Source organism: Bacillus cereus group sp. BfR-BA-01453 (genome assembly GCF_022662915.1).
Taxonomy (GTDB): domain Bacteria; phylum Bacillota; class Bacilli; order Bacillales; family Bacillaceae_G; genus Bacillus_A; species Bacillus_A paranthracis.
In genome coordinates, this window is record NZ_JAKUEN010000005.1 from 57,672 (window position 1) to 113,793 (window position 56,122).

Genomic DNA, 56,122 nt, shown 5'->3' on the forward strand with positions numbered 1-56,122 from the left:
CATATATATGAATAGAAATAATTGTACCGAGTACATAAAGTGCGAAGTACGCTGAAATATGTAACACAACGCGGATTGTAGAATGCTTAGCGAGCCAATAAAAAATAAATGATAATACAATGGGTAATGTTCCTATTAGTAGCTTCAATTCATTTCACCTCATTAACAATATAGCCTGAATTTAGACGGTCTATTCTCTAGAGCTTGTACATAACTTGAAATAGAGAGGTGATAGTATGAATCGAGGCTTTTTTTATGTGAAATTCACGAGTGTACGTAAGTTAGTATTATTTATTATTGCTACAGTACTAGCGACTTTTTTTCTTATTAGTATGATGGTAACCTCTATGAAAGAGACAAAGTCAACGTATTTATATAATTGGTTAAATGAGTTATCAATGAATGGTTACATGTACGTTCTTGGGAAAGAGAATCATTATTTTACACAGGAATATCGAAATTTAAATCAAGATTTTTCAATATCTTCGTTTCTCTTTTCTATGGCTACGAATATTCGTTTTAACGATGTACGCAGTTTTGTCGGTAAAGAGCTACCTGGTTTCGGTAAGTACGATACAGAAATTGTTATTGCGGGTGAAGGAACAAATTATTCTAACTTGCCTATAGAGTCGAGCGTTCCACTTGAAGAAGTAGTAAAAGAACGGACTGGAGAAGGTGGACAGGCTCAAAAGCCGGATACGAATAAAGAGAAAAAGCAACCAGCTCAAACGACAGGAAAACGACAAGTTGCATTTATTTATCATTCGCATAGCTGGGAATCTTATTTGCCATTATTGAATTTAACAAATGATCCAAATCCGAATAAAGCAACAAGTTCCGTAACGAATATTTCAATAGTCGGCGACCGATTTCGTGAACAATTAGCAAATGAAGGAATCGGAGCAACTAACGACAAGACTGACGTTGGGCAAAAGTTGATTAGTAAAGGGTTAAATAGTAATAGTTCTTATAAAATGTCACGGGAAATTGTACAAGAAGCAATGGCCGGCAATAAAGAATTACAATACTTCTTTGATCTACATCGTGATAGTGCTCGGAAAAATGTCACGACAAAAATAATCGGTGATAAATCATATGCGAAGCTTGCGTTTGTAGTAGGGAAAGGTAACAAAAACTATGAAAAAAACTTGCAATTAGCAACGGCATTACATGAGACCATTAGTAAGAAATATCCAGGCGTTAGTCGTGGTGTCATTCAAAAAGGATTCCAAACAGGAAATGGTGTCTACAATCAAGATTTGTCAGGACAAGCGATATTAATTGAAGTTGGTGGCGTAGATAATACAGAGGAAGAACTAAACCGATCGATTGATGTACTTGCTAAAGCGTTTGGTGAATATTTTTGGCAGGCAGAAAAGGTGAATGGATAAAGTGATCTTAAATTAGTGGGAGAGTCTGAAAAACGTGAGTGTAATGCTTGCGTTTTTTTGTAATGATGAGACGTCACAGAATAGACATAATTTGTCGTTGTTATAGTAATATCGAAATTTGTCAAATTATACTGGGAGATTTATAAAGGGATTTTCGGGAAAGTAGAGAAAATCTTTTTACAAGGAAAGCTTTTTATTATGAAACTGGTAGGGTGATTGAAGTGATTAGGGAAATCCAAATAGAAGATGCAGCATCATTTTTGCAATTAAGTAAGCAATTAGATAAAGAAACGAAATTTATGTTATACGAACCAGGAGAAAGAAAATTTACAGCCAAGCAACAAGAACAAATGATTCATCGCTTTATAGAAAATAAATATACAACAATATTCGTAGCAGTTGAAGAAGAGAGAATAGTAGGATTTATTTTAGTGAATGGAAATCATATTCAAAGAAAGCGACATGTAGCAAGTATTGTAATTGGTATTTTGCAAGAGTATAGCGGGCGAGGTATTGGGACTAGATTGTTTAAAGAGGTCGAGAAGTGGGCAAGATTACAAGATATATGGCGTTTAGAATTAACGGTAATGGCCCACAATACAAGAGCTCAGGCACTATATACAAAAGTTGGATTTGAGAAAGAAGGTGTCAAAAGAGCTTCTCTTATTATCGATGGAGAGAACATCGATGAGTATGAAATGGCCAAATTATTAAAATAAGAGGTCGTTATATGAAAAAAAGATGGATACTACTTGGTATCGTAGCGATGATACTCATTGTTGGAGTAGCAGGAGTCAATTATAAAATGTATAAGGATAAGCAGGCACGCGAGGTAAATGTAAATAACATATTTCCGAAAGCGAAAGAAACGATTGCGAATATGGATGGGGATATTGCGGTAATTAGTAATCCGAATTCGATGCTTGTGCTTGTGAATAAAAATAGGCGTTTACCAGATGGGTATAAACCGCCAGATTTAGTTATTCCGAAAGTGCGCTACTCAAGTGAAGGTGATCAAGAAAAGAAAAAAATGAGGAAAGAGGCAGCCGGTGCGCTTGAGGAAATGTTTCAGCAAGCGGATAAGGAGCGTGTTTTCTTATTTGCAGTTTCTGGATTTAGATCTTTTGATCGACAAAAAGCGTTAAATACGATGTATAAAAAGCAAGATGGAGAAGCAAAAACAGCGATGTCGAGTGCAGTTCCTGGAACGAGTGAACATCAAACGGGGCTTGCTATGGATATTACATCGCAATCTGCTAAGTTTCAGTTAGAGACAATTTTTGGTGAAACGAAAGAAGGGCAGTGGCTTTCTGAAAATGCCCATAAATTTGGTTTTGTCATTCGATATACGAAAGAGAAGGAGTCGCTTACTGGTTATCGATATGAACCATGGCATGTAAGGTATGTGGGGAATCCACAAGCTACATATTTATATGAAAATCAACTCACGCTTGAAGAAGTAGCGCAGTGAACAATTGAGGGGAGAGAAGGGTTATGACGGTGTTATATAATAAAAAAGTACACGCATATGTGACAAGAGAAAAAGAAGGAGTTATGCAACTGCTTGTTTTTAAACATCGTGATATACCTGAAGCTGGTATACAAATACCAGGAGGAACAGTGGAAGAAGGGGAAACATTAGAAGCAGCGATTTTACGTGAAGTACAAGAAGAGACTGGATTACGTCATTTATGCATAGAACGATTCCTAGCTGATTACATCATACATGTGAAAGAAAAAAAGGAATATCAAAAACGCCATTTCTTCCACGTAACATTACTAACAGATGTAAAAGATAGTTGGGAACATATTGTAAGTGCCGGTGAGGAAGATGAAGGCTTAGTATTTTGCTACGAATGGATTGATATTGCGAAATACCCTGAATTAGCAGGGAAACAAGGTGAGTTTTTACATTTGTTAGATGAAGTATATGTAAAGTAAGAAAAGAGTCTGAAGCGGACGTTTATACGTTTCAGACTCTTTTTATTTTTCAGGAAATAAAAGGTTTTTATATTGGTAAGTTGAATTCTTATAGAGGGATTGTAGTTGTATATGTGAGGAGCGGAGAAAATGAAAAAGTAATAGAGAAATGCTATCAATAAAGGGTTATAGAAGGAGAATGAAAATGGAGATGCAGTTCAATACACTATTACAAAAAGAATTAACAATTCATGATATACAAAGAGCGATGGAAGATGGAAAGTTAACTTCAAAAGAACTAGTTATGTATTACCTTCATAGAATCGCAAAGTATGATCAAGATGGACCGGAAATTAATTCTATTTTAGAAATCAATCCAGAAGCCATCTTTATTGCTGAAGCGTTAGATTATGAAAGAAAGATTAAAGGTAAAAGAGGTCCATTACATGGTATACCGGTTTTACTTAAGGATAATATTGAAACGAATGACTCTATGCATACAAGTGCAGGTACAATTGCGCTAGAACAACATATAAGTAGTGAAGATGCATTTCTCGTTACGAAGCTGCGAGAAGCAGGGGCAGTGATAATCGGGAAAACAAATATGACAGAATTAGCAAATGCAATGTCTTTTGAAATGTGGGCTGGATATAGTGCAAGAGGTGGTCAAACAATCAATCCTTACGGTACAGGTGACGATGATATGATTGTTGGTGGCTCAAGTACAGGATCTGCCATAGCAGTTGCTGCTAACTTTACAGTAGTATCGGTTGGAACAGAAACAGATGGTTCTATTTTGAGTCCAGCTGTTCAAAACTCTGTAGTAGGTATTAAACCGACTGTTGGTTTAATTAGTCGTAGAGGTATTATTCCGTTCACATATTCGCAAGATACAGCCGGTCCATTTGCTAGAACCGTAACAGATGCAGCAATCTTACTAGGGAGTTTAACTGGGGTAGATGAGAAAGATGTAGCTACTCATAAAAGTGAAGGGATAGCAGAGCGTGATTATACGAAATACCTTGATGTTAATGGGTTAAATGGAACAAAGATTGGTGTATATAACAACGCACCAAAAGAATATTATGAAACTGGTGAGTATGATGAAAAATTGTTTAAGGAAACAATTGAAGTATTGCATAGTAAGGGTGCGACAGTCGTAGAGGATATTAATATTCCATCTTTTCATAGAGAATGGAGCTGGGGAGTATCGCTCTATGAACTAAAGCATAGTTTAGATAACTATCTTTCGAAATTACCTTCTACTATTCCAGTACATTCTATTTCAGAGTTAATGGAGTTTAATGAAAATATAGCAGAAAGGGCTTTGAAATATGGACAAACTAAGTTAGAAAGAAGAAAAGATTTTCCTAATACGTTAAGAAATCCAGAGTATTTGAATGCGAGATTAGAAGATATATATTTTTCACAAGAACAAGGCATTGATTTTGCACTGGAAAAATATAATCTTGATGCGATTCTGTTCCCTTCTTATATAGGCTCCACTATATGTGCGAAAGCAGGTTATCCGTCTATAGCAATACCTGCGGGATATATGGATAACGGGAGACCATTTGGAATTACGCTTGCAAGCACTGCTTTTCGTGAGGGGACTTTAATTAAACTCGCATACGCTTTTGAACAAGCGACAAAGCATCGGAAATCTCCTAACTTATCATAAATAAATAGGACAGGAAATCCTGTCTTATTTATTTTGTTCATTAAAGTAACATGTTTTTTTGCTTTGTCTTATCATATTTTAATAAGTTAAATGATAAACAAGCAGAGCACAATATAAGGATTGAAGCGAGAATATAGATTGTACGAACACCGAACAAATCGGTAATAATGCCAACACTCAGCATAGAAAGGCCAGAAGCTGTTGAGAGAAGAGCGCCGTGAGCTGTATACATCTTTGATAATAAAGATGGAGCAACGCTGGATTGTAAAACAGTTGTTTGAGAAATATCTCTAATTTGGTAACATGGGCCCATTAGAATGCATAGGAATAGCGCAATAAACCCGCTACTTGTTATACCATATAAAAATGTAAGAATACTAAACAGAAGAGAGCCTATCGCCATAGAGCGTATTAAATTGTTTTGAATGTATGTACTCATTTTCCACGCTAATAGACCGCCAATTAACGTCCCAACATAATAACTTGTATTAATAAATCCCCACCATTCTTCTCCTTTATGAAGGACAGTTGTTACATAAGCCATCGTAATAGCACCGATCCATATCGTCCCTGCAAAAGTTTCAATTAAGTCCATACATGTAACAGTACGGAGAGAAGGGTTTTGAAATAAGAGCTTCCAACCTTCCAATAAAGTATCACCTTTTGAAGAAGAAGGCTCTATTACTCGTTCAGTATGTATGGATTGTAATGAAAAGTGTAGTGCAACACATCCGAAAATCATCAAAATATTATTCATCATGAGTGTAGAAGAAGCACCGATAAGAAGCACAATAACACTTGTAAATGAATAAGCAGCGGCTTGGGCAATTTGTGTGGAAAAGGAAAAAATACTATTTACTTTTACTAATTTTTCTTTCGGTGTAAGGCGCGGAAGAATACCGTATAGTAATGGAGCGCTCCAGCCACTACATAATGAAATGAAAAAAATGAAAATGAATAGTACTACAATGTTTGTGGAAAGGACCGGGAATAATATCATTAATAAAAATAATAGAGCAGTTTTTATCCATTGTAGTGTAAACAGTAATGAATAAGATGGAAAACGATTCATTATAAGTGGTGCAGATGTATTTGCTATAAGATTAGTTATGACTTGTAATAATGGAAAAAAAGCAGTTAATGTAGCTGATTTCGTTGTGATATACATATGAGTTGTAATAATCATTATGTATACGATGTCTGCGAGAGTAATGCATATTTTCGATCCTAAATAGTAAGTCAATGAACGTTTTTGCAATAAGTACACACCCTTTCTGGGGAAAATATGACAGTAGTTATAATAATTATAATTTGAAAAATAAATTTTGAAAGAATTAAATTTTTTGTCACTTTTTGAAAGGGATTTTCATGTATAATGAAGAATATATTAATATAGTATTTTAATAATACTCATTGTAACAGTGAAAATGTACAATAGCTTGTAGTAAGCGCCCACGTATGAGAAAGGGCGGATAAACCATTCTTTTCTTCATATACATATAGAAAATGAGAAAGAAAGTGAGGGTTGCATATGGCTGCTTGGGTAATTTGGTTTATAATAGCTGGTATTTTATTTATTGCGGAAATGTTGTCGATTACATTTTACATGCTTTGGCTTGGAATTGGAGCTGTTGTCGGAGGTCTTATTGCTTTGTTTGTTCCTGAAGCACTACTGTTACAAGTTATTGTTGGTGCGATTGTAAGTTTAACATTGACTTTCTTTACGAAAAGAATTTCAAAAAACTTTCGAGAAGCAAAAGGTTTTACTGATACAGTAGATATGCTTGCAGGTAAAAAAGGGATTGTTATGCAAGCGATTACAAATGAGGCGAACGGCATTGTGAAAGTGGATGGAGATACTTGGACAGCTATTGCAGATGATCCAATTGATGCCGGAGAAAAAGTTATTGTTATAAAGAGGCATAGTACTATATTACAAGTAAAAAAGGAGAGTGAATAAATATGGTAGCATTAACGTTAACGATTATTTTTGCACTAATTGTTGTTACATTTATCGCATTAACAATTAAAATTATTCCACAGCAAAAAGTTGGAGTCGTTGAAAGATTTGGTAAGTTTCAGCGCGTTATGCAGCCGGGATTAAATTTATTAATTCCGATTGTGGATCGCGTTCGCGTATATCACGACTTGCGTATTCAACAAACGAATGTACCACCGCAGAAGGTAATTACGAAAGATAATGTACAAGTGGAAATTGATACAATTATTTTCTATCAAGTCGTTGAACCTGAACTTGCGACATATGGTATTTCGAACTATGAATATGGTGTTCGTAACATTACTTCAGCAACGATGCGTCAAATCATTGGTAAAATGGAACTGGATGAAACGTTATCTGGTCGTGAAAAAATTTCAACTGAAATTCGCTTAGCGCTTGATGAAGCAACAGAAAAATGGGGCGTTCGCATTGAACGTGTTGAAGTTGTCGATATTAACCCGCCAAAAGATGTGCAAGCGTCAATGGAAAAACAAATGAAAGCAGAACGTAATAAACGTGCGATCATATTAGAAGCTGAAGCTGCAAAACAAGATAAAGTCCTTCGTGCTGAAGGGGAAAAGCAAAGTAAAATCTTAATGGCTGAAGGGGATAAAGAAGCACGTATTCGAGAAGCAGAAGGTATTAAAGAAGCAAAAGAATTAGAAGCGCAAGGGGAAGCAAGAGCGATTGAGGAAATTGCGAAAGCAGAACAAAATCGAATTGAATTACTTCGTGAAGCAAATTTAGATGAGCGTATACTTGCTTACAAATCATTTGAATCATTAGCTGAAGTTGCGAAAGGGCCAGCAAATAAAGTCTTTATTCCATCTAATGCAATTGAAACACTTGGTACTCTCGGGGCAATTGGAGAAATCTTTAAAGAAAAACAAGCGAAGAAACTGCCTTTAAATAATACAGAAAAAGAACAATAAGAGTGAAAAAGAGAAATGGGATGCCATTTCTCTTTTTTATTATAGAAAATTCAGAGTATGATATAATGGAATTTTTCGGATATTAAAAAAGGGAGTGAAGAAACATGCAAATACTACTAATACGCCACGGAGAATCAGAAGCTGATATTTTAAACGTACATGAAGGACGAGCTGATTTTGAATTAACAAAAAAAGGAAGAAAACAAGTGCAAAGACTTGTACAGAAAGTGAAAGCAGATTTTCCGCCAGATTTCATTTGGGCAAGTACATTAAAACGTGCTCGCGAAACTGGTGAAACGTTAGCAGAAGGAATTGGGTGCCCAATTCAATTAGAACAGGAATTAATGGAGTTTAATAATGGAGTGCAAGCAGGTCTTTCATTTGAAGAAGCTAAGAAATATCCAGAGCCAAAGTTTCTTCATGACCGATTTGAAAACGGGGAATCATTTATTGAATTTAGAATGAGAATAGAAGGCATCTTTTCTAAAATCGTAACAGAGAATACATATAACCGAATTGCAATTGTTGCACACGGTGGTGTAATAAATAGTCTATTACGTGCGTTTTTCAAAATGCCAATTTCAATGGACTATTATTTTAAAATAGGAGATACGGGAATAAGCTTAATTGAAATTGACGGTGAACAAAAAACGGTACATTTTATTAATGATACGAATCATTTGCACGGGATGTAGAGAATTATGTACAAAGTTGTATTTTTCGATGTTGACGGTACACTTTTAAGTGAGATTGATAGAAGTATGCACGACAGCACAAAGGAAGCGATACGAAGATTAATGGATAAAGGGATTCATGTAGTTGTTACTACAGGGAGACCATATAGCTTATGTTCGCAATTTAAAGAGCTGGGCATACATACAATTATTTCTGCAAATGGTGCACATATTAAGTGTGAGGAAACGGTTCTACATAAATCAGTACTTTCAAGTGAAATCGTTCATGATATCTCAGAGTTTGCAGAATTACATGGTCACGGTGTTTCTTATTTTACAGAGGATTTTGCAATGAACGGAATAGCCTCGGATAATGAGCGTGTAATGCAAGCGCTTAGCGAGACGTTGAATTTAGAGAAGTATCCAGAAAAAAGCAGGGATTTGTCAGAAGAAATCTATTGTTTATGTCTGTATGCAGATGAAATAGAAGCTCAAAAATTTCTTAAAAGATATCCGATGCTTACATTTGATCGTTTTCATAATTACGTTATAAATGTATTGGAAAATAGTAAAGTATCGAAGCTAACTGCAATTCAAAAAGTATTGGAGCATTTAAATATTTGTAAATCAGAAGCGGTTGCTTTTGGTGACGGTAGAAATGATATTGAGATGTTGCAGTATGTAGAATTAGGTATTGCGATGGGGAATGCTGGAGAAGAGTTAAAAACAAGAGCTGATTTCGTTACAAAGAAGGCGAGTGAAGGTGGTATTTTATTTGCCTTAGAGAAGTTTCATATCGTCTAACATACCTTTATTGAAATAAAGGTATGTTAGGATCTTTTATATGCTCACATAGTAAAATATGAACTTGTCCACGATGATGATAAAAGTGTGTAACAATTTCCAGCAACCATTCAAAGCGTGAATAAGAAATACCCCAATAAGCAGTCTTAATTTCTGCTAATTGTTCATTGGAATAAGATAAAAAAGTTTTAGAAAGTAAATCGTAGCCCTGTATCATCGTTTGTTGTATTTGCATAATTGTTTCGGGTGTTTGTTCTTTATAGAAAGTATGTAGCTCTTTTTCTGTAATACCATTTAAAATGAGTAAATCAGCATGGCAAATAAGAGAAAGATGTGCACACATTTCAAATAATGATCGCTTCGAGTGAATTGGTTGTATTTTTAATTCGTCTTCTTTATATTGGTTAAGCATTTGAATAGAAGTATCGACAGCAACTTTAAGTTGATGCAATGCAGATTGTACAAACATTGTAATTCTCCTCTTCTCCGTATATAATAGTTTCTTGAGGGTATTATATCGTACTCAAAATTCCGAAAATTCTAGTAGTTTGACTAGCATATTGAAAAGTATTATATTGTAAAAGGTCATATGAAACGTGAAGTAGAATGGAATGCAATTATTGAGTTAGGAGTTAGACCAATGAGTTTGAAATATGGAAGAGATACAATTGTTGAAGTTGACTTAAATGCAGTAAAACATAATGTAAAAGAATTTAAAAAACGTGTGAATGATGAAAATATTGCAATGATGGCTGCTGTAAAAGCAAATGGGTATGGCCACGGAGCAGTTGAAGTTGCGAAAGCTGCTATTGAAGCTGGAATAAACCAGCTTGCAGTTGCATTTGTAGATGAAGCGATAGAGTTAAGAGAAGCAGGAATTAACGTGCCGATTTTAATTTTAGGCTATACGTCAGTAGCAGCTGCGGAAGATGCAATTCAGTATGACGTTATGATGACTGTTTATAGAAGTGAAGATTTACAAGGTATAAATGAAATTGCAAACCGTCTTCAAAAGAAAGCGCAAATTCAGGTGAAAATTGATACAGGAATGAGTCGCATTGGTTTACAAGAAGAAGAGGTTAAACCATTTTTAGAAGAATTAAAACGTATGGAGTATGTAGAGGTAGTAGGAATGTTTACACATTACTCTACGGCAGATGAAATCGATAAATCATATACGAATATGCAAACAAGTTTATTTGAGAAAGCTGTCAATACAGCAAAAGAATTAGGAATTCATATTCCATATATTCATAGTTCAAATAGTGCAGGTTCAATGGAACTTAGCAATACATTTCAAAATATGGTTCGTGTCGGTATCGGAATTTATGGAATGTATCCTTCAAAAGAGGTAGATCATTCAGTTGTTTCTCTGCAGCCTGCGTTGTCGTTAAAATCAAAAGTAGCCCATATTAAGCATGCGAAGAAAAATCGCGGTGTAAGTTATGGGAATACGTATGTAACGACTGGTGAAGAATGGATTGCCACTGTACCGATTGGTTATGCTGATGGCTATAATCGTCAGTTATCTAATAAAGGGCATGCATTAATAAATGGAGTTCGAGTACCTGTTATTGGCCGTGTTTGTATGGATCAGCTCATGTTAGACGTTTCCAAAGCAATGCCAGTGCAAGTAGGAGACGAAGTAGTATTCTACGGTAAACAAGGTGAAGAGAACATCGCAGTAGAAGAAATAGCGGATATGTTAGGTACAATTAACTATGAAGTTACATGTATGTTAGACAGAAGAATCCCGCGAGTGTATAAAGAAAATAATGAAACGGCTGCTATTGTAAATATACTAAGAAAAAACTGAATCGTTATGATTCAGTTTTTTTTATTTTTGACAAATGAAAAATGCTCTGTTTGTACCGTGTGATTGAATGTCCTTAAAACCTACGGATTCTAGCGAAGAAATTATTTCTTCATTGGAATAACAAGCTTCTTCAAAAGAAAAGTCACTTCTTGTCCAATTATTATCTATGTCATGTTGAAATAGTATAAAGTTCATGACTGCTTTTTTATTGTCATTATCATATGTAGAATCGATTGTACAAACATATTCCGTTTCTGAAATGTGAAAGGACGCGCTCCAGTTTTCTAGAAAACCTTTTTCCATATTCATATCAAATACGAATGTACCCTCACTATGTAATATAGAATAAACATTACGAAAAACACTTTTTAATTCATCTAATTTTAAAATATGGTTTAAGCTATCACCAGTAGAGATAACATAGTGAAATTGTTTATTTATATTGAAATAACGAGCATCATCGACAATAAAGGTTGCGTCTGGCGCGTTTTGACGTGCATATTCGATCATTTGAGCAGAACCATCTATACCAGTTACTACAAAAGAATTATCAATTAATTTCTTAGTAAAGTGACCAGTCCCGCAGCAAAGATCTAAAATATGAGAATGTGGTGGTGCATATTGTAAAACGAGTTTTTCAAAAAGTAGATAAGCCTGTTCAGCATAATGCCCCCAATGTTTATTATAAATGGATGCGAAAATATCATAATCAGAATAAATTAGCTTTTTAGACATATGTATTCACCTCAAAATTCATTACATTATAATAGTCATGCTTCATTTTCATTTCAAAACCACATTGCTTATATAATTTTAATGCGTGGTTATTTTTCGTTTCGACGTCTAATTCAATTGTTGAAACTCCTTTTGTAATAAGGATATGTACCATGGACGTAAGAATATCTTTACCATATCCTTTACCTTGATAGGAAGGATGAACGGCGAATCCTGATAGTATAGTAGATTGCTCTTGTTTAGAAATTGTAATTGTTCCTATCACTTTTTCATCGATAAGAGCACAATACACTTGATGAAAAGGTGAATTCATCATTTTTTGTAACCATATAGAGGTATTTTCTACTGAATCTTCAAAGGCTTGACTGGAAAGATCAATAAGATCAAGAAGTGATTCTGAAGATGCAAGAGTGAGCTGTATAGTATTCTTTGGTGGTTTTTGCACTTCTGTTGCTTGGAACTCCATACTATATTCACTATATAAATAAGGTAACTTCATATGCTTTGCAAATTCTTTCCCAGAAGCAGACTCTCCATTCATAATAAGAAGAGCTTCGTCTGCCCCTCTTAATCGTATTTCTTGCATTGCGGTTTGTAAAAGAGTAGTACCTATATGTTGTTTCCTATAGTTCGGATGAACAAAGCCTAATAACTCAAGTTTGGTAGGTCTTTCAAAGTCATACATACTTAATGCACCGGCTAATTGAGTATCGTCATAGAGTAAAAAGTCATGTATCTCTTCTTTATTACGAGCAGTTAAAAAGTTTACATGTAAATCTGACGAGTAATCAATTTGATCGTGTTGCCCGCAAATATGAGCTAAATCTTTCATTTGCTGAATTTCGTTTACTGTTAAAGATTTCTTTCGTTCAATATTCATTTCACAATCCCTCACCTTCGCATTTAAAAATAGGATGGATGACTTAGCCACTTTTCTAATTCCACACTGCCCTGAACAGATAATAAACGGTACAAATATCGATAGGGACGTCTACATTCTACAAGATTAGGAATAGGCATGATGGTTTCATAACCTTGTTTAAAAGCATGAGCTTCCTTTTCTGTAAATACATATTCTAAGCCGATAAAATCAAATTCTCGAGGAGCAACTGCGTAAGCTTCTGTATCTACTAAACCTGTAATAGTTGTACCATCTGATAAAAACTGAGTAGGGTCCATATCAATTAAAACGAGCGTTGCTTCCTTTGGTACCGATAAGGAAGAAAGTTGTTGTTCAAAAGTAGGAAATGCGTTACGGATGCTCGTGTTATCGGAATAAAACCTATTTACAAGTTCTTTACTGACTTTTAATATGTGAGACTTAAAGTCTTCTAGTAGAACTTGGAAAGTACCTGATGGATTTCCTATAAAATTTGCTTGAAACGAATGAATTTCTGCTAGTCCTTTTCCAAAGCTGAATAAAATTGAATCAGATTGTCCGACAAAGGATTGCAGCGTACTTCCTGTTAGTTTTTCGACACTAACATACTTTCGGCCATTTAAAACATGTTTTTGCAAAATAGTGGGGATGGGCAAGTTAGTATGCTTTTTCAATAATTCGTGTATAAGTTCTAAATGATGGACGTTCCTTGGATCAATTCCGAATAGGTTTTTACATCCCCACCAAAAATCATTATTTGGTTCTTCAGTCATTTTTGAGGAACGAACAATAACTTCTTCAAATGCTGTTTTAACAAGAAACACATCGCTTGCATGTTTTTCATAACCTGGGTGTAAAGTTTGAATAGATAAAATAGGTGAAGCGAATAGTTGTTGTAGCATGAAGTTGCTCCTTTTTCTGTAAATTCTATAAAATCTATAAATTCATTATATAACAGAATATGTTCCAAGTGGATAATGATAGGAATAACATTGAACTTACATACATTCATGGGGAGAAATCAGTGTGTAAATTATATTTTTCTATTTTTGTGCGAATTATCAAAATAATTTCTGTTAATAAATCTATAAAAATACCCAAATGTAAATCTCTTATTTTTCAGTAAATGAAGAGTTAAGTGTTCTTTTATGAGAGTTATAATGTAGGTTATGAAAAATATTTCTCAATAATAAAATGAAGAGAAAAATGTGAAGAAATAGAATAGATTCCTTTATAATAGTTTTAAATTAATTAATATAATTAATTATTAATAATATTAGATAGGAGAGGATATGATGGCAAACGTACTCGTAATAAATTTCCCTGGAGAAGGTCATATAAATCCGACTTTAGCTATTGTAAGTGAGTTAATTCGGCGAGGGGAGACAGTTGTTTCGTATTGCATTGAAGATTATAGAAAGAAGATTGAAGCAACAGGTGCACAATTCCGAGAGTTTGAGAATTTCCTCTCTCAAATTAATATTATGGAGCGAGTAAATGAAGGTGGGAGTCCTTTGACGATGCTGTCTCATATGATGGAAGCATCAGAACGTATTGTTACTCAAATTGTAGAAGAAACAAAAGGGGAAAAGTACGATTATTTGATATATGATAATCATTTTCCAGTAGGACGTATTATAGCCAATGTTTTAAAATTACCTAGTGTCTCTTCTTGTACAACGTTTGCTTTTAATCAGTACATTACTTTTAACGATGAACATGAATCAAGAGAAGTAGATGAAATGAATCCATTGTATCAATCTTGTTTAGCGGGAATGGAAAAATGGAACAAACAGTATGGAATGAAATGTAATAGTATGTATGATATTATGAACCATCCAGGTGATATTACGATTGTGTATACTTCAAAAGAATATCAGCCGCGTTCAGATGTATTTGATGAATCGTATAAGTTTGTTGGTCCATCAATTGCTACGCGTAAAGAAGTAGGGCGATTTCCTATGGAAGATTTAAAAGATAAAAAATTGATTTTCATTTCTATGGGAACAGTTTTTAATGAACAACCTGAGCTATATGAAAAATGTTTTGAAGCTTTTAAAGATGTAGAAGCGACAGTCGTATTAGTTGTTGGTAAGAAGATAAATATAAGTCAATTTGAAAACATTCCTGATAACTTTAAGGTGTATAATTATGTGCCACAATTAGAACTATTACAGTATGCTGATGTATTCGTGACACACGGCGGTATGAATAGTTCGAGTGAAGCACTATATTACGGTGTCCCGTTAGTTGTAATTCCGGTAACAGGAGATCAGCCTTTAGTTGCGAAACGAGTAAATGAAGTAGGGGCTGGAATAAGGCTAAATCGTAAAGAACTCACTTCTGAATTGTTACGAGAGTCTGTAAAGAAAGTGATGAATGATGTAACGTTTAAGGAAAATAGTCGTAAAGTTGGAGAGTCACTTCGAAATGCTGGTGGATATAAAAGGGCAGTTGATGAAATATTTAAAATGAAAATGAATTCGTACTTGAAACTTAAATAAATGCTTGAGGCACACTTACTACAATGGGTAAGTGTGCTTCAATAAAAAATTACATGAAAATCACTATAAAGGTGAAACTTTTGTGTATATAAACTGATATCTTTGTATTAGTAGAGAAATTACGTTAAAATAATACTAAGAAAATATATAAGTTTTGGGGGTAATGAATGAAGAAAGTATTTGAATACGTATTATTAACAATTGGCTCAATTATTGTAGCAGGTTCATTAGAGCTTATTTTAGCGCCTAATGGATTAGTAGATGGCGGGGTAACAGCCATTGCTATTATGGCGAATAAAGTTGCAGGATTGCCGCTTTATGGAGTGTTCTTGGGGATTAATATCCCGATTTTATTATTTACTGCAAAAGTAATGGGAAAGAAGTTCTTTATCCGTACGTCCTATGCAAATGTTGTGACAACACTCGGATTGATTTATTTGAAACCATTTCCAGCAATTACAACTTCTGAATTGTTAATTGTTCTTTATGGAGGAGTTCTATTTGGTGTTGGTGTAGGGATTGTAGTAAAAATGGGCGGAGCAATTGATGGATCAGAAATGTTAGCTGTTTGGATGAATAAACATTTTAAAGTGCCGATTAGTACATTTTTACTTGCTGTAAATGCGGTTATTTTCATCTTTGTTGCCATTTTGTTTTCAATTGAACAAGCGATGTTCTCATTAGCAATTTTCTATATTGTTACGAAGATGATTGATTTCATATTAGATGGCATTAATCAAGGAAAGAGCGTTATGATTATTTCTGGTAAAAATAAAGAAATAGGCGATCTACTTATGGAAGAATTGCAATTATCCGTTACGTATCTACATGGAGAAGGTGGTTTTTTAGGAGAACATAAGAGAATCATTTATTGTATTACAAACCGTTTCATTTATCCGAAAATGAAAGATCTCGTTCTCTCTGTAGATCCAACTGCTATAATTGAAGCGTCTTATTCAACAGAAACAACTGGTGTCAAACGTCCGGGAAGGGCAGCGAGGTCAGAAAAATAGTAAATGAAAATAGCTCCACGTAAGTATAACTTACGTGGAGCTATTCTTATGTAGGGAACCACGCTTTTTTCAGTAATTTGACAACAGTTTTGATACAATCTTCTGGAATACTGCCAAAACCGAGCAATACATATGACTCCTCCCTCACATTATGAACAGAATCGTATGTGGAGAGAGGGTATAACTTAATACGTTCTTTTGCAGCTGAATGAATAAGTTCTTGTTCATTCATCCCGTTATGAACGTGAAGTACAATATGAAGTCCGGATTGTTCACCGAGTATATGCACGTTATTTCCCATTTCGTTTGTAATAGATTTAATTAAAGAAATATGTTTTCTTTTATATAACATACGACTTCGGTTAATATGACGTTCCCAATCACCGCTTTGAATAAAGGTAGCAAAGGTAAGCTGTTGCATGGTAGAAACCGTTTGTTTATACATACCACCGAGTTCTTTATAGGTTTTTAGCAGATGAGGTGGTAAAACGATATATCCCATTCGTAAAGAAGGCAAAAAAGATTTCGAAAAAGTTCCCATATAAATAACACGTTCATTTGAATCTAGCCCCTGTAAAGAAGGAATAGGTTTTCCAATATAGCGAAATTCTCCATCATAATCATCTTCAATAATATACCCCTTACAATCATTCGCCCATTTTAATAACTCGAGTCTTCTAGATAATGGCATAATGATTCCGAGTGGAAACTGGTGAGATGGAGTGACATATGCCACATTGGAACCGGATTCACGTAAAGCGGAAATATGAATCCCTTTATCGTCTAAAGGGATCGGGTGAACAGGAAGGCCACAACTTTGAATCATAGCAGGTATACGGTGAAATCCAGGATTTTCGATTCCGTATTCTTTTTTTGAACCAAGTAGTTGAAGGAGTAGCCAAAGAAGAGGCTGCGTACCTGCTCCAATAATAATTTGATTAGGTGAAGAATGTACCCCGCGAGCATGGTATAAATATTTTGAAATATGTTCTCGTAGAACGAGCTCACCTTGTGGATCCTCTTTAGCAAATAATTCATTTTCATACTGAAATAAAGTTTCGTGTAACGCTCTTTTCCAGTTTGTTATGGGAAAAGCTTTTTGATCAATAAGTCCTTGACTACAATCATAATCATATTGTTCGCTTTCTTTAATGTTAACAATGTTTGACGCAATTTGCTGTTTCTTTTGAATGACATCAATATCAACTTCCGCAACAAAAATCCCGCGTTTCGGTTTGCTTTCTACATACCCTTCAGCTTGTAATTGTTGATAAGCGGATTCAACTGTAATACGGCTCACATTAAGTTGCATAGCTAAATTTCTATGAGAAGGAAGGCGTGTACCAGCACGTAGTGATCCTTGAGAGATTTCTCGTTTCATATATTCGTAAATTTGTAAGTAAATAGGTGTTTTATTTTGTAACATTAATGGGATAGTCAGATCCATTTGTAGACGCTCCTTTTTATACTGGCCTTATAAAAAAGAATAGAACTGTCACTTAAACTAAGGGCAGTCGCTTTCTATAATGATGATATAACATTTAGAAAATTTTATAAATAGTAAGGAGAGAATCATAATGAATATTAAAGAAGTAGTAACAGAAGCGGATTTACACGATGTATTTCCTGTATTACAGCAATTACGAACAAAACTTCCAAGAGAAGAAGCAAGTTGTTTATTTCAAAAAATGAAAGAAGAAAACTATAAACTATTTTCGCTACGTAATGAAGAGGGAGCAGTGGTTAGTCTAGCTGGTGTAGCAATTTGTACGAATTTTTATAATGAGAAACATGTTTATGTATATGACCTTGTAACTGCGGAAGCTCACAGATCAAAAGGGTATGGTAATGTTCTGCTGTCGTATGTAGAAAAATGGGGGAAAGAAAAAGGGTGCAGTTCTATCGTTCTTACATCTGCGTTTCCAAGAATGGATGCACATCGTTTTTATGAGAGAGAGGGCTTTAATAAGGTAAGCTATTCTTTTTATAAAGCGTTATAATACTAAGTAGGTTCCGTGTGTAAAAATATATGGAACCTATTTTCTTTTTCAGATTTGGGTTAGGGACAGGTCTAGTCATATAATTTGTCGAATATTAGAAATTAACATGGGAATGTTGAATTTGGGGAAGGTTAGGGGCGTTTATACTTGGAAAAAATAAAGGAATTATCTATACCAAATGATGTAAGAGTCATTATTATTTCTGATATTCATGGAGAATTAGATCTTTTTAAGGAACTACTACATAAAGTTAATTTTCAAGATGAAGATTATTTAATTATTAATGGCGATCTTTGTGAGAAAGGAAGAAATAGTATTGGTGTCGTAAACTATGTGATGGATCTAGTAGTTAGTAAGCCAAATGTGTATGTAATAGAAGGGAATTGTGAGGTTGTAGTTGAAGCACTTGTAAACGAAAATCCTGCGCTAATAAATTATTTATGTACGAGAAAGAATACAATTTTAAATGAATGGCTAGCACAATTGAATGTTACCGTTCATGAAGAAAGTGATATTTGTGAAGTGAAAAACATATTGATGTGTCATTTCTCAAAAGAAATAAAGTGGCTAACAGAATTACCAACAGCGATTGAAACGGAAGATTATATCTTTGTACATGCTGGCCTTGAAGATAGAGAGGATTGGAAAGAAACAGAACGAAAAAACGCGATAGCAATGCCGGAGTTTTTCAATAAATCACATAGAGCACATAAATATGTAGTTGTCGGTCATTGGCCTGTTGTAAACTATTCAGATAAAGCACCGTCTAACAATCCAGTTATTGATAAGGAGAAAAAGATGATTGCGATTGATGGGGGAAATGCGATTAAAGAGGCAGGGCAATTAAACGCATTCATCATTCAGAGGGAACCAACAGGAGATATGTTTTCTTATACATATGTAGACTATTTTCCAGAATATGAAGTGATTGCAGATTTTAATGCGAACACAGAAATGCAGGGCGGGGTTACCTATCCGTATTATTACATAAAGCTGATAGAGAAGGGGCAAGAATACACAATATGTAAGCAAAAGGAAACGAATACATTACTTTCTGTGAAAAATGAATACATTAGGCAACTTGAGTCAGGTGAGTACACAGTGAAAACCGATATTTCTTGTGCACAAATAAGTGTAAGCAAAGGGGACATTGTTTCGCTCATTGATGGAAGCTGTTCAGGATATGATTTAGTTAAAAGAGATGGAATAGAGGGCTGGATAAAGAAAGGTATTTTAGTTGAGATAGAAAAATGAAAAAGAAAATGTTTAGCTGAAGTAGGAGGTATAGAACCTCCTATTTTTTATTACCTTTTTAAATGAGTAGATTGCTTGCTGTCTTTCATAAGTAAGTAAATCGTACTCGGTAAAATGACAAGCGTCATTCCTAAAATAATTACAAGTATAGCATAACCCCTATACGGAGCAGGAACAATAAATGGAAGCGCGGACAGGAAAATACCTGCTATTATCATTGAAATACTACAAATATTTGAAGCTCTTTTTTCAAGGTGCTTATCATTCCATTCCAATGAAACTGTTGATTTACTCGTATCAATTTTGGAGCTGAAATAACCTAGTAATATAAATAAAAGCCCTAATGCTAAAAATATGAAATGATCAAGAGGAAGTGAAAAGCCAAGAGCGATAAGGGCAATGACAATATCAACAAAAAATAAGAATAGTAAAATTGCGTTGCTGATCAAATGGAGAAATTTCTGGTTACTCGCTGCTTTAGATAAAGCTAAAAATAAAAAGAATACGAAGGAACATATAATTATATTTACGATAACAAAAGTAGCTTTATCCATTGTTGATGTAGGTGTTCCATTGAAGTCCCATTTCGTAACAATATTTGATGGTAAGAAGAAATAGAGAATAATATTTGTCGTAACAATAGTGAGAAATAAAGTAATACTAAATCGATTATTCATTGAATCACCAGCTTTCTACATGAATAATTGGTATCTTATAACAAAATTATACAATATAATAAACGATATCTGTTTTGATTTTTCAGAAAAAATATTATAATTATATATGAAATAAAGAGGAGTGTAGGAGGAAATTATGAAAAGCGTAATCATAAAAGGGGATAGAGTAACAATTCGTACAATTGAAGAATCAGATATAAAAACATTATGGAATCTCGTGTTTAAAGAAGAAAATCCAGAATGGAAAAAATGGGATGCACCGTATTTTCCGTTTTCAATGCAAGAATACTCATCCTATAAGGAAAAGATGCAAACTCGTTTAAAAGAAGAACCGCTATCCAATTTAATTATAGAAAATAACGGTCAAGTTATAGGGACGGTCGGATTTTATTGGGAGTATAAACCGACGCGTTGGTTGGAGATGGGAATTGTCATTTATAATCCGGCTTACTGGAATGGCGGCTACGGTACAGAAGCGTTAACGTTATATCGGGATTTACTATTTGAAAAGATGGAGATTGGTAGAGTAGGGCTCACGACTTGGTCTGGCAATGAACGAATGATGAAAGTGGCGGAGAAAATAGGAATGAGCTTAGAAGGTAGAATGCGAAAATGCCGTTATTATAACGGAACGTACTATGACTCTATTCGAATGGGAATGATTCGTGAAGAATGGGAAGCGCTATGTGTAAAGGGGTGAAGGGATATGTACGCTATTATTGCTACATTTGATCGTGTATTTACTAATAAAATTACAGAATTGCAAAATGAATTAACAAATATCATTGGCACAAATCAATTAGCCGGAGCAGAACCTCATATTACGTTAGCTGATTATAATGAGTTAAATGTTCATTTGTATAAGGAGAAATTAGGGGAGTTTGTAGTTATGCAAGAAAATACGGACCCAGTAACTTTTCCTTCTGTTGGAGTTTTTCCTACTAACGGAACAGTCTTTTTAGCACCGACTGTTACTGATGCATTGTTAAAATTTCATCATTCTTATCATGATTATTTTAACAATTTTCATGACAACCAAAATTCATATTACGTACCGGGAAAGTGGGTTCCGCATTGTACGATTGCAAATAGATTACATACAAATCAGTTTTTAAGCGTAATGGAATATATTTATGAAAAATTTGATTTTGCAACAGCTTCAATTGAGAAATTAAAATTAATAAAGGTGAATTATGAAAATGGTTCTGCCATTTCTTCTCGTATATTAGCAGAATATAATTTAAAGAGAATGGAGACATCGAGATGACATATGTAATTAGAGAAATGAAGCAGGAAGATATTCATGCTGTACAATCAGTAGCGAAAATAGCTTGGCATGATACATACGAAGGCATTATTCCGAGAGAGATTCAAGACAGTTTTTTAGACGAGGCTTATTCTGATGAAAAAATGAAATATCGTCTTGAGAATACACATTTATTCGTTGCAGAAGAAGAGGGAGAAGTCATTGGCTTTGCAAATTTTTCACCTGTTAGACTGCAAAACGAAGCAGAATTAGGAGCAATTTATTTGTTACCAGAGCAACAAGGGAAAGGGATAGGAAGTGCTTTATTACAAAAAGGGTTAACAGTATTAAAAGGAATTCGGAAACTATACATTCATGTAGAAGCAGCGAATGAAAAAGGAAAACGTTTTTATGATGCGAAAGGTTTTGCACAATTAGAAGAATTTGAAGAAGATTTTGAAGGACATATGATGCAGACAGTAAGGATGGTTTTATACATATAAGGAGGACTAGAAATGAAGATATTTGATTTTAGTGAAAAAGTAGGAAAACACATAGCAGCCTTTCAATCTAATTTCATAATGTCGAAAATATTAAACCAAAAAGGAAATGTACATATTGGTGCTATGCATTTACGAGAGAATGGAATAATTGGATATCATGAAGCAGTTGTATCGCAACTGCTTCTTATTGTGGACGGAGAAGGATATGTATGCGGAGAAGATAAAGAAAAAGTAAAGGTGGAAGCGGGACAAGCTGTGTTTTGGGAGAAGGGGGAATTTCATGAAACGAGTACGGAAAAGGGATTGATGGCAATTGTAATTGAGTCGGAGGAACTTGAGAAAGGAGTTTTAATGAAAGAAGTGGGTAAATTTGATGATAAAGGTGTGTAAGGAGGGGATTACTATGCGCAAAGTTACACAAATAGTAATCTGTGCAGCAGCAGTACTATTAATCACACTAGCTATGATAACCGGAGAGACGTGGAAAGATAAAATTGTTATTTCGCTAGCTGTTCTTATATTTACTGGATTTTCTCTAGTATGGAACACATTTGTTATAAATCTTATGGAGAAATTCAATAGAAAAAGGGGTAAATAAATGCGACCTTTCAAGCGAATGAGAACTATATATTTAATAACAGTACCTATTATTGCATTACTCTCATTATTTTTTCCACAGTCATTAGGAGATCGAATACTTACTTTCTTTTTTGTACTTGTTTTTGGCGGATTAGCAATTGGATTTACATATTTGATGAATTTTATTAACGAAGCAAAAGATAAAAGAGGATAAATAAAAAAGTTTCCAGTGGGGAAGGTAGTAAAACTCAAAGGTGTAGATTTGTATAGTTTGAGAAGACGGAAAAGGAGACATAGGATGATAAAAATTGCAAGAGTAGTAATGATTATAGCAATTTTAATAGTAATCATTGCAGGACTAATAACTCCCTTTTCGTTAAAAGAAAAGGGAGTACATACACTAGGTATGGTCGTTTATGGTGCAATCGGGTTAGGTGGACTTACATTATTAGATTACATTATAAAAAAGCAAAGAAAAGAGAAATAAATAAAAATTTTACCAATCGGAAAAGTAGTTGGTGGTCTATTTGTAAAGTTAAAAAACAAGGGGAATAAGAGAATGTTAAAATCGTCAAAAATCATTAAAATTATTGGGTTTATAGTAATGGCTATTGCTAATAGAATTTTCCCTTTTATACTTGTATTCGATGCAATGCCTCTTGGGAGTACAAACTTAGTAGAATACATAACTAATAAATTTAGAGAGAATAGAAATAATTAGTTTGTTTAAGAAAGTAAGGATCTGATTTATTGTAGATATAATTCTGTTAATTGTTAATGCTGGTGAATGAAAAATTTTCTTTTCAGTTTTAGAAAGAAGTGTGAAGATAATTTGAATGTGCGTAAAGGTACAAAAATATTTATATGCACTTTTGGATTAATAATGATGATACTATCAATGGTAGTACAGAACACATGGAAAGATAGAATTATAGTTGCTTTAGTTGCAATTTTATTTACTGTAATTTCTCTAGTGTGGAACTCTGTTGTTATTAATATCATTCAAAAATTTAATAAAAAGATAGATAAGGAACAGCAGGATGATGAAAATCGCGAAAATTGTAATGATTATAGTAGTTGTAATTTCAATCATTGTTGGACTAATGGGACCATATTCAATTAAGGAAAAGGTAATATATACATGTAGTATGGTTTTCTGGGGAGCTATGGGGATCGGAGCTATTACTTTAATGGATTATATTAGCAGAAGGATAAAAAAATGAAACTTGGATTAATGAGTATTTCTGATAGAAGGAAAATTAGACGAGTATTTCTTTTCTATAAATTGAAATGAAGAGAAATTTGTATTTATTATATTATTCTAAATGTAGATGAATACAAATTCAGTTAATATGGCTATAAAGGTAGCTTGGACAAAGAAAAAGGAGTAACTAAATGTTAAAGCAAGGAAGAATTATAATTGTTATTGGCACATTAGTAACGCTCATCGCGAGTTTTATGGTGCCAGCAGACAATAAAACAAGATTAATAAATGTACTCGTAATATTTTTATTCGGTGTAATAGCTGTGTGGTCTTCAGTTTTATTTGAACGAATTTATCAAAAGATACATAAAAAGTGAAATAAATAAAACTTTTGTCGATTGGAGTAGTAGTGAAACTAGAGGGATTAAAACAATTTTGATGATTATTGTTATACTGATCGAATCGGCACATAAATGTAATTTTGATTATGTAGACAGCCAAACTAGCAATAGAAGTTACGGTTAATAAGTAAGAAGTTGAATGAAATCTTTTCTTATATTAGATTTTACTCTAGTTATAGGAGACCATGGGTTATGTCGTAGGCGATACCATTAAGTTTGAGGATTAAGAGAGGAGTGTATTAATATGCGACCATTAAAGGCTGGGAAATATATTACATATGTTGCAGTTTTAATACTTCTTATATTTTCTATGTTACTGCCATATAGCCTACCTAAAAAGATTGCTCTTATTATTTTTGTTTTAATTTTAGGAGCCATTTCCTTGGGGGCGAATAAAGTAGTAGGACGGATATATAACAAATTTAAAGAATAATAAAGTTTGAAAAAGGATAGGGATAATCCGATATTAATTAGGAAAAGAAACGGGATTATACGTTAGAGATGGTTATGGGATAGGTGGTACCATTAATATTGGAGATTAAGAGAGGAGCATATTAATATGCAACCATTTAAGGTTGGAAAATATATTACATATGTTGCAATTGCTATATTTCTTGTAGTCGCTATAATGTCTCCTTATGAATTACCTAAAAAGGTTGGTTTTATTATAGGTGTTCTTATTTTAGGAGCATGTGCACTTGGGACTAATAAATTTTATGAACGAACGCATAGTAAATTTAAACATAAATAAGGCAAATGCAATAGGGGGAAATCATCATGATAATAATATCTATTAAGAGCAATTTCGAGGGAGATAACCCATAAAGGTTTCGGAGGAGGTTTTTTCTTGAAAGCTGAAAAAAGGAGTAAGCACACATGTTTAAACAAGGACGTATTTTGATGTGTATTTTTACCGTGGTGCTATTTTTTCTTCATTCTTTTTTCCACAGCCAATGGGAAAAAGGTTTTTAACAGCTATTGCAGCATTAATTATTGGTGGAATAGGTATTGGAATTTCCTATCTATTAGAAATTTTGAGTAACAAGTCGAAGAATATATCTAAAAAGAATGAAGAATGACGATGAAGCTTTTCCCGATTGGTTCAGTTGTAAAGCTAAAAGAATTAAACCAACCTGTTATGGTTATTGGAAGAATGATCATTTCAGCAGATAAACATGATTTTGATTATGTAGGTGTTCCTTATCCAGTGGGCTATTTAGGTGATGAAAAAGTATTACGTTTTAATCATGATAAGATTGTAGAGGAAATGCATAGAGGATATATGACTGAGAGTGAATTAGTAGAATTGTAAAGTAGTTGGAAAATACATATAGATTTTAAAAATACGAAAGGGGAAACAAAATGGGAAAGATAATGAGAACCCTTGTAATCCATATTATTTTCTCCTTCAAAAAATTAATTTTATCGATACATCGTCCACATTCCAATGTCTTTAAAACCTAATCGTTTATAAATTCGTCCAGCAGTTGGATTGTTATAAAATAAGCCATCCGTTTGGACAGCTCATTTACATAATTCTCGTTATTGGAAGTGAAATTATTTGATAAAGTAACCCCAATAACTTATTACTACAAGTATTAAAGATAATACTGTATATACAATAGATCCTATTAAAATAGGATTTACACTTAATTCAAATTTTTCTTCCTCTACTTTAATACCCAATCTAGCTTGAGCTTGAAGGCGAACACTGTTGCTAGAAAATCCGCCTTTACTGCTAAAGTAATATGTAATAATGACAAAACATATTCCAGCGAAGAAAGTTAAATCAACAAAACTCCATTTTAAGATCTTAGATGATTTATATACAATTCCAGCTTCAATCATTATAGTTACAAGTAATCCTAATCCTTTTTTCATGTAATCAATCCTTTTGTATTTTCTAATGATTTTGAAATTTATCACTTATAATCATCTTATCATGTGATAAGAAGAAAAAACGAGGGATTTTTATTATATATTGTGTTCATCCTCAATTAACATAACGTCTCCTGATTGGTAGCAAGCACATGGAGAAATCCTACCTACCCTCAAAAGGAATCTGCCTTTTTCTTTTTATATAATTTTATGCAACTTTATATGTATCCCTATCCTAGCGTAGGTTTTAGGGTTCTCGTATGTTACTGAATTAGCCAAAAACCTGTATGAAATCTTGCATGCTCTTAACGTGGATTTTTCCAATATACTGGCGCTCCCCTAATAGTGTGTATTCCTCAGCAGTTTGATCTTGTAGGAAATTCAATGATGTTACTTCGCAATTGTATAATTCGCTCTACAACATCTAGTGTGGCAAGTTTAATTGTTTCTTGGTCAGGCGTACTAGGTAAGTTGTCGGCATCTAGACATTTATAAAATATATTTCATTTTTAGCACCGAGCTGTATATTTGAAACAGTTTTAAATCGTTCAACAATAGTTGACTTTCCAGAGAGTTTTATCAGCTTATATGCGGAAAGAAGTGCTTCATAATGAGAGGTAACAAATTCTTCTTTACTACATGGTATAAATGAATCATGGAAGCCGAGTAAAATTGATTTTAATGTTCCATTCTCTTGAAATACTCCCCACAGATCTTGAAAGTCTGTTTCATAACCGAAAGACTCTATATCTCCAATAATAAATCAGTTATGGGTTGCTTCTTCTTTTGGGTAAGCGGATACTTGTTCATGATCTTTCTTAATTTTCGTATCATCATAAAATGGAATATTTTTTATTTTTCTGAATTTTACAACTTGAGTTTTTTGAAAGCAATATAAAATTTTATGTTTAGTTCACAAACTTTCGGAAAAACTAGGAAAGATATGACAAAGGAGGTTATGAACGGTGGATCATCCAATTCAAGGGTTAATGAAAGCAGCAATGGAAAATTTAAAAGAAATGGTCGATGTAAATACGATTGTTGGAGAGCCTGTTCAGACGGCTGACGGTGGTGTAGTGTTAACGGTTTCTAAAGTAGCGTTCGGTTTTGGAGCAGGAGGTTCTGATTTCCAAACGAATGATGGACAAAGAGCGAACGGTAACCCTGCATTTGGTGGCGGTAGCGCGGGTGGTGTTTCTATTACACCAGTAGCATTTCTTGTGGTGAATAAAGATGGAGTAAATATTCTGCATCTACAAAATGCGACACATTTAGCGGAAAAAATGATTGAATTAGCTCCACAAACAATTGATAAAATTCAATCGATGTTCCAAAAAGATGAAAAGAAAGAGGGAAATCATCATCCTCAAAACCCAGATGAAATCCTTTAAAAACGCCTGCTTACGAGCAGGTGTTTTTTCTTGTAATCACTATGTAATAAAACACATGAAATTGTAAATAGTTTTTGAAGTTTTTTCTATGTTTCTAAAATTTTTCATGTTAAAATATGCTATAGAATTGAAACATATAAAACGAAGGTGGCTAGGTGCTTTGTCTGGAGGATCTGACCAAGTAAAGAATATGATATATATTAATGGTAATCGTCGAGGTCATTGTTTTATTACATCAGGAATTACGTTTAAAGAGTTTGCAAGTAACATCCCTTCACCGCTTCATCAAGTGTTGCTTTTAAAGCATAACTTTGAATGGACAGATTTTCATTATCATACTTTATTTGAATATGTTGAGGAAGAAAATATACATAAGTTAATTCAAGCAGAGATTGATGAATTTGATGAATTTTGTTGGGTAGATTTTGATGATGCAAGCGATTTAGATGAACTAGAGCCAAAAGAAATTGCAGAGCTTTTATATTTGGCTCACAAAAAAGAACCACTTGCAAGAACGTTCTTTCCGTTATTGAAAAATAGATTTGTTTATTTTTCACATGATGACGGATGGTACAACAAAGTGTATTATCGTAGGATTGCAGACTTTGTAGGGATGTTAAGTAAAGTTATTCCTTATAAACTTGGTGCTTTCGGTAAGAAACGTTTTTCTTTCTTCCAAAAATCAAAAATTTTCCCAGCAATTTCAAAAGAAGTGATTATGGGGCTTCTTCCATTAATGGAAGATGGTCTTTATATTGATCTGGCAGGGAAAATTGAGTCAAGAAGGGGTCTTGAAATTCCGGTATATGTAGTTGGTTCGTATGAAAGTACGGATGAGGTACTAGATAATATCGATGAATTAAAAGAAGAAGCAACAGAGACGGGTTGGCTTATTTTTGATAAGAAAGAACAAGAGTGGCAATGGGTTGTGGATTAAGAAAACTTGGCGCATGCAGTCAAGTTTTCTTGTCTTTTGAAAGGAGTAAAAATGAAGAAATATTATACAATTGTGGGTATTGTAAGTATTATTCTTGTGGCAATTTCACTTATCACTTGTCCGAAAGAATCAGATTTTAAATTGTATCTAGAAGATAAGTATGCATTGAAATGTGACGAGGGTAGTTTTGAATGCACACAAAATGTAGATGGTAAAAAAGAAAAACTAAAATTTGAAAGTACAGATGCACGAAATGGTGTATTCTTTATGACTGTAAAGCAAACATTTAAAACAGAAGCTGATGTTACGAGAGAATATAGCGGGGTAGGAATGTTTGGTACATTTCTTTTTGTTTCAGAGAAGACTTTCTAGTAATAGAAGGTCTTTTTCTTATGCTTATGTTCATATAGATGAAGTAAGACAAGCATAGGAGGGGTATTGATGAAAAAGGAATGTATTGTTTGTGGCGGTGAGGAGTTTTTCTCTTCTACATTATACGCACGTACGAAACAAGATTGGGCATATGCACCAAATATGTATCGATTTGAAAAGGTGTTTATTGAGCATCGGGATGAAGAAAATTATCCAGTGTTTCAAGAAATTACAGCGAAACATTGTTGTGGATGCGGTCATATTATGTTGTATCACGAATGAACACACCAAGTATAACTTGGTGTGTTTTTTTTAAAACGCTGACAAAGCAAGCGGATAAAGTAAAGTAAATAAAACAGAAAAACTACCAAAACCAATTGCGGTATATCCAAGTGTTCTTGCTCCAAAATTGACAGCTAATAAGCCGACTAAAATCGCAAGAGAACCGAGTGTAACTGGATAAAATGCAATGGAGAAAAGCGAAAGAAATAAAGCGACATAGCCTATCATTGCACCGGTATTTGTACCTTCTATTTCATTTGCAATTTCTTTACGCTTATGTCTAATTGGAATGCCAGCTGGTGATATTTCAGCTGCATACTCTTCGTTTTTTTCACCACTTTTAAAATGGTGATTTCTCTTTCTTCGCATGTACATCCCTCTCTTTCAATTGGGTGTACTTATATTATCTTTCATAAAGAGAAGAACATGAGTATGAGTTAAACCCAAGTAAAGCAAAAATTGGAGAATAAAGATCCCATCGTTCGCATGTACATCCCCTAATGAAGATAAACAGGAATTTTGGAAAATGGTGTAGAATGAAATGAGTGATAAACCATGAAGGTAGGGGAATACATGACGAAATTTAATTGGCATGAATCAGCAGAGAAGAAATGGGATAGTAGTGCAGAGTTTTGGAATCAAAATAGTCAGGAGATGTGGGATAGTGGGAGTAGGAGTACGATTATTCCATTTTTTGAACAGTACGTGAAGAAAGAAGCCAAGGTGCTTGACGTTGGTTGTGGAGATGGATACGGTACATATAAATTAAGTCGCGCGGGCTATAAAGCAGTTGGAGTAGATTTATCAGAAGTGATGATTCAAAAAGGGAAGGAGCGCGGAGAGGGACCAGATTTATCCTTTATAAAAGGAGATCTTTCTTCCTTACCGTTCGAAAATGAACAATTTGAAGCAATTATGGCAATTAATTCTTTAGAATGGACCGAGGAGCCATTACAAGCATTAAATGAGATAAAGCGTGTTTTAAAAAGCGATGGGTATGCATGTATTGCAATTTTAGGACCGACAGCAAAGCCAAGAGAGAACAGTTATCCTCGTTTATACGGCAAAGACGTTGTATGTAATACGATGATGCCTTGGGAATTTGAACAGTTAGTAAAAGAACAAGGTTTTAAAGTTGTAGATGGTATCGGTGTATATAAGCGCGGAGTAAATGAGAAGATGTTAGGTCAACTATCTACAGAGTTACAACAATCGTTAACGTTCTTATGGGTATTTATGTTAAAAAAGCATAAAGAAATGAAAGAATTTTTAGGAGGTAAATAAGTGCAGAAAATACAAAAAACTGATACAATATCATCAGAACCAATTAAAGGGGGACTAGGGTATATGACAACTACTACAACAGTTAAATCCGATATTGAAATCGCACAAGAAGCGAGTATGAAAAAGATTCAAGAAATTGCAGCTGATTTAAATATTTTAGAAGATGAATTAGAGCCATACGGGCATTATAAAGGTAAGTTATCTCTTGATATTTTTAAGCGCTTACAGAATGAGAAAGACGGTAAAGTTGTTTTAGTAACAGCGATTAACCCAACTCCAGCTGGAGAAGGTAAATCAACAGTAACAGTTGGTTTAGGTCAAGCTTTTAATAAAATTGGTAAGAAAACAGTAATTGCACTTCGCGAACCATCTCTTGGACCAACGATGGGACTAAAAGGCGGGGCAGCAGGTGGTGGTTTTTCACAAGTTGTACCTATGGAAGACATTAACCTTCACTTTACTGGAGATATTCATGCGATCACAACTGCCAATAACGCGTTAGCAGCGTTTATTGATAATCATATCCAACAAGGAAACACACTTGGAATTGATACGCGTAAAATCGTTTGGAAACGCTGTGTTGACTTAAATGATCGTGCCCTTCGTAACGTAGTAATTGGTCTTGGTGGACCGGTTCAAGGTGTACCACGTGAAGACGGTTTTGATATTACAGTAGCATCTGAAATTATGGCCGTATTCTGCCTTGCGACAGATATTCAAGATTTAAAAGCGCGTCTATCACGCATCGTAGTTGCTTATAATTTTGCAAATCAACCTGTGACGGTTAAAGATTTAGGTGTAGAAGGTGCGTTAACATTATTATTAAAAGATGCATTAAAGCCAAACTTAGTGCAAACGTTAGAAAATACACCAGCTATCATTCACGGCGGACCATTTGCGAATATCGCTCATGGTTGTAACAGTGTTATCGCTACAACAATGGCAGCAAAATTAGGTGATTATGTTATTACAGAAGCTGGATTTGGTGCAGATTTAGGTGCTGAGAAGTTTTTAGATATTAAAGCTCGTGCAGCTGGCATTAAACCAGAAGCAGTTGTTATTGTTGCGACGATTCGTGCGCTTAAAATGCATGGCGGCGTAGCAAAAGATCAATTAAAAGAAGAAAATGTAGATGCATTAGCAAAAGGTATGGAGAACTTACAGAAGCACGTTGAAACAATTCAAAGCTTCGGTGTGCCTTTCGTAATTGCAATTAATAAATTCATTACAGATACAGATGCAGAAGTTGCATACTTACAAGAATGGTGTAATGAGCGTGGCTATGCGGTATCCTTAACAGAAGTTTGGGAGAAAGGTGGCCAAGGCGGAGTTGACCTTGCTGAAAAAGTGTTAAAAGAGATTGAAAAAGGTGAAAACAACTACGCACCACTTTATGAATTAGAATTACCATTAGAAGAGAAAATTCGTACAATTGCTCAAAAAGTGTACGGCGCAAAAGACATTGAATTTGCTCCGAAAGCACGTAAGCAATTAGCTCAATATGAAGGCGAAGGTTGGAGTAACCTACCAATTTGTATGGCGAAAACACAATACTCTCTTTCTGACGATGCAACGAAATTAGGTCGTCCATCTGACTTTATCGTTACAATTCGTGAGCTAAAACCATCTATTGGTGCAGGCTTTATCGTTGCGTTAACAGGAACAATGTTAACAATGCCAGGCCTTCCAAAACAACCAGCAGCACTACAAATGGATGTAAATGAAGATGGAAAAGCAGTAGGTTTATTCTAAAAGGTTGTAATTCATCTCGTTTATCTGTAAACTATATATACATCAAGTGGCGCCTTTCCATCGAAAGGCGCCTGTTTTTTGGAGGGAATTATGTTTGATCCAACTGCTTTTGATAATTTAAAAGTAATCGTAGAAGGCGCTGTATATGATTTTGATTTACATGGAGATATTCTTGTAACAGATCGAAAAGATATGATGGACCTTGCTTCATTAAGTCGTATATATCATATTTCATTTCAGTTAACAGAACCATTCGAACCGTTAGTAGAGGCAACATTTTCACTATCTGTAGATGCAAGGAACTTGTCTGGTGAAATATTAGAAGTACCACAATTTACACCAGGATGCGAAATGAAGTTAGCATTTTCATTCCCGATTGAAAAACCAGAAGTAGTGTGCGGTGAAATTGAAACTTTCATGCATTCTATATGGGGAAAAGAAAGAATGATTACGCAAAAACTTTCATACGAATATAATAAGCAAGCGATTTCATATCATAATAAGGTAGAGGTTCTATTTCAAAAAGCGATTACAGAAGACCATGTTGATGATTTAATAGCTGTTATTTCACACATGATAGAAACGGTGCGAACAATACAACATTTTCTTCAAAAATAGAGATAAAGGAGAAAAACAAATGATAAAAGATATGCAACCATTTTTACAACAAGCTTGGGAGAAGGCTGGTTTTAAGGAGTTAACTGAAATTCAAAAACAAGCGATTCCAACTATTTTAGAAGGACAAGACGTTATAGCTGAATCTCCAACTGGAACAGGAAAAACATTAGCGTACTTATTACCCCTTTTACATAAAATCAATCCTGAAGTAAAACAGCCACAGGTTGTTGTTTTAGCGCCAACACGTGAACTTGTCATGCAAATTCATGAGGAGGTTCAAAAGTTTACAGCAGGAACTGAAATTTCAGGTGCATCTTTAATTGGTGGTGCAGATATTAAGCGCCAAGTAGAAAAATTAAAGAAACACCCAAGAGTAATTGTCGGTTCACCAGGTCGTATTTTAGAATTAATTCGTATGAAAAAGCTAAAAATGCATGAAGTGAAAACAATTGTATTTGATGAGTTTGATCAAATTGTAAAACAAAAGATGATGGGCGCTGTGCAAGATGTAATTAAATCTACGATGCGTGATCGTCAATTAGTATTCTTCTCAGCGACAATGACAAAAGCAGCAGAAGATGCGGCGCGTGATTTAGCAGTTGAGCCACAATTAGTACGTGTAACACGTGCAGAGTCAAAAAGCTTAGTTGAGCATACGTATATCATTTGTGAGCGACGTGAGAAAAATGATTATGTAAGAAGAATTATGCATATGGGCGATGTAAAAGCAGTTGCTTTCTTAAACGACCCATTCCGTTTAGATGAAATTACTGAGAAATTGAAATTCCGTAAAATGAAAGCAGCAGCTCTTCATGCAGAAGCAAGTAAACAAGAGCGTGAAGCAACAATGCGTGCATTCCGCGGCGGGAAATTAGAAATTTTACTTGCTACTGATATTGCAGCACGCGGTATCGATATTGACGATTTAACACATGTAATTCACTTAGAATTACCAGACACAGTAGACCAATATATTCACCGCTCAGGACGTACTGGACGTATGGGTAAAGAAGGAACTGTTGTATCTCTTGTAACACCGCAAGAAGAGCGTAAATTACTACAATTTGCGAAAAAACTAGGTATCGTATTTACGAAGCAAGAAATGTTCAAAGGATCATTTGTAGAAACAAAACCGAAAGCACCAAAGAAAAAGAAACCAGCATTTACTGGGAAGAAAAAGCCTAGATAAATAATGTGGAAGGCGTAACTATTTGTAGTTACGTCTTTTTGTTTGTAATCAAGTGATAAAGGGAATTGTATTAGTGTTTTTTTATGTGCCTATCATATATATGCTTCTACTGGGAGTATCGAAAAAAGGATAGTTTATTTATTTCGTTTATACGAGGAAATAATATAAAAAAAGTCGAATATTAAACTGATGCGAAATAATAAAAAGAAGGTACACATATGGATAGGAAATTAGGAATGTTTTTAAATACGAAACATATTGAAGTAAACGAAGGAATAAAGAAGGCGAGAGAATGGGGGTTAGAATATATTCAATTATATGCTATGAATCCGCCTTTCAACTTAGCTAACATTTCAAAGGTACAATGGAATACATTAAAAGAAAACTTATCTTTTAATGAGATTCAAGTCCCGTCATTAGCAATTAGCTTCGGAGAAAATGGAATAATAGGAACTGAAGCTGAATGTGCAATAGAGAGTTTTAAATATATTACTGATAAAGGGTTAAGGTTAGGAGCTAACATAGTAACAGCCCATATTGGGAAAATCCCTGATGATGAAAATAGTGAGCACTATGATAAAATGCTACGTGTTTGTAATGAAATAGGGGACTTAGCGTTCAGATTTGGAGGATTCTTCGCCATTGAGACGGGATCTGAAAAAGCAATAGTATTAAAACGATTTTTAGCAACTGCAAACTCGAAAGGACTAGCTGTTAACTTTGACCCAGCAAATTTAATTAGTGATGTAAATGAAAATCCGGTAGAAGGTTTATTGCTATTAAAAGATTATATAGTACAAACTCATATTAAAGATTGTACAAAAGTGAAAAGCGATAGTTCAAGTAAGTATATTGAAGTCGCAGCAGGGAATGGTGAAGTAGATTTCGATATATTCTTCAAAGTATTAGATGAAATTGGATTCGAAGGATATAACATGATTGAAAGAAATGATTATTTTGATGAACTGGATGGGATGAGTCAGTCGATAAATTTTGCAAAGAAGTACATACCAACTCAAAAGGAATAATGATAGTACATGTAGAAACCTACTTAGAATATAAAAAACATTAGGGGGAAATGAAATGATTCATAAGGTCGGACAAATTATGCTGTATGTAAACAATCAAGATGAGGCAGTCAATTTTTGGACGGAAAAGGTAGGGTTTCATGTAGTAGCAGAGGAAGATAACAAACAAGGAATGAGATGGATTGAAATCGCTCCGACTAACGGTGCTGAAACGAGCATTATACTACATAATAAAGAAGTGATTTCTAAAATGAGCCCAGAATTGAATCTTGGTACACCATCTTTAATGTTCTTCTCAGAAAATCTTGATCAATTATATACAGATTTAACAAATAAAAATGTTACTGTTGGCGAAATGGTAACTATGCCTTCTGGTAAAGTATTTAACTTTGCTGATAGTGAAGGGAATTATTTTGCGGTTATGGAAAAGAACCAATAATAATATTGTTATGTGAAAATCCCCCTCAAACATATTGAGGGGGATTAAATCTTTGAAATGAATTTATCATGAGAGAGTTGTTTAATAAAAAATGTTCCTTTTTCAATAGCGGTTTCCATATAACCGACAATTTGATTAAACGTAAACACCTGTAAGTCTTCATGCAAATGTTGCTCGGGATACAACATATCTTCAAAAAGATACTTTCGAAATTCTAAAACATTTTCTTTAGAAACCTCTTCAATATCGACAATGTGAGCCTCTTGATTGAGAAGAGAGAAAAGCTGTTGTTCTTTATCGTAATGATGAAGCAACTTTGCATTTAACAATTTAAAATCGTTATAGTACATAGGTGCGATCGTTTCATCATTTTCTATTCTATTTTTTAACCAAGGAAGAAAAAAGCCGCTTAGCCAATTATCATCAGCAATGAGGTGAGTGTAATAGCCTAAGAGAAAAGGGGAATCCATTTGAGCTTTATATTTTTGAAAAAAAGAATTAAAAGCTATCCTTCTCGTATAGTTTTTCGTTGTGCCAGCGTAAAAGTGTGAAGTTCCTTTTTCTTCTGCTGAATGAACCGCATCAGGGGCTACACCTCCCAGTATGAAAGAAGTTTTATCTTGAATAGATAATTTTTCGGCAATCCTGTTAGCGATAATAGCATGCATAATTCGTGATCCCATAAATGACACCTCGATTTCAAGTATTCATTTCAGGAAGAGGACTGGACAGTTAGTATGACTTTCCCTGTACTTTTTCTACTTTCGACCCATTCATGTGCTTTCCCTGCATCTTGAAGTGGAAAAGATTTCGTAGCCTTGATTTGCAAACGTCCGTTACGCAAATAACGGAAAACTTCATTTGCAGTTTCTTGGAGTAGTTCAGGACGTTTTTTTCGTGTAGTTCCAAAGCTAAAACCGAGTATAGAGCGGCAACTTGCATGTAAATCTTTCGTTTGGAAATTGCCAATTTCACCACTTGCATTACCGAAATGAATGAGGCGGCCGTAATAAGCAAGACATTTTAAACTTCTTTCCGAAACCGTTCCAGAAATAGAGTCCAAAATGATATTCACTCCTTCTCCATATGTTAGCTCATTGACTTTCTCTACAAAATCTTCATCCTGATGACAAAATACATAATCAGCCCCAGCATCTAAAGCAATTTCTTTTTTTGCTTCACTTCCGACAGTACCGATAACTTTTCCCGCCCCTAATAGTTTTGCAAGTTGAATAGCAGTAGTGCCAATTCCGCCAGCAGCCGCATGAATGAGTACTGATTCGCCTTGTTGAAGCCTTGCAACATTTGCGAGTAAATTATAGCTTGTAAAAGATACAATCGGACAAGCAGCTGCAGTTTGAAAATCGACTTCATCAGGTAAAACAAAAGTAAGGTTTTCATTTGCAACAACGTATTCTGCGTAAGATCCATTTTGAGGAAAAGCAATGACACGTTGGCCAGGGTGAATATTTTTCACATGAGAGCCGACACGTTCTACAATACCAGCGGCATCTATCCCTGGAATAAAAGGTAGTGCTTTATTTCCTTTTTTGCCATAACGTGATTTAATGTCAGCAAAATTAACACTCGTAGCAACAACACGAATTAAAACTTGATCTTTTGAAATAGCTGGAATATCCACATCTGTATATTTCATCACTTCAGGACTACCGAACGACGTTACAACGATAGCTTTCATCATATATCCCCCTAAATTTGACTATATAAATCATTTTAAGTCTTCATTAGAAATTGGAAAATTATATAATTGTTATGCAAGGTTATAAGTGAAGCTTATGAACGCATTGAATCATTATATTAATTTATATAAAAAACTTTTGAAAAAATCGAACGAAATATAGATTACTTGCCAATATAAAGTGTAAGACAAAGGAGGGGTGGTATATGAAGGATGAAACAGTGTATACAGATTTGATCCAATTAACTTTATCAGGAAATAAAGAAGCGTATAGCGAATTATATGATGTAACGATTCACGAAGTATATAAGACAGCACATTTTTTAATAGATGATAAAACGGATGTAGATGATGTCGTTCAAGAAATATACATACAGCTATATGAATCGCTTCGTAAGTATGATAGCGAGAAGCCATTTCGTCCTTGGCTAATTGGACTTGCAATTAAACAAATTCATTCTTATAGAAGAAAGAGGTGGATGCGACTACGAATTATAAAAAAAGCAGAAGAGCAAAGAAAACCGGTACAAATTGATTTTTCTAACGATCTTATAAGTAAAATATCAAACCAAAAATTAATCGAACTTATTCATAGATTACCGTATAAATTGAAACAAGTTATTATTTTAAGATACTTACATGATTACTCTCAAGAAGAAGTAGCACAAATATTACATATTCCAATTGGTACTGTGAAATCTAGAATTCACGCAGCATTAAAGAAACTACGTCAAAAAGAGCAAGTAGAAGAAATCTTTTTAGGAGAGGTAGGGAATGTGAAATGAGTTTAGATTGTAGAGTTCGAGAATCTATACGAGAAGAAGCGAAGGGGATTGTTGCCCCACCGGAGTTAAAAGGAAAAGTAATCGTTCAAATAAAAATGAATCAAGGGGGGCGTAAGAGGAGGAAACGCCTTATCGCAGGAGTACTTGCGGCGGCTTTTTTAATTCCGACGACTGGTTTTGCGTATCAATCTATTATGGCAGATGGTATATACGGGTCTTTTGAAAACCTAAAAAAACACGCTGGAACGATGACATTAGAGGCGTACATGCGTTTTAGTGCAAAGTTATCACAAGCGAAAGATGAAATGGGTACAAAAGAATATGAAATGTTTACAAAAGAACTAAAGAAATTAACAAATGCAAAGCTTGCGTACGGAGATTCGAACGGCAATATTGATTATGATGCATTATCGCCAGCAAAAAGAGAAGAAATGAAAAAGGTAAGTATGGGCCTTCAACCATACTTTGATAAATTAAATGGTCATAAATCAAGTAGAGAAGTATTAACGCAAGAAGAGTTTGATCGCTATATGGAAGCTTTAATGACACATGAAATCGTACGAGTGAAGACAAAATCAACCGGTGCAATAAAACTAGAAGAAGTACCTGAGGCATATAAAGAAAGATTTATGAAAGCAGAGCAGATTATGGAGTATGTAGACGAAAAGGTGAGATAAGTAAAAAGGGAGAACTTGTGAAAAAATCAGGTTCTCCTCGTTTAGTTGAAAAATAAAATGATTGCATGTGTTTTGGGAGAAGTAAGTGAGATAACACTTTTATATGTTTTTTAAAAATAAGATATATCTGGATCGGCGGTATGACTTTGTTGTGGAAATAATAGTCTTTCAAAATATGGAGATGATTGTCCGTGTAATCGTAGTTGTTTTTCAATTTCAACGGCAAAACGGCGAGCATCCTCTGCACTACGTTTCCCTGTAACAATATCATACATTAAGTTTAAAGCCATAAAGTTAGCAGCTTCTAGGTCGCATTTAGCAGTGGCTTCACCAGCAGTGCGATCTAAATATAAACTACCATCAAATTTCGCTAATTCATCTAAAAATTGTACAGGTACTTTAAAGTCAATTGTTTGTGCTAAATAGTCCAAATGAGGTGTTGGAAAATTATGAGGAACGGTATCAAGATGAACAACTGTGCGCTTCCATGGACCATTATTGTGCCAAATAATCTGTCTAGTGCTTGCTTCACTCGGTAAACCGTATTTATTAATTAAGGTATAAACTGTTTTTTTTTGATCTCCACTCCACCCATTTAAAATTTGGTCTAAAACAGGGTGGACTCCTGATTGTTGTCGATAATAATCATTGTAACCATAAGTCATTGTAATTCCCTCCTTATATAGTAATTAGAACGCCTTGTATTTATTATATGGTGGGCATTTGTCTAAATTTCCTATTATATATTTTAGGATAGATACAAAAAAATAAGGTAGAGTAGAATTATCCTTCATTTTTGCTATTTGCAGTATCTTTTTGTATAAAACAATCTAAAAGGGAATAACCAGCTATTAAGCTAATTATCGTAACAAAAGTTGTATTGATAAGAATAATATTAGCTAAATAAGGTAAGTACGCACCAAGCGGTGAAAAGAGTAGAGCTGGAGAAAAGGAAATGAATAGTGTAGGCACAGTAATGGCGATAAATTTATCCGGTTGAAAGCGCCAGTTTTGTTTACTTGTTTCACGATTAATAGATTGAAGGAATCGTAATAAAATGCCGACTATAAGAGGGAAGAGTGTAAAGTAGAATAATCTTGGATAAACTTTAAAGTGTACTTGTGCGTCTGTATCTAAATAAAATTGAATTTTCACTCCGACAAATAATAATAAGACGATAAATAATGTAAAGCAGAGGTATAGCATCACTTTTTGCATTATATTCCACCATCCTTTACTCAAAATATATTCAAAAAAAGAAGAGATATACAATAACTACTGTTGTATATCTCTTCTTTTACGGCTATTTAATAGTGGTGTTTGCTTTTTCTTGCTTCGTGAAATAATCTATAATGCCCATCGCACTAATTTCTATATCTAGATGTAAAATGTTATAAACGGAATGATCTGATGGAACGTTTAACTTTGTAAGGTGAGAAGAGACCTTATCCATTAATACAGTTTGCAAAGCTTTAGTAGCCTCATCGAAATCATAATATTTTTCAAAGACCTCTTTTCCAGTATGAACGAAAATAGGTAACCAATGTTCTAGTTGCTTATATACTTCTGTAACATTGGATGATGCACCGTAATGACCGAAATAAATAGTATCTACATTCATACTTTGAATGTGATTTTTAGAAGCAATCATCGCATCGGGTTGGAATTGTGAAGGGGATGTTGATGGTAAATATAGTTCTACACCGACGTCTGCGAGTTCTCTATAATAAATGCCGATTGTATCGCCAGTAAAAATACCGTTTGTTAATGAATCGTGAATGCTAATATGGTGCTTTGCATGTCCCGGTGTATCATAAAATGTAAGGATGCGGTCTTCTGCAATTTGTAACGTATCACCATGTTGTACAATATGAACACGTTCTTCTTCAATTGGAAGAATTGGATCAAAAAGTTTATCGAAATCTTCTTTGTACACAGCTTTTGCACCTAAAATGAGTTTTGTTGGGTCAATCATATGACGAGCACCGCGAGAATGCACATATAAAGTAGCATTTGGGCATTTTTCCATCATTAAACCAGCAGCACCGGCGTGATCTAAATGAACATGTGTAACGATAATGTTTTTAACTTCGTTTAAATCAATATGTAATTGTTGTAAGCCGTCTAAAATATACGGAAGAGAAGGGGCTGCACAAGTTTCAATTAAAGTAATATCATCACCTAATAAAACGTACGTACCAGTTCGTTCATTATGTTGTAAATCAAAATCATCAATCAGATATAGGTGAGAAGATAATTGTTCTACTTTTTTCATCTTTACCACTCCTTATATACGGTATGTAACTATTATACGCTAAAAATACAAAAAGGCAGAAAACGAAAGTTTCGTCTTCTGCCTTTTGGTAATGTTCTTATTTTCTTTGTTGTTTATTAATAGACATAATGAATAGTCCAACAATGCCGCCAACTAATGGAAGCATAATCTCTCCCGCTAAATTAAAGTAGGAGCTTAAAAATAAACCATTTACATCAATTACCCAGCCAATCACATACAATAACATCATATATAGTACGAAATAAAACTCGCGATTTGAAATCGTTTCATGTTGTGCAGTTTTCATATTGAACACCATCCTTTTCTATAATAATAGAATATAAACTGTCACATTTTGTTCACAATTTAATTGTAAAACTTTCCATCATAAAAGTCTAGTAATTTGTGTCGAATTTTCGAACAGAAATAAAGCGTTTACAATCGTGGGGAGAAAATACGTAATAAGAGCTGTAAATTCACGAATGTAGTATAGTATAAACATAGAATGATAGTGAAGAGAGGGGCAAAGACAATGACAGTTTATGATTTTTCAGCTAAAACAATAACAGGTGAAGAAAAATCGTTAAAAGATTACGAGGGAAAAGTACTTCTTATTGTAAATGTAGCTAGTAAATGCGGGTTTACACCGCAATATAAAGGATTACAAGAAGTATATGATAAATATAAAGAACAAGGGCTAGAAATACTCGGTTTCCCATGTAACCAATTCGGAGGACAAGAACCAGGTACAGAAGCAGATATTACTAGTTTTTGTGAGTTAAACTACGGTGTAAACTTCCCGATGTTTGCAAAGATTGATGTGAAAGGCGATAAGGCTCATCCTCTGTATACATACATGACAGAACAAGCACCAGGTTTACTCGGTATGAAAGCAGTAAAATGGAACTTTACAAAATTTCTAATTGGAAAAGACGGAAAAGTAGTAGGGCGTTTTGCACCGCAAACGAAGCCGGTGGATTTAGAGGTTGAGATTGAGAAGGTACTTGGCGAATAACTAGGAGTTTCACTTTATTAAAAAATGCCTCAAAGAACTATTTTGTTCTTTGAGGCATTTTATTTACATTCACATTGTCAATATTAAATCGCTGAATGGAAGTCATTTGATTTAGGTGGAGAAGCAGCTTTTTTCATAAGCACTTCCCATAAGTGTACGGATTTTTTCCATTCTGCTGCGGCTTGTCCTTTTTGATACATAGCATTCTCATAACTGAAAGTAAGTTGTTGCATATCGGCCGAGTTGTAAAGTGTATCAACATGGAGAGCATATTCTCGGAATGTTTGACTCTCGTCTCGTCGTATACCAATTCGCGCAAATTGTTTTAGGAGAGAATCGTAAGCTTTTGTATAAACGGCATCATCTTTTCGATATTTATAGAAATGAATGATAAAAAACGTAATCCATTTCATTCTAGTGATGAATAGAATGTATCCTATAATACTAATCGGTATTGTAGAGAGGAATACGTACCACCAAGAAAATCCATTTTTAGAATTTGGAATCTTTTTAGTAGAAGCTTCTTCTGTATCTTCTATTAAACTTTTGAGCTTTGCTTCATTGTTTCGTTGTTGTATTGGTTCGTTATTAGAATTATATACTTCTTTATTTTGTAAAGTAGGAGCAGGAGTATTATTTATAAAATTATAGGGATTCGTAAATCCTTTTGTCGGTTCAAATGGAATCCATCCGTATCCAGGGAAGTATACTTCGACCCAAGAGTGTGCGTTATCGTTCGCGATTTTATAAACATCCTCACCTTCAGCACCCACAAGCGTATTATCAAGAGTTCCTTCTGTATAACCTTTTACCCAGCGAGCGGGAATTCCAGCAGAACGAAGTAACACGATCATAGATGTCGAGAAATTATTACAGTAGCCACTTTTTGTATCGAAAAGGAATTGATCTACATAATCTTGGTTTTGGGCAGGGAATGAGACATTCGTTGTTTCATATATAAAAGAATGGTCGGTGAAATAGTTTTCAATAGCTAATACTTTATCGTATCGGGTGTCTTTATCCTTTGTTAGACTACTAGCTAAGTCTCTTACTCGCTGTGGTAATGATTCAGGAAGTTGCGTGTACTTTGTCATGAAATAAGGATTTGATTCTTGACCTTCATTCGTTTTTACAGCTTTCAAGTTTTCTATGGAAAACTCCGGGACCTCATATGTTACTTTATAGGAATGTAAAGTAGTGGAAGAGTCTCCGTCCATCGTATAGATTTTTTCTGAAAATGTGTCAACGCTGTATGATATATCAGAAGAAGCCTCAACTGATATTAATCCTGCTGGATAGGTAAGGTGCGGATAACTTTTTCGCATGGTGATTGTTGCCTTAGTTGTCTCTGTTTTTGTATTTTGTTCGTACCAACTCACGACGTCGTTTTTATTTTTAAAAGTAACCTTCTTTTGATTTTCAGAAACTTCCCAACCTTTTCCGGTATAAAAATCTTTCGTTTCTACTCTCCAATATTGTTTGTTTTGCGTTGCTGCTGTAAAAACAATTGTAGGATCTGCTTTAAAAGGGCCACCTAATCGTGAGTCATCTAAACCATACCCAATTTTAGAAACTTCTTGCTGTTTACTTGCTTCGGATGTGTTGAATTGTAAAAAATCCATTGGGTTTGGCCATTGAGGACCAAATTTTGGAGCGAAGTATGCGATGGTTGCTGACAATACAATAAATACTGAAAGAGGTTTAAGTAATTTTGAGATTTCTCTAGCATAATTTTGTAAGTGTTCACTCTCTTTTATACGTTCTATGCGGATAAGACTAAGCATAAAAAAGCCGATGACAACGGTACGAATAATAGCGTGGTTTGCATTGTATACATGTAAGTTATGAAAAGCGGTGATATAAATAATAGTCAATATAAGAAATAACAATCCACGCTTTTTATGAATCATCCAAAAAGAGATGAAAGAACTCAAAAACCAAAATGATAAAAAAAATAAAAGTGTTGGAAAAACAGGAGAGATATCTAGCAAATTTCCCTGGAATAACAGGGAAGAATTTCGAGAAATATCATAAAAAAGTTTCGTTAGCCAAGATGGATTAATAAAAGCATTTTTATAATATAGGAAATGAATGATGAATAAAATCGTGATGATCTTTATTGGAATCTGCCACTTTGTTTGAAAAAAAGAGAGAGTGAAGCAAATCCCTATAAATATTACAAAAATATCTAATCTACCTACATTTGTAATACCTATAAGGGGGCTTAGCCATTCTAGTAAAAGTAGAAATGCGCATACATGCATGAAAAATCTAGTCATATCCCATTGTTTTTTTGTCTGTAATGTTATCATTTGCTCACCTCAAAAAACACGTTTGTATACTGGTTTCCATAAACTACATTTACAAATATTTTTCGTTTTTGTAGAGTTTCTAGAATACTAAGTTCGCGATGTGATAGTTGATTTGCTTTTTCTTTTACGACAAACACCATTAATTTTCTATTTTTTATAGCAGCATAGTCAGCTGCCTTTTGAATATCGGGAGAAAGATCACTTGTCACGAGTATAATTGTTACGGGTTCATAAACTTTTCTTAATTCCATTTCTACACTTCGGGAGAGCGGGAATACACTGTCCGCTTGTACTTTTGCTAAATGACAAAAGATTTGATGTAACTGACTATCTCCATTGTCTAAAGGGAAAAAAGTTCGTTCTTTTCCGGTAGATACGAATGACGCCGGTGAATTTTGCTTCAAAACAGATCTGACAATAGAGGCAGTAAATGTGACGACTGATTCGAATAGAGGGGATGGGGTTCTGTCCATAAATATCATAATATTATGGCTGCGCTGTTGTTCAAACTCTTTCGTCATAATGTTGTTTGTTCGTGCAGTTGCTTTCCAATCAATCCATGAAAAGCGGTCACCAGGTTTATAGTCTCTCACACCGACAGAAATGGTAGAGTCTTTTACTAAATTTATATTTGCTGAAAGTGCTCCTTGTTCGAAATGATTTTCCATTTGTCGATACGTTATATCTACATACTGAGGGTAGACTAAAAATGTATCTGGAACTGAAAAAATTACTTCTTTCTCCATCATACCGAATAGATCGCCAGTTTTGACACGTACGCTTGAAAAAGTATGCTCTCCTCTAGGGATTGTGTCGATTGCATATTGAAACGAAATATTTCGTTTCAATCCTGGAAAGAGTATTACTTTATTCATCTTCGTTTGTTTACAATTTGTAAATTGTGATGGTAGTTCATCTTCTATAATTAAGTAAAGCAAGGGGAAAGGAAAACTTCTTTTTATTGTAATGGTGCTTAAAAAAGGTTCTCCTGCTGCATATTCGTCTTGATTTGTTATTCGTTTTACTTCAGCGTTCCGCAAAGCATAGAAGGGGAGTAATAGTGAATAAAGGCCAATAGGAATCATACTGTAAAATAAAAACCAACTTACAAATCCTCCTTGAAGCATAGCGTATACAAATGTTAGGACTAGACATAAAGGAATGAGTAATAACTTAGTAAAATGATAGATTGATCGTAGTATTCGTTTCATCAAAGGTTCATCTTCCTTTGAGTCGGCACGGTAGTTCGCGCAACGATTTTTGCGATAATTTGTTCTCCTGTAATTCCTTCAAATTTTGCTTCCATTTTTAGAATGAGTCTGTGCGCTAACACGTAAGGAGCTAAAAATTTAACATCGTCTGGAATAACATAATTTCTGCCATGGATGAATGCATAAGCTTGTGAAGCTTTCATTAAAGCAATCGAGCCACGCGGACTTGCACCTAGTTGTATAGAACTATAAGAACGAGTCTGACTAACAAGCTTTACAATGTAATGCTTGATTGCTTTGTCCATGCTTATTTCCCGTACGCATTGTTGTAAATAAAGTAATTCTTCTATTGTTGTAATAGCTTGTAAATGGGAGAGAGGATTCGTTTTTTCCATCCGATTTAAAATTTCAAATTCTTCTTCTGGTGTAGGATATCCCATTCCTAGTTTCAACAAGAAACGATCGAGCTGTGCTTCTGGTAAAGGATATGTTCCCTCATATTCGACCGGATTTTGTGTAGCCATTACAAAGAACGGTTTTGGTAACGGTCTTGTCATGCCATCTATTGTAATATTGCCTTCTTCCATACTTTCAAGTAAGGCAGATTGTGTTTTGGGAGATGTACGATTAATTTCATCAGCAAGTATAAAATTCCCCATGATTGGTCCAGGCTTGAACTCGAATTGGAGCTCTTTCGGATTGTAAATAGAAACACCTGTAACATCTGACGGCAGTAAATCAGGTGTAAATTGAATGCGCTTGTAATCAGCATCAATTGATTTAGAAAGTGCACGTACTAACATTGTCTTCCCAACGCCAGGCACATCTTCTAATAGTACATGACCTTCAGCTAAGAGCGCTGTCAAAGCTAAGATCGTTTCTTTTCGTTTTCCGACCATTAACTTTTCAATATTGTTAATTATTTTTTCTATAATGGGATGTAATGAATCAAGCTGGTGCATCGTAATCCTCCTAATTTTATTATCGTTTGCTAATCTATTTAGTGGGAAATAGTATGATCCATCTAATTGCGGGAAGTAAAGATTTCATCTTTAATTCTAAGAATATTCAGATTATTTATTCTGATTACATCTAGTATAATTGTTTCCGTAACTAAGGGCAATATGGTAAATAATGATTTCTCGTTTTATGTGAAATACGTTTTGATATAGAATAGTATCATCGGTAAAAGTAGAAGAGGGGAAGGACAGGAAAGATTGACCTCAATGAGCAAAATAAATAGCGTAGGAAACCCTACGCGTAAAGTTTGGAACATATATTAATACGCCTTGTGATTAAAATGTATATGAATAAAATAAAGTCGGCTTCACATGAAGAGGCCATCTATTTAAATTAATACACTCCTTTATTTTTTATCTTTTTTATATTCTTTTCGTTTATTTAACCAAATATGAATCAATTCTACCAATTCCATTGTTTCAATCTCACAATATTCTCCTTTCCCATCTTCGGCTAAATTGTCTAACACAGTAGTTGTGTCGTTCCGGATTTCTAAACCGCAAATGTTGCCATTCACTACTACATAATTTTTTTCTCCGTTTAAAACACTATGTATTTCTTCTAAAATCCAATCTCCAAAAGCTGCAACTTCAATTCCTAAAAAAGTTTCAACAAGTTTAATTTCTTGAGGAAGTCTCATAACTAAATCACTACTGTTAAGTACTTCAAAACTATATGGATATTTCATGACTATTTTACTCCTTTATTTCTGGCCTTAGTGACACTATTTACTTCTCTATTAATCTCATAAGCTCTATTAAGGTAATAAATTCTTATACTATCATTACTCTTGTCTTACTTAAATTATAGTAAAAGTAGATTATTATTAAACTTATCTATCCAATATTTCTCTGATGTAGGTATGAATTCAGTGAAATCTTCATATGTACCACTCCAATCTTTTGGTACATAGTTTTCATATGAGGCCGGTTCTGGAAACATTGAATATAGTATTTTATTATCAAAGTTAATTAATAAGACTGGACTATAATCTAATAGATCTTCTCCTGCATTCTTCCTTTTAATATTTTTAAGTAGTAAATAATTTAATTCTTCTTTAGTTGTTTTATATTGATTAATCCTTACTAAAAATACTTCTACATTTTCATGATCTAATACTTTTATTCCATTTCTTTCTTCCGTTTCATCATTATCTTCAATGCTTACACCTAAATTTTTATATGCATTATCTAATTTATTATAATCTAAAAACCATAGTTCTTTATCTGTTACATACCATCTAAACTCATTTTTATATATGACGGCTACTATAATGTTTTCTGCATAAAGCGGTTCTAATATCATAATATCCTCCTTTTATTATTATCTTAAAATCCTGCCATTCTGGTGTATTCTTCTCTTTATTCAATCCAAGTTGCTGACAATTCATATAGATTTCCTGGCGTTTTTTGTTCAACTATTTTCAGGATAGTTACCCTTGGTATGGTGGATTTAAAGTATTATATTTTCATTTGTTAATTCATCTAACGATTTAGGCATATCAAATTTAACTACTCCCAAATTACTTCCTCTATTATATAAGAAATTTTTTGCATATCTGTACTTCATCTTAACCTTTGCTAGAAGCAAGGAAGTAATTTAACAGTCAGTGAAGGATGTGAGCCCTCCACAATGATTAGATTTTCACTTTTTTATATTTTTTCCGGAATTTGTGACAATCTCTTGAACTGTGCGAAATGTCACATCTGTATTTTACAACCTCTCTTATAGTAAGGGTATGTAAGAGAGACGTATTAAAGGAGTGAACAGTATGAAGAAGAAACCTTCAGCACTAATGAGACGTTTAAAATATTTTTCACCAATAGATCGTTATAACGATAATCATACACAAGAAACATATGAAGATCGTGAATGGGAGAATGTGTACAGAAAGCGTTGGCAGCATGATAAAGTAATTCGTTCTACACATGGCGTGAACTGTACTGGTTCATGTAGTTGGAACATTTATGTGAAAGATGGAATTGTAACTTGGGAAGGACAGGAGCTTAACTATCCAACAACAGGTCCAGATATGCCTGACTTTGAACCACGAGGATGTCCACGTGGAGCGAGTTTTTCTTGGTACATTTATAGTCCACTTCGTGTGAAGTATCCGTATGTACGTGGTGTTCTTTGGAGTATGTGGCAAGAGGAATTACAAAATAATGAGTCACCATTAGATGCTTGGAAAAGTATTGTGGAAAACCCTGAAAAAGCACGCAAGTATAAGCAGGCACGTGGTAAAGGGGGATTCGTTCGTGCAAATTGGGATGAAGTGTTACAACTCGTTTCTGCTTCATTATTATACACAGTAATGAAATACGGTCCAGACCGAAATGTTGGTTTTTCACCAATTCCAGCTATGTCGATGTTAAGTCATGCTGCAGGCAGCCGCTTTATGCAACTTATGGGTGGACCGATGCTTAGTTTCTATGATTGGTACGCAGATTTACCACCAGCTTCTCCGCAAATTTGGGGCGATCAAACAGATGTACCAGAAAGTAGTGACTGGTATAACTCTGGTTACATTATGACATGGGGTTCAAATGTACCGATGACAAGAACACCAGATGCACACTTTTTAGCGGAGGTTCGATATAAAGGAACGAAAGTCGTTTCTGTCAGTCCTGATTTCGCTGAGTCAACAAAGTTTGCAGATGATTGGATTAGTGTGAAACAAGGTACAGACGGTGCACTTGCGATGGCAATGGGGCACGTGATCTTACAAGAATTTTACGTAGATAATCAAGTGGAATACTTCACAAAGTATGCGAAGCAATATACTGATTTTCCTTTCTTCGTTACATTGAAACAAAAAGGAGACCAATTCGTTGCGGATCGATTCTTAAATGCTTCTGATATTGGACGCGAAACAAAGTTAGGAGAATGGAAACCTGTACTTTGGAATGAAAATACGAATGATTTTGCAACACCTCATGGCACAATGGGGTCACGTTGGGATAACGAAAAGAAATGGAATTTACGTTTAGAAGATGAAGAAACAGGCGAAAAGATTGATCCACGTCTTTCTTTACTTGGAATGGAAGATCATGTTGGAACTGTACAAATCCCGTACTTCTCTGATGATGGAAACAAAGTATTAGAACGTACAATTCCAGTGAAAAAGGTTATGACAAAAGAGGGCGAAGTGTTCGTTACTACTGTATATGACTTAACGTTAGCAAATTACGGTGTGAACCGAGGGCTTGGTGGACAAGAGCCGAAAGACTTCAATGATGATGTACCGTTTACACCTGCATGGCAAGAGAAAATGACAGGAGTAAAACGTGAGCTTATTATTCAAATCGCTCGTGAGTTCGCACAAAATGCCGTTGATACAAACGGTCGCTCAATGATTATTGTCGGAGCTGGTATTAACCATTGGTTTAACTCTGATACGATTTATCGCGCCGTTTTAAATCTTGTTCTTCTCGTTGGGGCACAAGGTGTAAACGGCGGTGGTTGGGCGCATTACGTTGGTCAAGAAAAATTACGACCAGCAGAAGGATGGCAAACGATCGCGATGGCAAAAGATTGGCAAGGGCCACCAAAATTACAAAACGGTACATCTTTCTTCTATTTCGTAACAGATCAATGGCGCTATGAAGATACACCAGTTGGACATTTAGCATCACCAGTCGAAGGCAACTCTCGTTATCAACATCACGGTGATTATAACGTATTAGCGGCACGACTTGGCTGGTTACCTTCGTATCCGACATTTGAGAAAAATGGAATTGAACTATATAAAGAAGCTGTTACTGCTGGTGCAACAACACAAGAAGAAATCGGGAAATATGTTGCACAAAAATTAAAAGAAAAAGAACTAAAATTTGCGATTGAAGATCCAGATAATAAAAATAACTTCCCGCGCAACTTATTTGTATGGCGTGCAAATTTAATTTCAAGTTCTGGTAAAGGCCACGAATATTTCTTAAAGCATTTGTTAGGTACAACGAACGGATTAATGAATGACGATAGCGATTCGTTGCGACCAGAAGAAATTAAATGGCATGAAGAAGCGCCAGAAGGGAAGCTTGATTTGCTCATTAATTTAGATTTCCGTATGGCTGGAACAGCGCTGTATTCTGATATCGTCTTACCTGCTTCAACTTGGTATGAAAAGCATGATTTAAGCAGTACAGATATGCATCCATTTGTTCATCCGTTTAATCCAGCAATCGGTTCACCATGGGAAGCACGTTCTGACTGGGATATTTTCACTTCACTTTCTAAAGCTGTGTCAGATTTAGCAGAGAAAATTGATCTTGAACCAATGAAAGAAGTTGTTGCAACACCACTTCTTCACGATACACCGCAAGAATTAGCACAACCACTTGGTAAGATTAAAGATTGGAGCAAAGGTGAGTGTGAACCAATACCAGGTAAAACGATGCCACAAATTCATGTTGTCGAAAGGGATTATAAAACGATTTATGACAAAATGACGGCACTTGGACCAAATACCGGGAAACAACCGATTGGTACGAAAGGAATTTCTTGGTCGGCAGAAAAAGAGTATGAGCAATTAAAGAGCCGATTAGGAGTTGTTCAAACAGATTCTATTGCGAAAGGTTGTCCAGACATAAAAGAAGCAATCAATGCTGCTGAAGCGGTATTAACGCTTTCTTCTACAACAAACGGTCATATGGCTGTAAAAGCATGGGAAGCACTTGAAAAACAAACGGATTTAAAACTACGTGATTTAGCAGAAGAACGTGAAGAAGAATGCTTCACATTTGAACAAATTACAGCACAACCAAAAACAGTAATTACTTCTCCGGCCTTTACAGGTTCAGAAAAAGGTGGACGTCGTTACTCACCGTTTACAACAAATGTGGAACGTCTCATCCCTTGGAGAACAATCACTGGACGACAATCTTTCTATTTAGATCATGACATGATGAAAGAATTTGGTGAAACGATGGCAACATTTAAACCAATTCTGCAACATAAACCGTTCCGTAAATCACGACCTGAAGTAGAAGGAAAAGAAATTACATTAAACTATTTAACGCCGCATAATAAGTGGTCCATTCATAGTATGTACTTTGATTCATTACCGATGTTAACGCTATTTAGAGGTGGTCCAACCGTTTGGATGAATAAAGAAGATGCTGAAGAAGCTGGTGTTGCGGATAATGATTGGATCGAGTGCTTTAACCGTAACGGTGTTGTTGTAGCACGTGCTGTTGTAACGCACCGTATACCGAGAGGAATGGCGTTTATGCACCATGCGCAAGATCGTCACATTAACGTACCTGGTACGAAATTAACAAGTAACCGCGGGGGAACACATAATAGTCCAACTCGTATTCACGTGAAACCAACACATATGATTGGTGGATACGGTCAATTAAGTTATGGATTTAACTATTATGGTCCAACTGGGAACCAGCGCGATTTAAACGTTGTAATTCGCAAACTGAAGGAGGTAGATTGGCTTGAAGATTAAAGCACAAGTCGGAATGGTAATGAACCTAGATAAATGCATCGGCTGCCATACTTGTAGCGTAACGTGCAAAAACACCTGGACAAATCGTCCAGGTGCTGAATATATGTACTTCAATAACGTAGAAACGAAACCAGGTATTGGTTATCCGAAGCAATGGGAAGATCAGGAGAAATATAAAGGCGGTTGGGAATTGAAAAATGGTGAAATTCAACTGAAATCCGGTTCGAAAATGAAGCGCCTTATGAATATTTTCCACAATCCAGATCAACCAACAATTGATGATTACTTTGAACCGTGGAACTATGATTATGAAACATTAACAAATAGTCCGCAGCGTAAGCATCAGCCAGTTGCTCGTCCGAAATCAGCAATTACAGGTGAATTTATCGACAAAATTGAATGGGGTCCAAACTGGGAAGATGATTTAGCTGGTGGACATATAACGGGTTTACAAGATCCGAACGTAAAGAAAATGGAAGAAGAAATTAAAACGGATTTTGAAAATGTCTTTATGATGTATTTACCACGCATATGCGAACATTGTATGAATCCATCTTGCGTATCGTCTTGTCCATCTGGTGCGATGTATAAACGGGAAGAAGATGGGATTGTTCTTGTAGATCAAAATGCATGTCGTGCATGGAGATTTTGCGTATCGTCTTGCCCATATAAAAAAGTGTACTTTAACTGGCAAACGAATAAAGCGGAAAAATGTACAATGTGTTTCCCACGTATTGAAGCTGGTATGCCAACAATTTGTTCGGAAACATGTGTAGGACGTATCAGATATATTGGGTTAATGCTATATGACGCTGACAAAGTAAAAGAAGCGGCTTCTGTTGAGAATGAAAAAGATTTATATGAATCTCAGCTTACTGTTTTCTTAGATCCAAATGATCCAGAAGTAGCAGCTGAAGCGAAAAAACAAGGCATTCCTGAAGAATGGATTAAAGCGGCACAACAGTCACCAATCTATAAAATGATTATTGATTGGAAAATTGCTCTACCTCTTCATCCAGAGTATCGTACGATGCCAATGGTTTGGTATATCCCACCGCTTAGCCCAATTATGAATATGGTGGAAGGGAAAGGTAGTAACTGGCAAGCAGAAGAGATTTTCCCTGCTATCGATAATATGCGTATTCCAATTCAATATTTAGCGAATCTACTCACTGCAGGAGATGAATCACATATTCGTCTTACATTGAAAAAAATGGCTGTTATGCGAACTCATATGAGAGCACTGCAAATTAATAAAGAACCAAATGAAGCGGTATTAAAAGAACTCGGTTTAACGAAACAGGATGTAGAAGATATGTATCGTCTTCTTGCTATCGCAAAATATAAAGATCGTTTTGTTATCCCGACGTCTCACCGCGAACAAGTTGCAGATTTATATAATGAACAAGGAAGCTGTGGTTTATCATTTGCAGGTGGTCCAGGCTCTTGCATGACAATTTCTTAAATAATGGGGGCGGAAAAATATGAAACAAAGTCTACAAACTGCTTTTTCTTGTTCTTCATTCCTTCTCTCCTACCCGGAACTCGGGTGGAGAGAAGCTTTAGCTGAATTGCAAGAAGAGATTGAAGCGATTGAACAGGAAGAAGTTAAAACTTCACTTACAGCATTTATAAAACAAGCACTGGATAAAACGAACGATCAACTTATTGATAGTTACGTATATACATTTGATTTCGGTAAGAAGACAAATATGTATTTAACGTATATGAACACCGGTGAACAAAGGGAAAGAGGTATTGAATTACTAGAGTTAAAACAGCATTATAAAAAATCTGGTTTTGAAGTAACAGATAAAGAACTACCTGATTATTTACCGCTATTACTAGAGTTTTTTGCAAATGCAAATGAACAAGACAGTGAACCAATTATGAGTAAATACAAGGAGAATATACAAGCATTACACGTTCAGTTAAAAGAAGCAGATAGTATGTATGAACCAATTCTTTCGGCTGTTTTACTTGCTATCGATACATGGGGTATACAGACAAATTAGAAAGGAGAGTTGTCAAAATGATGGATCAATTTCTATGGGTATTGTTTCCCTATATCATTTTTGCAATCTTTATCGGTGGACATATTTTCAGATACAACTATGATCAATTTGGTTGGACATCAAAATCTAGTGAACTATTAGAAAAGAAAATGCTCCGAATCGGAAGTCTATTATTCCACTTTGGGATTATGTTCGTAATTGGCGGTCATGTTATGGGGATTTTAATTCCAGAAGCTGTATACCGTTCCATAGGTATTTCTGAGCATATGTATCATGTAGTAGCAATTAGTTTTGGTCTTCCGGCAGGTGTTGCTGCAATCATCGGTTTAATTATATTAACGTACCGCCGCGTAACAGTAAAACGTATCATTGCAACGAGTACGAAGGGAGATTATATCGCGCTTATATTATTACTGATCGTAATGCTAGCAGGACTTTCTTCAACGTTTTTAAATATCGACTCAAAAGGATTTGATTATCGTACAACGATCGGTCCATGGTTCCGAAGCCTCTTCGTTTTTCAACCGAAAGTTGATTATATGACGGAAGTACCTGTATGGTTTAAAATTCATATTCTTGCGGGAATGGGGCTTTTCGCAGTATGGCCATTTACTAGACTTGTACATGTATTTAGTGCCCCAATTAAATATATAAGCCGTAGCTATGTAATTTACAGAAGACGTATTCCAAATGAATTGAAAAAATAATTTTGTTTTATATGTTTAGTAACTTATAAGGAAAGCCGAGATCTAATTGGAGACCTCGGCTTTCTTTATAAGTATAAGTTAATCAATGCTACAAACAGACGCAGAGCAATCTTCACAAGCAATTTCACATTTTAAAAATTGTAAATCGTGAATGGTAATCTTTCCTTTATGAATAGAAATTGTACCTTGCTTTTTTAATTCATTTAACATTCGATTTACGCTTTCACGTGAAGTTGCACAGAAATTAGCTAGTTCTTGATTCGTTAACGGTAAATCGATGAGAATGCCATTTTCTTTTAATACACCGTAACTATTTGTCATTCGAATGAGAGTAGAATACAGGGCACCTTTTTTGCCGTGTAATACTAAATCTCGGAACTTCGTTTGCATTCTTCTTAAATGTTCACTAATCCATTTCATAAATTCAAATACAAGAGCGGGTTTTTGGAGTAATGCTTTTTCTAACGCTTCACGCTTTATTACACCTACTTCAACATCTTCAAGACATTTTGAGTTTAATAAATATTTTGCATTATCCGTGAACAATGTTAATTCTCCAATAATGTCATATTCCGAACAAATTCGAAGTGTTAATTCTTGTCCGTCAGCACTAAGTTTACTAATTTGTACTTTTCCTGAATGGATAATATAGAGTTCGGTTGCCTCCATACCTTCTTGAAAAATAAAACTACCTTTTTTTATCTGCATTTTATATTCAACAGATGCAAGTAATTCCTTTAAATCTTGAGATAATTTCATACTGTTTGTCACAGCAATCACCTTTCTTCTTATAAGCAATACATTTCCTATTTTGAGTGTAAGTATGCTGAAAATGCAAGAGCTATTTCAAAATTGATGTAAAATTTCAATGACCGTAAGGAGTAGGGACTGAAGATGTGAACAAAATGCGAACGGATTTGTGAAGAATTTTTGAATGGGGAAAGGAATGTGAGAAAAGTCACATTGAATATGTCGCTTCTTTTTTATAATGAAGGCAAATAAAAAAACGAAAGCTTACTAAGCGTTGCAGCAGAAAAGAAGGGATATAGATGCACGAGAAAATGAAAGATTCTTTAGAACGGCCACTTCAAGATTTACGTATTTCAGTTATTGATCGTTGTAATTTTAGGTGCACATACTGTATGCCTGCTGAAGTGTTCGGAGCAGATTACGCTTTTTTACAGGAAGAGTTTTTATTATCTTTTGATGAAATAGAGAGACTAGCTAGGTTATTTATAAGTATGGGAGTTGAAAAAATTAGGCTTACTGGCGGTGAACCGTTATTGCGTAAAGACTTATCTCAGTTAATCGCAAGGCTTACAAAACTAGAAGGCTTAAAAGACATTGGGCTCACAACAAACGGAATTCATTTAGCAAAACAAGCTAAGACGCTAAAAGAAGCAGGATTAAAACGTGTAAATATTAGTTTAGATGCGATAGAGGATCACGTCTTCCAAACAATTAACGGAAGAAATGTAAGTACAAAACCTGTACTGAAAGGAATAGAAGCAGCAAAGGCTATTGGATTAGAAGTAAAGGTAAATATGGTTGTAAAAAAAGGAATGAAT

Annotated in this window: 66 protein-coding genes and 3 pseudogenes (2 of these 69 only partly in view); 45 read left to right on the forward strand and 24 right to left on the reverse strand. The window is 34.7% G+C overall.

Features of this window, described 5'->3' with window-relative positions; genetic code table 11:
• Positions 1 to 148 carry the beginning of a hypothetical protein gene (locus MR070_RS12590; RefSeq protein ID WP_078420058.1) on the reverse strand. The gene continues 149 nt to the left of window position 1, outside the view, so only the first 148 of its 297 coding nucleotides appear in the window; its start codon is at positions 146 to 148; the stop codon falls past the left edge of the window.
• 88 nt (positions 149 to 236) lie between these two features.
• On the opposite strand from MR070_RS12590, the gene spoIIP reads away from it, so the two are divergent.
• From spoIIP to MR070_RS12615, 5 genes are all read left to right on the forward strand, one after another.
• Complete coding sequence (gene spoIIP / locus MR070_RS12595; RefSeq protein ID WP_113741764.1) at positions 237 to 1,391, forward strand: stage II sporulation protein SpoIIP; 1,155 nt, start codon at positions 237 to 239, stop codon at positions 1,389 to 1,391.
• Between the two features lie 221 nt (positions 1,392 to 1,612).
• A complete protein-coding gene (locus MR070_RS12600) occupies positions 1,613 to 2,110 on the forward strand; it encodes a GNAT family N-acetyltransferase (protein ID WP_242261420.1) in 498 nt (165 codons plus the stop codon).
• Positions 2,111 to 2,121: 11 nt separating this feature from the next.
• Entirely contained in the window at positions 2,122 to 2,862 is a 741-nt protein-coding gene (locus MR070_RS12605) for a M15 family metallopeptidase (protein ID WP_242261421.1), read from the forward strand.
• Between the two features lie 23 nt (positions 2,863 to 2,885).
• Positions 2,886 to 3,332, forward strand: coding sequence for an NUDIX hydrolase (locus MR070_RS12610; RefSeq protein WP_242261422.1), 447 nt, complete (start codon positions 2,886 to 2,888; stop codon positions 3,330 to 3,332).
• 184 nt (positions 3,333 to 3,516) lie between these two features.
• Entirely contained in the window at positions 3,517 to 4,992 is a 1,476-nt protein-coding gene (locus MR070_RS12615; RefSeq protein WP_242261423.1) for an amidase family protein, read from the forward strand.
• A 40-nt stretch (positions 4,993 to 5,032) separates the two neighbouring features.
• On the opposite strand, the gene MR070_RS12620 is transcribed toward MR070_RS12615, so the two are convergent.
• The gene (locus tag MR070_RS12620; protein WP_242261424.1) at positions 5,033 to 6,250 is read right to left on the reverse strand and encodes an MFS transporter; all 1,218 of its coding nucleotides are present in this window, start codon (positions 6,248 to 6,250) and stop codon (positions 5,033 to 5,035) included.
• Between the two features lie 273 nt (positions 6,251 to 6,523).
• Between MR070_RS12620 and MR070_RS12625 the strand changes: the two genes are divergently transcribed.
• The 4 genes from MR070_RS12625 to MR070_RS12640 all read left to right on the forward strand — a co-directional run bounded on the left by MR070_RS12625 (position 6,524) and on the right by MR070_RS12640 (position 9,401).
• A complete protein-coding gene (locus tag MR070_RS12625) occupies positions 6,524 to 6,952 on the forward strand; it encodes an NfeD family protein (protein ID WP_000741988.1) in 429 nt (142 codons plus the stop codon).
• Positions 6,953 to 6,954: 2 nt separating this feature from the next.
• Positions 6,955 to 7,923: an SPFH domain-containing protein gene (locus MR070_RS12630; RefSeq protein ID WP_000226261.1), complete on the forward strand. Its 969-nt coding sequence runs from the start codon at positions 6,955 to 6,957 to the stop codon at positions 7,921 to 7,923.
• A gap of 104 nt (positions 7,924 to 8,027) precedes the next feature.
• The gene (locus tag MR070_RS12635) at positions 8,028 to 8,618 is read left to right on the forward strand and encodes a histidine phosphatase family protein (RefSeq protein WP_139895538.1); all 591 of its coding nucleotides are present in this window, start codon (positions 8,028 to 8,030) and stop codon (positions 8,616 to 8,618) included.
• A gap of 6 nt (positions 8,619 to 8,624) precedes the next feature.
• The gene (locus MR070_RS12640) at positions 8,625 to 9,401 is read left to right on the forward strand and encodes a Cof-type HAD-IIB family hydrolase (RefSeq protein WP_139895537.1); all 777 of its coding nucleotides are present in this window, start codon (positions 8,625 to 8,627) and stop codon (positions 9,399 to 9,401) included.
• 7 nt (positions 9,402 to 9,408) lie between these two features.
• Here the strand turns inward: MR070_RS12640 and MR070_RS12645 are convergent, their stop codons facing one another.
• Positions 9,409 to 9,870, reverse strand: a complete 462-nt coding sequence (locus tag MR070_RS12645) for a DinB family protein (RefSeq protein ID WP_000498022.1) — start codon at positions 9,868 to 9,870, stop codon at positions 9,409 to 9,411.
• A gap of 171 nt (positions 9,871 to 10,041) precedes the next feature.
• On the opposite strand from MR070_RS12645, the gene alr reads away from it, so the two are divergent.
• Positions 10,042 to 11,217 carry an alanine racemase gene (gene alr, locus MR070_RS12650; protein ID WP_041184210.1) on the forward strand — a complete coding sequence of 392 codons (1,176 nt, stop codon included), beginning with the start codon at positions 10,042 to 10,044 and terminating at the stop codon, positions 11,215 to 11,217.
• Positions 11,218 to 11,238: 21 nt separating this feature from the next.
• On the opposite strand, the gene MR070_RS12655 is transcribed toward alr, so the two are convergent.
• Genes MR070_RS12655 through MR070_RS12665 form a run of 3 tightly spaced genes read right to left on the reverse strand, consistent with a single transcriptional unit; the run spans position 11,239 to position 13,734 of the window.
• Positions 11,239 to 11,952, reverse strand: coding sequence for a class I SAM-dependent DNA methyltransferase (locus MR070_RS12655; protein ID WP_044790776.1), 714 nt, complete (start codon positions 11,950 to 11,952; stop codon positions 11,239 to 11,241).
• Complete coding sequence (locus MR070_RS12660; protein WP_044790777.1) at positions 11,945 to 12,832, reverse strand: GNAT family N-acetyltransferase; 888 nt, start codon at positions 12,830 to 12,832, stop codon at positions 11,945 to 11,947. The genes MR070_RS12655 and MR070_RS12660 overlap by 8 nt, the downstream gene beginning before the upstream one ends.
• A gap of 23 nt (positions 12,833 to 12,855) precedes the next feature.
• Positions 12,856 to 13,734, reverse strand: coding sequence for a nitrate reductase (locus tag MR070_RS12665; protein ID WP_242261425.1), 879 nt, complete (start codon positions 13,732 to 13,734; stop codon positions 12,856 to 12,858).
• A gap of 393 nt (positions 13,735 to 14,127) precedes the next feature.
• Here MR070_RS12665 and MR070_RS12670 point away from each other — a divergent pair, with 393 nt between their 5' ends.
• On the forward strand, positions 14,128 to 15,336 hold the full coding sequence (locus MR070_RS12670; protein WP_000024484.1) for a macrolide family glycosyltransferase: 1,209 nt from the start codon (positions 14,128 to 14,130) through the stop codon (positions 15,334 to 15,336).
• A 167-nt stretch (positions 15,337 to 15,503) separates the two neighbouring features.
• Entirely contained in the window at positions 15,504 to 16,349 is an 846-nt protein-coding gene (locus MR070_RS12675) for a YitT family protein (RefSeq protein ID WP_242261426.1), read from the forward strand.
• Positions 16,350 to 16,395: 46 nt separating this feature from the next.
• On the opposite strand, the gene pdxR is transcribed toward MR070_RS12675, so the two are convergent.
• Positions 16,396 to 17,796: a MocR-like pyridoxine biosynthesis transcription factor PdxR gene (pdxR, locus tag MR070_RS12680; protein WP_000366289.1), complete on the reverse strand. Its 1,401-nt coding sequence runs from the start codon at positions 17,794 to 17,796 to the stop codon at positions 16,396 to 16,398.
• A 130-nt stretch (positions 17,797 to 17,926) separates the two neighbouring features.
• Here pdxR and MR070_RS12685 point away from each other — a divergent pair, with 130 nt between their 5' ends.
• Both MR070_RS12685 and MR070_RS12690 read left to right on the forward strand, forming a co-directional pair.
• A complete protein-coding gene (locus tag MR070_RS12685) occupies positions 17,927 to 18,349 on the forward strand; it encodes a GNAT family N-acetyltransferase (RefSeq protein WP_001021907.1) in 423 nt (140 codons plus the stop codon).
• 147 nt (positions 18,350 to 18,496) lie between these two features.
• Positions 18,497 to 19,603 carry a metallophosphoesterase gene (locus tag MR070_RS12690; protein WP_242261427.1) on the forward strand — a complete coding sequence of 369 codons (1,107 nt, stop codon included), beginning with the start codon at positions 18,497 to 18,499 and terminating at the stop codon, positions 19,601 to 19,603.
• 50 nt (positions 19,604 to 19,653) lie between these two features.
• Here the strand turns inward: MR070_RS12690 and MR070_RS12695 are convergent, their stop codons facing one another.
• Complete coding sequence (locus MR070_RS12695; RefSeq protein WP_044790782.1) at positions 19,654 to 20,280, reverse strand: DUF1648 domain-containing protein; 627 nt, start codon at positions 20,278 to 20,280, stop codon at positions 19,654 to 19,656.
• A gap of 136 nt (positions 20,281 to 20,416) precedes the next feature.
• Here MR070_RS12695 and MR070_RS12700 point away from each other — a divergent pair, with 136 nt between their 5' ends.
• From MR070_RS12700 to MR070_RS12755, 13 genes and pseudogenes are all read left to right on the forward strand, one after another.
• Positions 20,417 to 20,980, forward strand: a complete 564-nt coding sequence (locus MR070_RS12700; RefSeq protein WP_044790783.1) for a GNAT family N-acetyltransferase — start codon at positions 20,417 to 20,419, stop codon at positions 20,978 to 20,980.
• A 6-nt stretch (positions 20,981 to 20,986) separates the two neighbouring features.
• Entirely contained in the window at positions 20,987 to 21,547 is a 561-nt protein-coding gene (locus MR070_RS12705) for a 2'-5' RNA ligase family protein (RefSeq protein WP_000270878.1), read from the forward strand.
• A complete protein-coding gene (locus tag MR070_RS12710; protein WP_000222824.1) occupies positions 21,544 to 22,029 on the forward strand; it encodes a GNAT family N-acetyltransferase in 486 nt (161 codons plus the stop codon). Before MR070_RS12705 ends, MR070_RS12710 begins: the two co-directional genes overlap by 4 nt.
• Before the next feature lie 12 nt (positions 22,030 to 22,041).
• Complete coding sequence (locus MR070_RS12715) at positions 22,042 to 22,419, forward strand: cupin domain-containing protein (protein ID WP_087959634.1); 378 nt, start codon at positions 22,042 to 22,044, stop codon at positions 22,417 to 22,419.
• Positions 22,420 to 22,432: 13 nt separating this feature from the next.
• Positions 22,433 to 22,627, forward strand: coding sequence for a hypothetical protein (locus MR070_RS12720; RefSeq protein ID WP_087959635.1), 195 nt, complete (start codon positions 22,433 to 22,435; stop codon positions 22,625 to 22,627).
• Positions 22,628 to 22,822 (forward strand): hypothetical protein, encoded by a 195-nt coding sequence (locus MR070_RS12725; protein ID WP_242261428.1) that lies wholly within the window; start codon positions 22,628 to 22,630, stop codon positions 22,820 to 22,822.
• 84 nt (positions 22,823 to 22,906) lie between these two features.
• Positions 22,907 to 23,095, forward strand: coding sequence for a hypothetical protein (locus MR070_RS12730; RefSeq protein ID WP_000589991.1), 189 nt, complete (start codon positions 22,907 to 22,909; stop codon positions 23,093 to 23,095).
• A gap of 556 nt (positions 23,096 to 23,651) precedes the next feature.
• Positions 23,652 to 23,831: a hypothetical protein gene (locus MR070_RS12735; RefSeq protein ID WP_071736247.1), complete on the forward strand. Its 180-nt coding sequence runs from the start codon at positions 23,652 to 23,654 to the stop codon at positions 23,829 to 23,831.
• A 172-nt stretch (positions 23,832 to 24,003) separates the two neighbouring features.
• A complete protein-coding gene (locus MR070_RS12740) occupies positions 24,004 to 24,189 on the forward strand; it encodes a hypothetical protein (RefSeq protein ID WP_000917620.1) in 186 nt (61 codons plus the stop codon).
• Positions 24,190 to 24,457: 268 nt separating this feature from the next.
• Positions 24,458 to 24,646 carry a hypothetical protein gene (locus MR070_RS12745; RefSeq protein ID WP_242261429.1) on the forward strand — a complete coding sequence of 63 codons (189 nt, stop codon included), beginning with the start codon at positions 24,458 to 24,460 and terminating at the stop codon, positions 24,644 to 24,646.
• A 126-nt stretch (positions 24,647 to 24,772) separates the two neighbouring features.
• Complete coding sequence (locus MR070_RS12750; protein ID WP_001182257.1) at positions 24,773 to 24,964, forward strand: hypothetical protein; 192 nt, start codon at positions 24,773 to 24,775, stop codon at positions 24,962 to 24,964.
• A gap of 125 nt (positions 24,965 to 25,089) precedes the next feature.
• A pseudogene (locus MR070_RS27115) lies at positions 25,090 to 25,292 on the forward strand (hypothetical protein).
• Positions 25,293 to 25,294: 2 nt separating this feature from the next.
• Positions 25,295 to 25,525: a DUF4176 domain-containing protein gene (locus MR070_RS12755; RefSeq protein WP_002002623.1), complete on the forward strand. Its 231-nt coding sequence runs from the start codon at positions 25,295 to 25,297 to the stop codon at positions 25,523 to 25,525.
• Between the two features lie 110 nt (positions 25,526 to 25,635).
• Here MR070_RS12755 and MR070_RS27310 read toward each other — a convergent pair.
• The 3 genes and pseudogenes from MR070_RS27310 to MR070_RS12770 form a co-directional block, all read right to left on the reverse strand.
• A pseudogene (locus MR070_RS27310) lies at positions 25,636 to 25,719 on the reverse strand (GNAT family N-acetyltransferase); the annotation flags it as partial.
• 51 nt (positions 25,720 to 25,770) lie between these two features.
• Positions 25,771 to 26,094 carry a hypothetical protein gene (locus tag MR070_RS12765; protein WP_000715533.1) on the reverse strand — a complete coding sequence of 108 codons (324 nt, stop codon included), beginning with the start codon at positions 26,092 to 26,094 and terminating at the stop codon, positions 25,771 to 25,773.
• Between the two features lie 368 nt (positions 26,095 to 26,462).
• A pseudogene (locus tag MR070_RS12770) lies at positions 26,463 to 26,914 on the reverse strand (GNAT family N-acetyltransferase); the annotation flags it as partial.
• Positions 26,915 to 27,056: 142 nt separating this feature from the next.
• Between MR070_RS12770 and ytfJ the strand changes: the two are divergent.
• From ytfJ to MR070_RS12790, 4 genes are all read left to right on the forward strand, one after another.
• Positions 27,057 to 27,482, forward strand: a complete 426-nt coding sequence (ytfJ, locus tag MR070_RS12775; protein WP_000349987.1) for a GerW family sporulation protein — start codon at positions 27,057 to 27,059, stop codon at positions 27,480 to 27,482.
• 160 nt (positions 27,483 to 27,642) lie between these two features.
• On the forward strand, positions 27,643 to 28,419 hold the full coding sequence (locus MR070_RS12780) for an oxalate:formate antiporter (RefSeq protein ID WP_000014091.1): 777 nt from the start codon (positions 27,643 to 27,645) through the stop codon (positions 28,417 to 28,419).
• 51 nt (positions 28,420 to 28,470) lie between these two features.
• Positions 28,471 to 28,791 carry a hypothetical protein gene (locus MR070_RS12785; RefSeq protein ID WP_000761188.1) on the forward strand — a complete coding sequence of 107 codons (321 nt, stop codon included), beginning with the start codon at positions 28,471 to 28,473 and terminating at the stop codon, positions 28,789 to 28,791.
• Between the two features lie 69 nt (positions 28,792 to 28,860).
• On the forward strand, positions 28,861 to 29,073 hold the full coding sequence (locus tag MR070_RS12790; RefSeq protein WP_000711202.1) for a hypothetical protein: 213 nt from the start codon (positions 28,861 to 28,863) through the stop codon (positions 29,071 to 29,073).
• A 30-nt stretch (positions 29,074 to 29,103) separates the two neighbouring features.
• On the opposite strand, the gene MR070_RS12795 is transcribed toward MR070_RS12790, so the two are convergent.
• Positions 29,104 to 29,442, reverse strand: a complete 339-nt coding sequence (locus MR070_RS12795; RefSeq protein WP_001253199.1) for a hypothetical protein — start codon at positions 29,440 to 29,442, stop codon at positions 29,104 to 29,106.
• 186 nt (positions 29,443 to 29,628) lie between these two features.
• On the opposite strand from MR070_RS12795, the gene MR070_RS12800 reads away from it, so the two are divergent.
• The 6 genes from MR070_RS12800 (at position 29,629) to MR070_RS12825 (ending at position 35,383) form a co-directional block, all read left to right on the forward strand.
• A complete protein-coding gene (locus MR070_RS12800; RefSeq protein WP_242261430.1) occupies positions 29,629 to 30,357 on the forward strand; it encodes a class I SAM-dependent methyltransferase in 729 nt (242 codons plus the stop codon).
• Positions 30,358 to 30,420: 63 nt separating this feature from the next.
• Positions 30,421 to 32,109, forward strand: a complete 1,689-nt coding sequence (locus MR070_RS12805; protein ID WP_001985392.1) for a formate--tetrahydrofolate ligase — start codon at positions 30,421 to 30,423, stop codon at positions 32,107 to 32,109.
• 90 nt (positions 32,110 to 32,199) lie between these two features.
• The gene (locus MR070_RS12810; RefSeq protein WP_070805862.1) at positions 32,200 to 32,727 is read left to right on the forward strand and encodes a hypothetical protein; all 528 of its coding nucleotides are present in this window, start codon (positions 32,200 to 32,202) and stop codon (positions 32,725 to 32,727) included.
• A gap of 19 nt (positions 32,728 to 32,746) precedes the next feature.
• Entirely contained in the window at positions 32,747 to 33,916 is a 1,170-nt protein-coding gene (locus MR070_RS12815; protein WP_000588613.1) for a DEAD/DEAH box helicase, read from the forward strand.
• A 218-nt stretch (positions 33,917 to 34,134) separates the two neighbouring features.
• Entirely contained in the window at positions 34,135 to 34,944 is an 810-nt protein-coding gene (locus tag MR070_RS12820) for a sugar phosphate isomerase/epimerase family protein (RefSeq protein WP_138322110.1), read from the forward strand.
• Between the two features lie 55 nt (positions 34,945 to 34,999).
• Complete coding sequence (locus MR070_RS12825; RefSeq protein ID WP_000581478.1) at positions 35,000 to 35,383, forward strand: VOC family protein; 384 nt, start codon at positions 35,000 to 35,002, stop codon at positions 35,381 to 35,383.
• Between the two features lie 44 nt (positions 35,384 to 35,427).
• Here the strand turns inward: MR070_RS12825 and MR070_RS12830 are convergent, their stop codons facing one another.
• Positions 35,428 to 36,066: a zinc dependent phospholipase C family protein gene (locus MR070_RS12830; protein ID WP_242261431.1), complete on the reverse strand. Its 639-nt coding sequence runs from the start codon at positions 36,064 to 36,066 to the stop codon at positions 35,428 to 35,430.
• A 29-nt stretch (positions 36,067 to 36,095) separates the two neighbouring features.
• Complete coding sequence (locus MR070_RS12835; protein WP_139895528.1) at positions 36,096 to 37,082, reverse strand: quinone oxidoreductase family protein; 987 nt, start codon at positions 37,080 to 37,082, stop codon at positions 36,096 to 36,098.
• 206 nt (positions 37,083 to 37,288) lie between these two features.
• Here MR070_RS12835 and MR070_RS12840 point away from each other — a divergent pair, with 206 nt between their 5' ends.
• Together MR070_RS12840 and MR070_RS12845 are read left to right on the forward strand one after the other, a co-directional pair.
• Positions 37,289 to 37,867 carry a sigma-70 family RNA polymerase sigma factor gene (locus MR070_RS12840; protein ID WP_242261432.1) on the forward strand — a complete coding sequence of 193 codons (579 nt, stop codon included), beginning with the start codon at positions 37,289 to 37,291 and terminating at the stop codon, positions 37,865 to 37,867.
• Complete coding sequence (locus MR070_RS12845; RefSeq protein WP_000050706.1) at positions 37,864 to 38,544, forward strand: DUF3600 domain-containing protein; 681 nt, start codon at positions 37,864 to 37,866, stop codon at positions 38,542 to 38,544. Before MR070_RS12840 ends, MR070_RS12845 begins: the two co-directional genes overlap by 4 nt.
• Positions 38,545 to 38,654: 110 nt before the next feature.
• On the opposite strand, the gene MR070_RS12850 is transcribed toward MR070_RS12845, so the two are convergent.
• From MR070_RS12850 to MR070_RS12865, 4 genes are all read right to left on the reverse strand, one after another.
• Positions 38,655 to 39,209, reverse strand: coding sequence for a hypothetical protein (locus MR070_RS12850; protein WP_242261433.1), 555 nt, complete (start codon positions 39,207 to 39,209; stop codon positions 38,655 to 38,657).
• A 118-nt stretch (positions 39,210 to 39,327) separates the two neighbouring features.
• A complete protein-coding gene (locus MR070_RS12855; protein ID WP_001174527.1) occupies positions 39,328 to 39,762 on the reverse strand; it encodes a hypothetical protein in 435 nt (144 codons plus the stop codon).
• A gap of 85 nt (positions 39,763 to 39,847) precedes the next feature.
• A complete protein-coding gene (locus MR070_RS12860) occupies positions 39,848 to 40,819 on the reverse strand; it encodes an MBL fold metallo-hydrolase (protein ID WP_070805869.1) in 972 nt (323 codons plus the stop codon).
• Between the two features lie 97 nt (positions 40,820 to 40,916).
• The gene (locus MR070_RS12865) at positions 40,917 to 41,126 is read right to left on the reverse strand and encodes a DUF3925 family protein (RefSeq protein ID WP_000844975.1); all 210 of its coding nucleotides are present in this window, start codon (positions 41,124 to 41,126) and stop codon (positions 40,917 to 40,919) included.
• A 225-nt stretch (positions 41,127 to 41,351) separates the two neighbouring features.
• Here MR070_RS12865 and bsaA point away from each other — a divergent pair, with 225 nt between their 5' ends.
• On the forward strand, positions 41,352 to 41,834 hold the full coding sequence (bsaA, locus tag MR070_RS12870) for a glutathione peroxidase (RefSeq protein WP_000219438.1): 483 nt from the start codon (positions 41,352 to 41,354) through the stop codon (positions 41,832 to 41,834).
• Positions 41,835 to 41,917: 83 nt separating this feature from the next.
• Here bsaA and MR070_RS12875 read toward each other — a convergent pair whose 3' ends face one another.
• The 5 genes from MR070_RS12875 to MR070_RS12895 all read right to left on the reverse strand — a co-directional run bounded on the left by MR070_RS12875 (position 41,918) and on the right by MR070_RS12895 (position 47,682).
• Positions 41,918 to 44,146: a transglutaminase TgpA family protein gene (locus tag MR070_RS12875; protein WP_242261434.1), complete on the reverse strand. Its 2,229-nt coding sequence runs from the start codon at positions 44,144 to 44,146 to the stop codon at positions 41,918 to 41,920.
• Complete coding sequence (locus MR070_RS12880) at positions 44,143 to 45,357, reverse strand: DUF58 domain-containing protein (protein WP_000821919.1); 1,215 nt, start codon at positions 45,355 to 45,357, stop codon at positions 44,143 to 44,145. Before MR070_RS12880 ends, MR070_RS12875 begins: the two co-directional genes overlap by 4 nt.
• Positions 45,357 to 46,319 carry an AAA family ATPase gene (locus tag MR070_RS12885; protein ID WP_139895523.1) on the reverse strand — a complete coding sequence of 321 codons (963 nt, stop codon included), beginning with the start codon at positions 46,317 to 46,319 and terminating at the stop codon, positions 45,357 to 45,359. Before MR070_RS12885 ends, MR070_RS12880 begins: the two co-directional genes overlap by 1 nt.
• Before the next feature lie 404 nt (positions 46,320 to 46,723).
• Positions 46,724 to 47,065, reverse strand: a complete 342-nt coding sequence (locus MR070_RS12890; RefSeq protein ID WP_097852806.1) for a hypothetical protein — start codon at positions 47,063 to 47,065, stop codon at positions 46,724 to 46,726.
• Between the two features lie 116 nt (positions 47,066 to 47,181).
• Positions 47,182 to 47,682 (reverse strand): hypothetical protein, encoded by a 501-nt coding sequence (locus MR070_RS12895; RefSeq protein WP_098229120.1) that lies wholly within the window; start codon positions 47,680 to 47,682, stop codon positions 47,182 to 47,184.
• 466 nt (positions 47,683 to 48,148) lie between these two features.
• Here MR070_RS12895 and MR070_RS12900 point away from each other — a divergent pair, with 466 nt between their 5' ends.
• From MR070_RS12900 to narI, 4 genes are read left to right on the forward strand one after another with little or no spacing between them, the layout of a single operon-like run.
• Positions 48,149 to 51,832, forward strand: coding sequence for a nitrate reductase subunit alpha (locus MR070_RS12900; RefSeq protein WP_242261435.1), 3,684 nt, complete (start codon positions 48,149 to 48,151; stop codon positions 51,830 to 51,832).
• Entirely contained in the window at positions 51,822 to 53,297 is a 1,476-nt protein-coding gene (gene narH / locus MR070_RS12905) for a nitrate reductase subunit beta (protein WP_242261436.1), read from the forward strand. The genes MR070_RS12900 and narH overlap by 11 nt, the downstream gene beginning before the upstream one ends.
• 19 nt (positions 53,298 to 53,316) lie before the next feature.
• On the forward strand, positions 53,317 to 53,847 hold the full coding sequence (gene narJ, locus MR070_RS12910; protein WP_113711455.1) for a nitrate reductase molybdenum cofactor assembly chaperone: 531 nt from the start codon (positions 53,317 to 53,319) through the stop codon (positions 53,845 to 53,847).
• A 17-nt stretch (positions 53,848 to 53,864) separates the two neighbouring features.
• On the forward strand, positions 53,865 to 54,554 hold the full coding sequence (gene narI, locus MR070_RS12915) for a respiratory nitrate reductase subunit gamma (protein ID WP_044792594.1): 690 nt from the start codon (positions 53,865 to 53,867) through the stop codon (positions 54,552 to 54,554).
• Positions 54,555 to 54,632: 78 nt separating this feature from the next.
• Here narI and MR070_RS12920 read toward each other — a convergent pair whose 3' ends face one another.
• Positions 54,633 to 55,325 (reverse strand): Crp/Fnr family transcriptional regulator, encoded by a 693-nt coding sequence (locus MR070_RS12920; protein WP_000185188.1) that lies wholly within the window; start codon positions 55,323 to 55,325, stop codon positions 54,633 to 54,635.
• Positions 55,326 to 55,603: 278 nt separating this feature from the next.
• Between MR070_RS12920 and moaA the strand changes: the two genes are divergently transcribed.
• Positions 55,604 to 56,122 carry the 5' portion of a GTP 3',8-cyclase MoaA gene (gene moaA / locus MR070_RS12925; protein ID WP_044792592.1) on the forward strand. 495 nt of this gene lie beyond the right edge of the window, so the window shows 519 of its 1,014 coding nt (coding positions 1-519); the start codon lies at positions 55,604 to 55,606; its stop codon lies beyond the right edge, outside the window.

What these genes read in the sequence shown, in the direction of transcription:
- MR070_RS12715 (WP_087959634.1), top strand. Translation starts at nt 22,042, where the DNA reads ATGAAGATATTTGATTTTAGTGAAAAAGTAGGAAAACACATAGCAGCC.
- MR070_RS12610 (WP_242261422.1), top strand. Translation starts at nt 2,886, where the DNA reads ATGACGGTGTTATATAATAAAAAAGTACACGCATATGTGACAAGAGAA.
- MR070_RS12800 (WP_242261430.1), top strand. Translation starts at nt 29,629, where the DNA reads ATGAAGGTAGGGGAATACATGACGAAATTTAATTGGCATGAATCAGCA.
- MR070_RS12805 (WP_001985392.1), top strand. Translation starts at nt 30,421, where the DNA reads ATGACAACTACTACAACAGTTAAATCCGATATTGAAATCGCACAAGAA.
- MR070_RS12785 (WP_000761188.1), top strand. Translation starts at nt 28,471, where the DNA reads ATGAAGAAATATTATACAATTGTGGGTATTGTAAGTATTATTCTTGTG.
- MR070_RS12890 (WP_097852806.1), bottom strand. Translation starts at nt 47,065, where the DNA reads ATGAAATATCCATATAGTTTTGAAGTACTTAACAGTAGTGATTTAGTT.
- MR070_RS12635 (WP_139895538.1), top strand. Translation starts at nt 8,028, where the DNA reads ATGCAAATACTACTAATACGCCACGGAGAATCAGAAGCTGATATTTTA.
- MR070_RS12865 (WP_000844975.1), bottom strand. Translation starts at nt 41,126, where the DNA reads ATGAAAACTGCACAACATGAAACGATTTCAAATCGCGAGTTTTATTTC.
- MR070_RS12660 (WP_044790777.1), bottom strand. Translation starts at nt 12,832, where the DNA reads ATGAATATTGAACGAAAGAAATCTTTAACAGTAAACGAAATTCAGCAA.
- MR070_RS12855 (WP_001174527.1), bottom strand. Translation starts at nt 39,762, where the DNA reads ATGCAAAAAGTGATGCTATACCTCTGCTTTACATTATTTATCGTCTTA.
- MR070_RS12640 (WP_139895537.1), top strand. Translation starts at nt 8,625, where the DNA reads ATGTACAAAGTTGTATTTTTCGATGTTGACGGTACACTTTTAAGTGAG.
- MR070_RS12765 (WP_000715533.1), bottom strand. Translation starts at nt 26,094, where the DNA reads ATGAAAAAAGGATTAGGATTACTTGTAACTATAATGATTGAAGCTGGA.
- MR070_RS12725 (WP_242261428.1), top strand. Translation starts at nt 22,628, where the DNA reads ATGCGACCTTTCAAGCGAATGAGAACTATATATTTAATAACAGTACCT.
- MR070_RS12845 (WP_000050706.1), top strand. Translation starts at nt 37,864, where the DNA reads ATGAGTTTAGATTGTAGAGTTCGAGAATCTATACGAGAAGAAGCGAAG.
- MR070_RS12720 (WP_087959635.1), top strand. Translation starts at nt 22,433, where the DNA reads ATGCGCAAAGTTACACAAATAGTAATCTGTGCAGCAGCAGTACTATTA.
- MR070_RS12630 (WP_000226261.1), top strand. Translation starts at nt 6,955, where the DNA reads ATGGTAGCATTAACGTTAACGATTATTTTTGCACTAATTGTTGTTACA.
- MR070_RS12825 (WP_000581478.1), top strand. Translation starts at nt 35,000, where the DNA reads ATGATTCATAAGGTCGGACAAATTATGCTGTATGTAAACAATCAAGAT.
- alr (WP_041184210.1), top strand. Translation starts at nt 10,042, where the DNA reads ATGAGTTTGAAATATGGAAGAGATACAATTGTTGAAGTTGACTTAAAT.
- MR070_RS12810 (WP_070805862.1), top strand. Translation starts at nt 32,200, where the DNA reads ATGTTTGATCCAACTGCTTTTGATAATTTAAAAGTAATCGTAGAAGGC.
- MR070_RS12705 (WP_000270878.1), top strand. Translation starts at nt 20,987, where the DNA reads ATGTACGCTATTATTGCTACATTTGATCGTGTATTTACTAATAAAATT.
- MR070_RS12795 (WP_001253199.1), bottom strand. Translation starts at nt 29,442, where the DNA reads ATGCGAAGAAAGAGAAATCACCATTTTAAAAGTGGTGAAAAAAACGAA.
- MR070_RS12700 (WP_044790783.1), top strand. Translation starts at nt 20,417, where the DNA reads ATGAAAAGCGTAATCATAAAAGGGGATAGAGTAACAATTCGTACAATT.
- MR070_RS12830 (WP_242261431.1), bottom strand. Translation starts at nt 36,066, where the DNA reads ATGGGATCACGAATTATGCATGCTATTATCGCTAACAGGATTGCCGAA.
- MR070_RS12665 (WP_242261425.1), bottom strand. Translation starts at nt 13,734, where the DNA reads ATGCTACAACAACTATTCGCTTCACCTATTTTATCTATTCAAACTTTA.
- MR070_RS12885 (WP_139895523.1), bottom strand. Translation starts at nt 46,319, where the DNA reads ATGCACCAGCTTGATTCATTACATCCCATTATAGAAAAAATAATTAAC.
- bsaA (WP_000219438.1), top strand. Translation starts at nt 41,352, where the DNA reads ATGACAGTTTATGATTTTTCAGCTAAAACAATAACAGGTGAAGAAAAA.
- MR070_RS12860 (WP_070805869.1), bottom strand. Translation starts at nt 40,819, where the DNA reads ATGAAAAAAGTAGAACAATTATCTTCTCACCTATATCTGATTGATGAT.
- MR070_RS12750 (WP_001182257.1), top strand. Translation starts at nt 24,773, where the DNA reads ATGCAACCATTTAAGGTTGGAAAATATATTACATATGTTGCAATTGCT.
- spoIIP (WP_113741764.1), top strand. Translation starts at nt 237, where the DNA reads ATGAATCGAGGCTTTTTTTATGTGAAATTCACGAGTGTACGTAAGTTA.
- MR070_RS12850 (WP_242261433.1), bottom strand. Translation starts at nt 39,209, where the DNA reads ATGACTTATGGTTACAATGATTATTATCGACAACAATCAGGAGTCCAC.
- MR070_RS12820 (WP_138322110.1), top strand. Translation starts at nt 34,135, where the DNA reads ATGGATAGGAAATTAGGAATGTTTTTAAATACGAAACATATTGAAGTA.
- MR070_RS12625 (WP_000741988.1), top strand. Translation starts at nt 6,524, where the DNA reads ATGGCTGCTTGGGTAATTTGGTTTATAATAGCTGGTATTTTATTTATT.
- MR070_RS12895 (WP_098229120.1), bottom strand. Translation starts at nt 47,682, where the DNA reads ATGATATTAGAACCGCTTTATGCAGAAAACATTATAGTAGCCGTCATA.
- MR070_RS12655 (WP_044790776.1), bottom strand. Translation starts at nt 11,952, where the DNA reads ATGTCTAAAAAGCTAATTTATTCTGATTATGATATTTTCGCATCCATT.
- MR070_RS12875 (WP_242261434.1), bottom strand. Translation starts at nt 44,146, where the DNA reads ATGATAACATTACAGACAAAAAAACAATGGGATATGACTAGATTTTTC.
- MR070_RS12670 (WP_000024484.1), top strand. Translation starts at nt 14,128, where the DNA reads ATGGCAAACGTACTCGTAATAAATTTCCCTGGAGAAGGTCATATAAAT.
- MR070_RS12695 (WP_044790782.1), bottom strand. Translation starts at nt 20,280, where the DNA reads ATGAATAATCGATTTAGTATTACTTTATTTCTCACTATTGTTACGACA.
- MR070_RS12685 (WP_001021907.1), top strand. Translation starts at nt 17,927, where the DNA reads ATGAATATTAAAGAAGTAGTAACAGAAGCGGATTTACACGATGTATTT.
- MR070_RS12675 (WP_242261426.1), top strand. Translation starts at nt 15,504, where the DNA reads ATGAAGAAAGTATTTGAATACGTATTATTAACAATTGGCTCAATTATT.
- MR070_RS12735 (WP_071736247.1), top strand. Translation starts at nt 23,652, where the DNA reads ATGAAAATCGCGAAAATTGTAATGATTATAGTAGTTGTAATTTCAATC.
- MR070_RS12615 (WP_242261423.1), top strand. Translation starts at nt 3,517, where the DNA reads ATGGAGATGCAGTTCAATACACTATTACAAAAAGAATTAACAATTCAT.
- narJ (WP_113711455.1), top strand. Translation starts at nt 53,317, where the DNA reads ATGAAACAAAGTCTACAAACTGCTTTTTCTTGTTCTTCATTCCTTCTC.
- MR070_RS12605 (WP_242261421.1), top strand. Translation starts at nt 2,122, where the DNA reads ATGAAAAAAAGATGGATACTACTTGGTATCGTAGCGATGATACTCATT.
- narI (WP_044792594.1), top strand. Translation starts at nt 53,865, where the DNA reads ATGATGGATCAATTTCTATGGGTATTGTTTCCCTATATCATTTTTGCA.
- MR070_RS12740 (WP_000917620.1), top strand. Translation starts at nt 24,004, where the DNA reads ATGTTAAAGCAAGGAAGAATTATAATTGTTATTGGCACATTAGTAACG.
- MR070_RS12840 (WP_242261432.1), top strand. Translation starts at nt 37,289, where the DNA reads ATGAAGGATGAAACAGTGTATACAGATTTGATCCAATTAACTTTATCA.
- MR070_RS12835 (WP_139895528.1), bottom strand. Translation starts at nt 37,082, where the DNA reads ATGAAAGCTATCGTTGTAACGTCGTTCGGTAGTCCTGAAGTGATGAAA.
- MR070_RS12755 (WP_002002623.1), top strand. Translation starts at nt 25,295, where the DNA reads ATGAAGCTTTTCCCGATTGGTTCAGTTGTAAAGCTAAAAGAATTAAAC.
- MR070_RS12900 (WP_242261435.1), top strand. Translation starts at nt 48,149, where the DNA reads ATGAAGAAGAAACCTTCAGCACTAATGAGACGTTTAAAATATTTTTCA.
- MR070_RS12815 (WP_000588613.1), top strand. Translation starts at nt 32,747, where the DNA reads ATGATAAAAGATATGCAACCATTTTTACAACAAGCTTGGGAGAAGGCT.
- MR070_RS12710 (WP_000222824.1), top strand. Translation starts at nt 21,544, where the DNA reads ATGACATATGTAATTAGAGAAATGAAGCAGGAAGATATTCATGCTGTA.
- MR070_RS12790 (WP_000711202.1), top strand. Translation starts at nt 28,861, where the DNA reads ATGAAAAAGGAATGTATTGTTTGTGGCGGTGAGGAGTTTTTCTCTTCT.
- MR070_RS12880 (WP_000821919.1), bottom strand. Translation starts at nt 45,357, where the DNA reads ATGAAACGAATACTACGATCAATCTATCATTTTACTAAGTTATTACTC.
- MR070_RS12730 (WP_000589991.1), top strand. Translation starts at nt 22,907, where the DNA reads ATGATAAAAATTGCAAGAGTAGTAATGATTATAGCAATTTTAATAGTA.
- MR070_RS12745 (WP_242261429.1), top strand. Translation starts at nt 24,458, where the DNA reads ATGCGACCATTAAAGGCTGGGAAATATATTACATATGTTGCAGTTTTA.
- MR070_RS12645 (WP_000498022.1), bottom strand. Translation starts at nt 9,870, where the DNA reads ATGTTTGTACAATCTGCATTGCATCAACTTAAAGTTGCTGTCGATACT.
- pdxR (WP_000366289.1), bottom strand. Translation starts at nt 17,796, where the DNA reads ATGGATCTGACTATCCCATTAATGTTACAAAATAAAACACCTATTTAC.